Consider the following 57,671-nt stretch of genomic DNA (forward strand, 5'->3'; position numbering starts at 1 on the left):
AGGCCGGATAAGATGCACCAGCATCGCATCCGGCATCAGGTATGACATCCGAAATCCGGCGCTTATCTGGCCTTGCTCGCCATAATCTCGATAATCTGCCGATCCGTTTGCTGCATCGAATGGCTTGCCAGCGCACACAGATTGGCAATCGACTGCTCAACATCATGCGCCACAATGCCTTCATTGCCGGTCACGGCGGTATCATCCAGCGCCATTAACACCGCTTTCCATGCTGCCGAAGCACTGGTCGAAACCTTCATAGCACAACTGTTCGATGCGCCATCGCAAATCATACCGCTAACATCACCGATCATACTGCTGATCGCCATTGAGATCGTTTCATAACGCCCATCCACCAGCCATGCCATCCCGGCGGCGGCCCCCATTGCTGCCGTCGTTGCAGCACACAGCGCAGACAATCGCGGCAACTGGTTATGGATGTAAATCGCGCTCAAATGCGAAAGCATCAACGCGCGCGCCAGACGCTCATCATCAGCACCGAAGTGTTCCGCTACCACTACCACAGGCATTGTCGCGGTGATCCCCTGATTACCAGAACCCGAGTTACTCATCGCCGGAAGCGTTGCGCCGCCCATACGCGCATCAGATGCCGCGCTGGTACGAATCACAATTGACGAAGAGAGATCTTTCGCCAGCAAACCGCGTGCACACTGTTTTTCCAGCGTCGCGCCAATATGCAACCCCCAGTTACCGCTTAAACCTTCCTGCGATAATGCGCAATTTAACTTCGCAGAATCGAGAATAAAGCGAATCGCCTCAAACGGCACTTCATTGACGAACTTCAGGATCTCTGCCAGCGTCGTATTAGACAGCACCGCCAGCGGCGACTCTTGCTCGCCCTCGGCCACACACGCCTGCTGAGTAAACACCACGCCATTGTGCGTCTCAATATGCACAATGTTGGTATGTCCGCCGACGATGGTGACACAAGCCCACTTCTCACCACTCCAGACTTTGGCGCGAGAGAAGAGGATTTCATCGCAAGGCTCCTGGATCTTAACCGACACTTTTCCCGCCGCCAGCAACGCTTTGGCATCGGCAATCGCCTGTGCTGTCGCATCTTTCAGCACTTCCAGCCCAGCTTTGGCATTTCCGCCTAACGCTCCCAGCGCCGCTGCAATCGGCAGCCCCACCATTCCCGTACCGGGAACGGTGACCCCCAGACCGTTCTTCATCAGATTTGGCGAAACCCAGGCTTCTACACGTTCAACCGGACCTTCCAGTTCTGCCGCAGCAACCGCCGCTGCCAGCGCCAGTGAAATAGGTTCAGTACATCCCAGCGCCGGTTTTACCTCCTCCTGTACTGCGAGGATGTAACGCTGCCATAACGGATTTAAAGTCGAATTAAACATAATAAAAACCTTAAAATTTCAGGTAAATCAAGAAAATGCCAGGAACGGTGAAACACAGAGCAACAAACCGGTGACGATAATCAGGTACAGAGAGGCACCTTTGTATTTGTGCAATGCCGGTACTTTGTAAACCAGCCACGCCGGGATCAGGCACCCCACCATGCCGAAAATCGGGCTACAGATAGAGGTGAAGCTCAACACCGGCGCGTTCAGTACGATGGCGCTCCAGGCCAGTAAAATAGCGAAAATCATGATGCCGCGCTGGACGAGATTTTCGTTAATCTTCTCGGCTGGTATCTTGCGGCGCAGGATGTTCATTACTATCCCTTGCGTGGCTTCGCGAAAGCCTAAATAGACGCCAAAGAACGCGGTCATTACGGCAAAGATATTGAGAATGACGCTGACCACTTTTACCCACGCTGCGCCATCACCGCTAATAAACTGCGCGGCAATCGCCAGGGCAGAAATATTCTGCTCATAGGCTTTTACCGCTTCGTCATGTCCCATCGCCAGGGTGAACGACACGGCATAGAAAAAGACAGTGACGAACAAAATGCCAAATGCAATGTTCATTGCCCGTAGCGCTTTATGTCGCGCCACTTCAATCGATTTTTCCCGCAAGCGATAGGAAATCACCATCGGGCTTAAAGTCTGAATAAACAGGATTGAGGTCAGAGTAAACGGCAGCGTAATAATCGCGTTTTTCACCAGCAGCCCCAGCGGCGGCAGCGAACCCACGTTATACAGATGCCACATTCCGACCATCGACACGCCTAATGCCGCGACTACCAACAGTTTGGTCAGCACCATGCCGGTTGAAATTTTGAATAACAGTTTCTCGCCGCGTGAGGAGATCGCCACCAGAATACAAATCAGTACCAGTCCATAAAACGGATTGTCTGACAGCACGCTTTCGGTCACGCCAAAAGTATGCAGATAGGAGGCACTATCGTTGGTGATGGCGGTGGAATAGACGAACATCCAGATCACCAGCATCACGAAATAAAGTGCACCTAACAGGATGCCCCAGTTTTTGCCTAAATAGCCACTGATGACGCTCGGATAATCTTTACACTCCGGCGATTCGGCCAGCGTATTAATAAACAACCGCTGAAACAGATACATTGCCGGGTAACCAATCACTGATGAGAGCAAAAATACCCACAATCCCATCAAACCGACCTGCACCGGGAGAAAAACAATCCCCGCGCCAATCGCCATCCCAATACTCATAATCACCCAACCGGTGTCGGTACTGTCGAATTTGATTGCTTCACGCCACTCACTTTCGCTCATTCCAGCACGACCCGCCGGGGTCGAAGCGTCTGCAATAACGCCTTTATTCGATGCAATTTCCATAATTTCTCGCTCAATATTTTGTAGGGCTTATTATTTTTTTCCGAGCCGCATCAAGGCGATATGCGGTCTACGTTTTTTGCAGGCGAGTTATTAGAATAAAGAAATGATACGCGTGAGGTCAGAGAAAATCTTCACAATCAAGACTTTGAAATAACGGTGATGGATAATAATTTTCTACCAAATCAATAAATAGGAAATGGTTATTCTCTATTTGCGGCAGATCACAATAAAAAAGGGTGCACATTTTGTGCACCCAAGGATGAAAGCTGACAACAATGTCAGCCGCAGACCACTTTAATAGCCAGTCCTCCGCGTGAAGTTTCGCGGTATTTATCGTTCATATCTTTGCCAGTCTCATACATCGTCTCGATCACTTTATCGAGCGAAACACGTGGTGCAGAGGTACGCTGCATCGCCATCCGCGCTGCGTTCACCGCTTTCACGGCATTAATCGCATTCCGCTCAATACACGGAATTTGCACCTGCCCGGCTACCGGATCGCAGGTCAGCCCAAGGTTATGCTCCATGGCGATTTCCGCCGCATTACACACCTGAGCCGGGCTACCGCCCAGCAGTTCGGTTAGCCCTGCCGCTGCCATCGAACAGGCCACGCCAATTTCCCCCTGACACCCCACTTCCGCACCGGAAATGGAGGCATTCATTTTATATAGCGCGCCGATAGCACCAGCCGCCAGTAGAAAACGAGCGATAGAGCGCTCATTGAGCGGACGGCGGAATTTATCGTAATAGGCCAGCACCGCCGGAATAATACCGCAAGCGCCGTTAGTGGGTGCCGTCACTACACGTCCACCAGCGGCGTTTTCTTCACTGACCGCCAGAGCAAACATATTGATCCAGTCGATCACATTCATTGGATCGTTAGAGATATTGTCACTAGAAAGCAGCAAGCGGCGCAGCGCCACCGACCGGCGTGGGACATTGAGCGGGCCAGGCAATACGCCTTCGGTGTTCATGCCGCGTTCAATACCGTCAGACATCACCTGCCAGATACGCGCAAAACCAGCGTCAATTTCCGCTTTGCTGCGCAACGCCAGTTCGTTTTGCATCATCAGACCAGAAATAGACAGCCCATTGTAATCACACATTTTCAGCAGTTCGCCTGCCGAATGGAAGTCATAAGGTACTGGCATTTCGACATCATGCGTCAGGCCGAAGTGTTCGTCTTCAACAATAAAACCGCCGCCGACAGAATAATAGGTTTTGCTTAAGAGTTCTTTCTGCCCTTTCCAGGCAGTAATCCGCATTCCGTTCTCATGACGCGGCAACATTTCCGGATGAAAAATAATGTTTTTTGCTACAGGAAAATCAACCACATGTGCGCCTGCCGCCACCGGGAGTCGACTACTGCGCGTCACAAGTTCAATAAATGCAGGGATCTCATCAATAACAACATCCTGCGGACTGTTCCCTGCCAGTCCCATGATGATAGCGATATCCGTGGCATGGCCTTTGCCCGTCAGTGACAACGACCCGTAAAGATCGACCACAATGTGGCTCGTTGCGGTTAATAAACCACTACTTACCAGCCGATCGATAAAACTTTTTCCAGCATTCATTGGCCCCACGGTATGCGAACTGGAGGGACCAATACCAATTTTGAAAATATCGAATGCACTAATCATAACCACACTCTCGGATTGCCACTCTGTGAAGAGGAGTGGGACGACTCTGCGGCCGCCCCACTCCGGGCTTTACACGCTACGTACTGCGATAGCTTCGATTTCCAGCTTCACATCTTTCGGCAAACGCGCGACCTGCACGCAGCTACGGGTCGGGTAGGTCGCCTGATGCTCATCAAAGAACTGCTTATAGACTTCATTGATGGTGGCGAAGTCGTTCAGATCGGTGATAAATACCGTCATCTTGACGATATCGCCCACGGACAAACCGGCAGCGACAACAATCTCTTTGACGTTTTGCAGGCTTAAACGTGCCTGATCTTTCACATCAGCCGGGATCTCGCCGCTCTGCGGGCAAACCGGAATTTGCCCGGAAGTGAAGACCATGCTGCCTAAATCCACACCCTGAACATAAGGGCCGATTGCCCCCGGGGCACGTTGCGTTTCGATAATTTTTTTCATACATCCTCCGGCGTCAGAGCGCCTGGGTAAAGGTACGTGAAATCACATCCTGTTGCTGTTCACGGGTCAGCGCGTTGAAGCGCACAGCGTAGCCAGAGACACGGATTGTCAGGTTAGGGTATTTTTCCGGGTGCTCGATGGCATCCAACAACATTTCCCGGTTCATAACGTTGACGTTGAGATGTTGACCGCCTTCGATATCCGCTTCGTGGTGGAAATAGCCATCCAGCAGACCGACAAGGTTGGTTTTGCGTACCGGATCTTCTTTGCCCAACGCCGCAGGGACAATTGAGAAGGTGTACGAAATACCGTCTTTGGCGTAGGTGAACGGCAGTTTCGCCACAGAGGTCAGCGAAGCCACGGCCCCTTTGCGGTCACGACCGTGCATCGGGTTAGCGCCAGGGGCAAACGGAGTACCCGCACGACGACCGTCCGGCGTGTTACCTGTCTTCTGTCCGTACACGACGTTTGAGGTGATCGTCAGAATCGACTGGGTCGGCACGGCGTTACGATAGGTTGGTAGCGCTTTAATTTTCTTCATAAAGCGTTCAACCAGGTCGCAGGCAATACTGTCTACGCGCTCGTCGTTGTTGCCGTACTGCGGATATTCACCGTCAATTTCGAAGTCCACCGCCAGGCCGTTTTCGTCACGAATCGGTTTCACGCGAGCATATTTAATTGCGGACAAGGAGTCCGTCGCCACCGACAAGCCAGCAATCCCGCATGCCATCGTGCGATAAACATCACGATCGTGCAGTGCCATCAGCGAGGCTTCGTAGCTGTACTTGTCATGCATGTAGTGGATGAGGTTCAGCGCGCTGATGTACTGCACCGCCAGCCAGTCCATGAAGTGGTCGAGGTTATCCATCACTTTGTCGTAGTCCAGCACGTCGTCCATCAGCGGAGCCATTTTCGGGCCCACCTGAATCTTCAGCTTCTCGTCCATCCCGCCGTTGATTGCATACAGCAATGTTTTCGCCAGGTTAGCGCGTGCGCCGAAGAACTGCATCTGCTTACCAATCACCATTGGGCTGACGCAGCAGGCAATCGCGTAATCATCGCTGTTGAAGTCAGTGCGCATCAGATCGTCGTTTTCATACTGCAAGGAAGAGGTGACGATAGACACTTGCGCCGCATATTTTTTGAAGGCAATCGGCAGCGCTTCCGACCACAGAATAGTCAGGTTAGGTTCCGGTGCTGGCCCCATAGTGTGCAGGGTATGCAGATAACGGAAGGAGTTTTTGGTCACCAGTGTGCGGCCATCCAGCCCCATCCCGCCGATCACTTCCGTAGCCCAGATTGGATCGCCGGAGAACAGCGAATCAAATTCTGGTGTACGCAAGAAGCGCACCATGCGGATCTTCATGATGAAGTGGTCGATCAGTTCCTGCGCCTGCTGCTCATTGAGCACACCGGCTTTAAAGTCGCGTTCAATGTAGATATCGAGGAACGACGCGGTACGACCAAGAGACATCGCACCACCGTTTTGCGATTTCACCGCCGCCAGGTAGGCGAAATAGAGCCATTGCACCGCTTCCTGCGCATTTTGCGCCGGACGGGAAATGTCAAAGCCATATTTCGCTGCCATTTCCTGAATCTGTAACAGCGCACGACGATGTTCTGCCAGTTCTTCACGCAGACGGATAGTGGCTTCCAGATCTTCGCCTTTTTCCAGACGAGACTGAAGATCGGCAAATTGCAGTTCGCGTTCACGCACCAGATAGCTGATGCCGTACAACGCCACGCGGCGATAGTCTCCGATAATACGTCCGCGACCATAACCGTCCGGCAAACCGGTCAGTACCCCAGATTTACGGCAGCGCAGCATATCCGGTGAATAAACATCAAATACACCCTGGTTATGGGTTTTACGCAGATCGGTAAAGATGTACTCAAATTCGCTGTCCATTTCACGGCCATACGCGTGGAATGAACTTTTAATCATATTAATGCCACCGAACGGATGCAGCGCGCGTTTTAACGGCGCATCCGTTTGCAGACCCACTATTTTTTCCAGCGGCTGATCAATATATCCCGCATCATGAGCGGTAATGGTGGTGGCAATATTGGTATCGAAATCTAACGGCGCGTGAGTCGCGTTTTCGATACGAATGCCCTCCATTACTTTTTCCCACAACGCCGTGGTTGCAGGCGTTGCTTCGGCAAGGAAAGATTCATCCCCTTCATAAGGTGTATAGTTGTGTTGAATAAAATCGCGGACATTAATTTCGTTTTTCCAGTCCGTACCTTTAAAGCCAAGCCATGCGTCGGCGTACAGCTTATCGCTGGTATCGATATCTACCTTCATGAAAAATAATCTCTCTACAATACTTCAACTAAATTATGCAAATTCTGCGGGGGCGTTTACTTTGCCTAAATGAATCGCATCTAAGGCAATCATTTTTTCTTCGTTGGTCGGAATAACGGCGCAAATTACGCTCGCATTTTCACTGGAAATAATTCGTTCACCGTAAGAGTTAGATCGATTATTCATTTCTGTATCAATCTCTACTCCTAATACAGCTAAATGTCCCATAACCAAACGACGAATTAAACTTGAGTTCTCCCCTATTCCACCGGTGAATATAATTCCATCCAGGCGATGTAATGAGGCAGCGTGTCCGGCAATATGGCGGGCAATTCGGTGAACAAAGGTTTTAATTGCCAGTTGTGCACGCTCATGGCCTTCATGCCAGGCTTTTTCCAGTACGCGCAAGTCGGAAGAAAGACCGGAAATACCTAATAATCCCGACTCTTTATTTACCACGCGTTCCAGGTCGCCCAGGCTCTGGTTGGTTTGACTCGCCACCCAGGACATCGCACCGAAGTCAACATCACCACTGCGCGTGCCCATCATCAACCCTTCCAGCGGCGTCATTCCCATTGAGGTATCCACGCTCTGACCATTGCGAACTGCACAGATAGATGCACCATTGCCAAGATGCGCGACCACCAGACCGGAGTCATCTTCCGCCAGATCCAGCAGCGAATAGGCGCGCTGAGAAACGTAGCGGTGCGAGGTTCCGTGGAAGCCATAACGACGCACGCCAAGCTCTTCGTAATATTTCCACGGCAGGCCATATAAATAAGCCTCTGGAGCCATTGTCTGATGGAAGCTGGTATCAAATACCGCCACCTGAGTTACACCTGGAAATAATTGCTGTGCCGATTCAATACCACTTAAATTGGCGTAATTATGCAGCGGCGCAAGCGGGGAAACACGGCGGATATTATCAATGACCTCATCGGTAATAATGGCGGACTCGGTAAAAATACTGCCGCCGTGGGCGATACGGTGGCCAATTAAGGCCACTCTGTCATTTAAATTCCGTTTTTCCAGTTCAAATGCAATTGCCTTCAATGCACCTTCGTAGCTGTGGTGAGCCAGCGGTGCTGGCTCTCCTCCATTTACGGATAAGAATGCATTTTCCGAGTTAATACCATCGGCAATACCTGACATTAATACTTCACAGTCTGAGGTATCCAGCACAGAAAACTTAATTGAAGACGAACCACAGTTAATAACTAAAACAACCGGATATTCATTCATCTCTTTTCTCATCCTGAGTTACAGATTAAAACAGTTTGTATACGATGTTCAGGATGGTCAGCAGACCAATCACGGTGACAAACACGTTATCCAGACGACCACGGTATTTCGCCAGAGACGGCGCTTTACGAATGGCGTACATCGGCAACAGGCACAGCAGTGAGGCAATAATCGGCGCACCCATCGCTTCAATCAGGTCCAGAATGTTCGGGTTGGCGTAGGCGACAACCCAGGTAGAGCCCATGATGAAGATCATGCTGATAGTATTCAGTTTACCCAGCGACACTTTGGTTTTGTCACCTTTATAACCGAACTTCAGAATCAGACCGTTCAGACCTTCCAGCGTCCCCAAATAGTGACCGAAGAAAGATTTGAAGATAGCCACCAGTGCGATGATGGAAGCCGCATATTCCAGCGTAATAGCGAACGTCGTTTTGGTGCCGGTCATGGACGCAAAGTGGTTAGCCAGATAAGAAAGTACCGGAATATTCTGCGCTTTCGCTTCCGCCATATTCGCCGGAGAAAGTGTAAACAGGCAGCTAAAGGCGAAGAACATCACTACCGCAACCATCAACATGCTGGCGCGAGAGATAATTTGTGAACATTTACGCTCGGTGAAGTCGCGTCCAAAATCTTTCTCATACTCTTCACGTTTAGAAACCACGAAGGAAGAGACGATTGGCGAGAAGTTAAATGAGAAGACCATAATGGAAATCCCCAACCAGACGGTGATCAGAATGCCATCATGACCCGTTAACGACAGCGCACCGAGATCAACTTGATCGATAACCGCAGAGTTCCAGTAAGGGATCAGCGACAGAGAAATCAGCACCAGGCTGGCGATAAACGGCCATACCAGGTAGCTCATTACTTTAACCATCAGATCCTTACCAAACCAGATGACGAAGGCCATCAACAGCAGCAGGAACAGCGCCACAAAGCCGCGATTCAGTGGCGCAAAGCCGAGCTGGTTTTCCCAGAAAGTCATAAAGGTGTTGGTAATGGTAACGCCATAAATCCACAGCAGTGGGCAAATCGCGAAGAAATACAGGAACGTAATGACCACGCCGCCGGTTTTACCAAAATGCTCTTCCACCGTTTCCGTAATGTTGCCGGAAGGGTTAGAGCCGGAAAGGCACAGACGCGCCAGCGCCCGGTGACAATAAAACGCGATTGGGTATGCCAATACCAACATCAGCAGAATCGGAATTAGTCCGCCAAAACCTGCGCGGATAGGGAAGAACAGCACCCCGGCGCCGATTGCCGTGCCAAACAAACCTAACGTCCATGTGGTATCTGATTTACGCCATGACGATTGTTTTGTCTGGCTGGATACAATGCTATCTGAAGTACTCATATCCTATCCTCAACGAATTAATTAAGCGCCAACGAAACCGGTGATTTGAGAGACGCGGGAAAGATCGATATTACCGCCGGAAATAATACTGACGGTTTTTCTGTTTTGAATATATTGGTCTAATTTACCGCTTAATAATGCAGCACATGCCAGAGCGCCCGCGCCTTCGGTGACGACTTTATTGCGCTGAATTAAGGCAATCATACTGTTTCTGATTTCGTCTTCGCTAACCAGCACGATATCATCGACTAATTCACGAACGATTTCGTAAGTTAAATTACCCGGGCGAGCGACATCACAACCATCCGCCAGGGTGCCGGTAGTTCGGTGCGTGGTTATTTCTCCCGAGTGGAAAGAAGCCGCCATACCGTGAACGTTTTCTGACTGCACACCAATAACACGGATAGTTGGGTTAATAGATTTAATCGCCACTGCAATACCGGCAATTAAACCACCACCGCCAATTGGTACAATTACGTTATCGACATCATAGAGATCTTCCATAATTTCCAGACCAATCGTTCCCTGGCCGGCAATGACTTTCGGATCATCATAAGGGGGAATAAAGATGCGACCTTCCGTTTCGACAATTTCACTTACTTTGGCGATGGTATCGTTGAAGTTATCGCCATGCAGTACGACTTCAGCGGAGTAGTCACACGTTGCCGCAACTTTGGATTTTGGCGCGCCTTTCGGCATCACGACTTTACCATCAATCCCCAGCATCGCACAGGAAAGCGAAACCCCTTGTGCATGGTTGCCCGCCGAACAGGCCACTACCCCCTTGCGTTTCTCGGCATCGGTTAAGGAGCTTAATTTATTAAATGCACCTCGAATTTTAAATGAACCAGTACGCTGCATGTTTTCAAACTTCAGGAATATTTCACCTTTGCAACGTTCACTAAAGTAGTTAGAGCGAGGCATGCCTGTTTTATAAATTCGCCCAGCCAGACGTTGTTTTGCTTCAATAATGTCATCAATAGCAACCGGCAGATCGTATGTAATATGCATTATAAAACCTCTTCGCCTGAATTAAATTTGTAGGTAACCGTAACCAACACCTGTAAAAATACAGGTGGATTATTCATGTTTAAATAAAAAACAAATAACTAACCAACTTCTATTAATTGCCTTCGTCGACACCCATTATAAGATGAATACTCTTTAGCTAATTCCACCAAAACTGATGCTGCTTTTTTGATACGATAATTTTTTGACCATACTGCGGCATATCGTGCCACCGGCAACGTTTCCTCAACCGGAATAGTAATAAATTGATTAGAACCAAAAGGTGAAGTCATATCGCAGGGAATAACGGTTAAGAAATCAGCATTGAGAACAAGATTATAAATGGTGACGACCGAGTCGGTTTTAACGATGTTTTCAATACTGATGCCATTTCTTTGTAGCGTGGTGAGTAGCTCGCTGTAGTATCCCATATTCGTTTGTGGCAACACCCACTGTTCGTTCTTCAAAGACTCCAGCGTGGTGGTGCCGGTGCATGTTCGGGACTTACCGGCAACCAGCACGAATTCTGATTCGAACAGCGGCTCAACATGCAAATCCTGAAGCTTCATTTCTGCACTTAACGTACCTATCGCAAAATCCAGGCGCCCATCGCGGATAGCCGGTAAGAACGAAGACAGTTGCGCTTCATACATTGAGACCTGCGCTTTCGGGAACACCTCTTTGAATTTGTTGATCATCCCGGACATAAAGGTAAAGCCAATCAGCGATGGAAAACCAAATGAGACTTCCACTACAGCCTCAGTGGACATACCGCTAATCTCATTAACCATATTTTTCATTTCGCGGGTAATGGATTCGGAACGAGAGAGCAACAATTGACCAGCAGGTGTCAGCGTTACGCCGGTATTTTTCCGAACGACTAATTCAACGCCAAAATAATCTTCAATATCGTTAATGATTTTACTTACCGCTGGTTGAGTTAACCCTAATTCTTTTGCAGCCGATCCAATAGAGCCACTTCTGATGACTTCCTGAAAGACTACCAGGTGTTGCGTTTTAGGAAGAAGAATAGTGCTCATAACAACCTGCGTTAATTACCTCATTGACGGAATGAATTGTATCAAAATGGAATGAACAGGATATGTGCGACCACTCACAAATTAACTTTCAATAGTTTTCCAGGTAAATCCTTAAAGCGATATGTCCATTTAATATCAATGAGTTAGACAATAAAAATCAACACAAAGCCTGACTTTTATCAAAAAAACAAGGGGGGATAACCATATTTTATGGCGATAACAACACGCTTGATTTTTCTTATTAGAAAATGCGCTTAGACGATATTTCAATCAATTACCGTGTATTTCGCAGACGAATTTTAAGTTAAATTTAATGCGCAAGTTATCAAATTTTATTATAAATAAATCGTTTTCATAGATAAATAATGCGGCACATCACATTTTTTTGCGCCATTTGTTGAAGATGAAACATTGATTATAGCAAAGACTTAAAACCCAATAAACATACATTAAACAAATAAAACAATTGATTAACGTCATTTTTCCTCTCAATGGCAGGACGTCATTTTGTGAACGCAATCGTTTCCCATGATTTATTCTTGTTTTACGGTTACCGAATAGCATTTTGTGTTGAGGATCACAAAACTAATAATTGCTATTCGAAGTAAGTTATCAGCATAGACCACAGGATGGCTAAAAAGAGTGTTTATATTAAACCAACAGGCCGCGTTCTTTTGGGTATAGCGTCGTGGACAGTCATTCATCTTCCTGCCCGCCCCAAAAAGAAAAAACCCGCCAGCTTGCACTGACGGGCTTTGTTAAATCAGGTGAAACTGACCGATAAGCCGGGTTCTGTCGTGGACAGTCATTCATCTAGGCCAGCAATCGCTCACTGGCTCAAGCAGCCTACCCGGGTTCAGTACGGGCCGTACCTTATGAACCCCTATTTGGCCTTGCTCCGGGTGGAGTTTACCGTGCCACGGACTGTTACCAGCCGCGCGGTGCGCTCTTACCGCACCCTTTCACCCTTACCTGATCCCACTTGCGTGGGCCATCGGCGGTTTGCTCTCTGTTGCACTGGTCGTGGGTTTCCCCCCCAGGCGTTACCTGGCACCCTGCCCTATGGAGCCCGGACTTTCCTCCCCTCCGCCCGTCTCCCCCGAAGAGGACGACGACGAAGCGGCGACTGTCTGGTCAGCTTCGGCGCGAAGTATAGAGGGTTTGCACGCCCTTGTCACCCCGCACTGCGCATTCCAATCGCCAGTGTGGCGGCGATATTGCGTGAAGCGCGGTAAATATTGTCATAAGCCCCGCTGAAAGCTTCATCCAGGGTAACAATGCTGTTCAACACGCTGAATACGGCATCGATGCCGTGCTGATGCACAACGCCGACATCCTTCGTCAGACTCCCTGCAATACCAATTACCGGTTTATGGTATTTCTTCGCGACATTCGCTACGCCAATCGGTACTTTGCCGTGGATACTCTGGCTATCAATGCGCCCTTCTCCGGTGATCACCAACGTACAATCGTGAATATGTTCTTCCAGATTCAACGCCGTAGTCACAATCTCAATGCCGCTCTTTAGCTCTGCACCAAGAAACGCCATTAGCGCCGCCCCCATACCGCCCGCAGCACCAGATCCGGGGACGTCTTTCACATCAACATACAGCGATTTTTTGATGACATCAGCATAGTGAGAGAGATTCTTGTCCAGCTCAACAATCGTGGCTTCATTAGCCCCTTTCTGCGGGCCAAAGATACGTGAAGCGCCGCTGTCACCCACCAGCGGATTGGTGACATCGCAGGCGACGCGAATCGTACAATCCTTTAAGCGTGGATCAAGGCCAGAGATATCAATGGTATTCAGGGTATTGAGGCTGCCGCCACCAAAGCCGATTTCATTACCACAGGCATCGCTTAACTTCGCTCCCAGCGCCTGCACCATTCCCGCGCCGCCATCATTGGTAGCACTGCCGCCAATGCCGATAATAATAGTGGTTGCGCCACTCTCCAGCGCCTGCAAGATTAATTCACCCGTACCACGAGAAGTGGTCACCAACGGATCACGCTTTTCCGCTGGAACCAACGCCAGCCCACTGGCCGCCGCCATTTCAATAAACGCGGTTTTACCGTCGCCAGAGATCCCCCAACAGGCATTCACCTTCTCACCCAGCGGCCCCGTAACCCAGGCTTGACGTTCGGTCCCCTGAGTGGCAGCAATCATCGCTTCCACCGTTCCTTCACCGCCATCAGCAACGGGAACAGAAACATAGTGTGCATCAGGAAAAATTTCCCGAAATCCCTTTTCTATCGCCTGCGCAACCTCGCTGGCAGATAAACTTTCTTTGTAAGAGTCTGGGGCGATTACGATTTTCATATCTTTGCCTGTTACCACATGACGCCGGAGGGCGTTTCTCTTATTCGGCCTGGCTCCCAGCCCGGATTGCACCACGCCATCCGGGCACGAAGTCACTCGCGAGTGACTTCGACTTTCGCCAGTTTTTCGTAGTAGCACGCCAGAGCGCTGTGGTCTGCTGTTCCCAGCCCATCGGCACGCAGCGCCTGCATCATCTCCATGACCACTGCGGTCAGCGGCAATTGCGCACCAACGTCATGGGAGGTATCCAGCGCATTTGCCAGATCCTTAATATGCAGATCGATACGGAAGCCCGGCTTGAAATTCCTGTCCATCACCAGCGGCGCTTTTGCATCGAGTACAGTACTTCCCGCCAGCCCACCACGAATCGCCTGATAAACCAGATCAGGATTAACGCCCGCTTTGGTTGCCAGCGTTAACGCTTCTGACATCGCCGCAATATTCAGCGCTACAATGACCTGGTTTGCCAGTTTGGTGACGTTGCCTGCACCGATTTCTCCGGTATATACAACGGATCCCGCCATCGCTTTCATCAAGTCATAGTATTTGTCGAAAATAGCTTTGTCGCCACCCACCATCACTGACAGGGTGCCATCGATGGCTTTCGGTTCACCGCCGCTCACCGGGGCGTCCAGCATATCAATACCTTTCGCTTTCAGTGCTTCGCTGATTTCACGGCTTGCCAGCGGAGCGATTGAACTCATATCGATTAATACCGTCCCTGGTTTTGCACCTTCAATGATGCCATTTTCCCCCAGCGCCACCTCTTTCACGTGCGGAGAGTTTGGCAGCATGGTAATGATGACATCGCACTGTTCAGCGATGGCTTTAGCCGTAGACGCGGTTTCTGCGCCTGCGGTAATCACGTCAGCGATAGCTTCTGGATTACGGTCAGAAACCACCAGCGAGTAACCTGCTTTCAGAAGGTTTTTACTCATTGGTTTACCCATAATACCCAGGCCAATAAAACCAACTTTCATAGTCATATCAATCATCTCTCTTGTTGCGGTGGTCGTTATTTTTTAAAGGCATCTGCCAGTTTCTGCGTGGCGGAGCGGAAAATACCGAGGTCGCTGCCGACAGCGACAAATGTGGCACCCCATTCCAGATAACGGCGTGCATCGGCTTCAACTGGCGCGAGGATGCCACTGGGTTTACCGTAAGCGCTGGCGCGGTTGAAAATATGTTGAATCGCTTTTTGTACCTCCGGATGTGACGCATTGCCGAGATGACCTAATGCCGCCGCCAGATCGCTGGGGCCAACGAAAATGCCATCAACGCCTTCGGTCGCAGCGATGGCGTCAACGTTATCGACGCCCTGCTGGCTTTCGATTTGCGCCAGAATGGCGATGTTCTTATTCGACCGGGCGAAATAGTCCGGTACGGTGCCAAACATATTGGCGCGGTGAGAAACGGAGACGCCGCGAATACCTTCTGGTGGATAACGCGTTGATGCTACCGCCTGTACCGCGTCTTCTTCCGTTTCGACAAAGGGGATCAGGAAGTTGTAAAAACCGATATCTAACAGGCGCTTAATAATCACCGGTTCGTTGGTCGGCACCCTCACTACTGGCGCACTGGCGCTACCTTTCAACGCCATCAACTGCGGGATGAACGTGGAAATATCGTTTGGCGCATGTTCGCCATCCAGCACCAGCCAGTCAAAGCCAGCCAAACCAAGAACTTCAGTGCTGATCGGGTTGGAAAGTGCTGACCAGCAGCCAATCTGTACCTGTTTCGCAGCCAACGCGGCTTTGAACTTATTGGGGAAAATATCGTTCTTCATCGCTTATACCTTTGCTTATTTCTGCAATTCCATACGTTTAATGTCACCAACCACGAAGAGGTAGCAGACCATTGCCATCAGCGCCGAACATCCCACAAATACCAGCGCCGCATTGAAGGAATGCAGTTCACTAACCAGGTAACCAATCACCAGTGGAGTGACAATGGAGGCGACATTGCCAAAGACGTTAAAGACGCCGCCGCAGAGGCCAACAATCTCTTTCGGTGCGGTATCGGAAACCACCGGCCAGCCCAGTGCGCCAAATCCTTTGCCAAAGAAGGCTAACGCCATCAGCATGACCACCAGCGTGGTGTTGTTGGTGTAGTTACATAAGATGATGGTGGAAGCCAGCAACATTCCCAGCACAATTGGTAGCTTACGTGCCAGAGTCAATGACAAACCGCGTTTGATCAGATAATCCGAGAAGACACCCCCAAGCACGCCGCCAGCAAATCCACACAATGCCGGAATCGACGCAACCAGGCCGACTTTCAGAATCGACATCCCCTTTTCCTGTACCAGATAAATCGGGAACCAGGTGAGGAAGAACCAGGTGATGGTGTTGATAAAATATTGCCCGAAAAATACCCCCAGCATCATGCGGTTAGAGAGCAATTGCTTGATGTAATGCAGCTTAGGACCGCTTGCTGTCGCACCGCCTGGCTTTTTGTGATCCATATCGACCACCGCACCATTTTCGGAGATAAACTTCAACTCTTCCGCAGACATGCGCGGATGGTCTGTCGGGTTATGAATCAACTTAATCCACAGCGCCGTTAGTACAAAACCAATCCCCCCCATAACGGTAAAGACGTGCTCCCAGCCCCAGGCGAAAGTCAGCCAGCCAAGCAGCGGCGAAAAGAGCGCCAGCGAGAAATATTGCGCCGAGTTAAAGATGGCGGAAGCTGTTCCGCGTTCTTTAGTCGGGAACCAGGCGGCAACAATACGGGCGTTCGCCGGGAATGACGGCGCTTCCGAGAAGCCCAACATAAAGCGCATGAAGAACATGGAGATCCCTGCCCAGGCAATAGGGAACATATCGACAAAGCCTTGCAGGAAGGTAAACAGCGACCAGAAAAAGAGGCTGTAAGTGTAAACTTTCTTCGATCCAAACTTATCCAGCAGCCAGCCGCCAGGGATTTGCATTAGCAGATAGGCCCAGCCAAAAGCGGAGAAAATGTACCCCATCGAAACCGTGCTTAATTGCAGTTCTTTTGCTACTTCAGTACCGGCAATCGACAGCGTTGCACGGTCGGCATAGTTAACGGCTGTCACAATAAAAATAATAAATAATATTAAATAGCGGGTATGCACGCTTTTCTTTTTTTCTTCAATGGTGTCCAGAATCATTTTATTTACCTCGGGTACTTATGTTGATTTTTATTATTGGGAAGGTATTATTTATGAGTTCCATTCATATAGTTATGACAATGGCCTCGTGAATTAGTATAAGCAGCGGGGTAATAATAATCATTGTGCAAATGCGAACTTAAATAATGTAATTTAAATATTATTTTGAGCATATGCACATAACATTGCGCGCTAAAGCACAGATTTACGCTTTGCCTTGCCGGGTAGCGTCGCAATCCCTGAAATGATTGACATTGATCACATTTCTACCGTTAAACTCCTGACATTCTTATTTCACCTAATGAAGTTATTTATTTTTAAATGAGATCTAATGCTCATTTTAATATCCCCCTGGCTGGAGAATATTGAACAATGGCCAATATCGAAATAAGACAAGAAACGCCGACTGCGTTTTATATAAAAGTTCATGACACAGATAATGTGGCAATTATTGTTAATGATAATGGCCTGAAAGCAGGAACGCGTTTTCCGGACGGCCTGGAATTAATTGAGCATATTCCCCAGGGGCATAAAGTCGCATTGATCGACATTCCTGCTGATGGCGAAATTATTCGTTATGGCGAAGTGATTGGTTACGCCATGCGCGCCATCCCACGTGGAAGCTGGATCGATGAATCGATGGTGGTTCTGCCTGAAGCGCCCCCCTTACATACTTTGCCTCTGGCAACCAAAGTGCCGGAACCTTTACCTCCGCTGGAAGGTTATACCTTTGAAGGCTATCGCAATGCCGATGGCAGTGTGGGCACCAAGAACCTGCTCGGCATCACGACCAGCGTGCATTGTGTGGCTGGCGTCGTCGATTACGTGGTGAAAATTATTGAGCGCGACCTGCTGCCGAAATACCCGAACGTCGATGGTGTGGTGGGGCTGAATCACCTGTACGGCTGTGGCGTGGCGATTAATGCCCCAGCGGCGGTGGTGCCTATTCGAACCATTCACAACATTTCGCTGAACCCAAACTTTGGCGGCGAGGTGATGGTGATTGGCCTCGGATGCGAGAAATTGCAACCAGAGCGCCTGCTGGTCGGTACGGACGATGTGCAGGCTATTCCACTGGAAAGCGCCAGTATTGTCAGCTTGCAGGATGAAAAGCATGTCGGTTTTCAGTCAATGGTTGAGGATATTTTGCAGGTTGCCGAACGCCATCTGCACAAGCTGAATCAACGTCAGCGAGAAACCTGCCCGGCTTCAGAACTGGTTGTTGGTATGCAGTGCGGCGGCAGCGATGCGTTTTCTGGCGTGACAGCCAATCCGGCGGTTGGCTATGCGTCTGATCTGCTGGTGCGCTGCGGTGCAACGGTGATGTTCTCGGAAGTGACGGAAGTACGCGACGCCATTCATCTGCTGACGCCGCGCGCCGTTAACGAAGAGGTCGGTAAGCGTCTGCTGGAAGAGATGGAATGGTACGACAACTATCTCAATATGGGGAAAACCGACCGCAGCGCCAACCCTTCGCCGGGAAACAAAAAAGGCGGTCTGGCAAACGTCGTGGAGAAGGCTCTCGGCTCCATTGCCAAATCAGGTAAAAGCGCGATTGTAGAAGTGCTGTCGCCAGGGCAGCGTCCGACCAAACGTGGATTAATTTACGCCGCGACGCCAGCCAGCGACTTTGTCTGTGGCACCCAACAGGTGGCTTCAGGAATTACCGTTCAAGTATTTACGACCGGTCGCGGCACACCTTACGGCCTGATGGCAGTGCCGGTCATTAAAATGGCAACCCGTACTGAACTGGCGAACCGTTGGTTTGATTTGATGGATATTAATGCGGGCACCATCGCCACCGGCGAAGAGACGATTGAAGAGGTGGGCTGGAAACTGTTCCACTTTATTCTCGACGTTGCCAGCGGAAAGAAGAAAACCTTCTCAGACCAATGGGGGCTGCATAACCAACTGGCGGTGTTTAACCCGGCACCGGTGACTTGATAACTCAATTTGTATTATGCCCGATGGCACACGTTTATCGGGCATAGTAAGTCATAGCGAAGACGCATTCTCCCCGACCAGAATCACCTCAACCCCGGCCTTTCGTAGCCCTTCCAGACTATCCGCAGGAATGCCTTCATCGACAATGATCATATCGATCCGCTGGGTATCAATGATCTTATGTAAACTGGAGCGATTGAACTTACTGGAATCAGTAACCACGATGATCCGTTCCGCAACTTCGCACATCCGGCGGTTCAAACGGGCTTCATCTTCATTGTGCGTACTGACGCCGCGCTCCAGATCGATAGCATCTACACCGAGAAACAGCATGTCGAAGTGGTAATTTTGCAGCGATTGTTCAGCCTGATCGCCATAAAAAGATTGTGACTGACGGCGCAAATGCCCGCCGGTCATCAGTAGCTCAACGCCCTCAGCTTCCAGCAAAGCATTAGCCACGTTCATACCGTTGGTCATCGCAATCACGTCAGTATGCTTGCGCATCAGACGGGCAATCTCAAAGGTTGTGGTTCCGGAGTCGAGGATCACGCGATGGCCAGGCTTAATCAGCTCAACAGCAGCTTTCGCAACGCTGCGTTTCATCGCAGTGTTGAGCGCACTTTTATCTTCCACCGAAGGTTCGACTGACGGTGTCGTGCTATCGCAGATCAACGCGCCACCATAAGCACGCACGGCGATCCCCTGCTTTTCCAGAAATGCCAGATCGTTACGGATCGTCACCGTAGAAACGCCGTACAATGCCGATAGATCATTAACTTGCACACTTCCTTGCTGCCGCAGGCGCTGAATGATCTGTTCTCGTCTCTCACTGGTGCCTGTTACTCGCTTCTCGCCTGAAGCGTCGGTATTACTCATAGTAAGTCCTTTCGTAAAACTTTCGTTTCATTTCGTTTTGCTTATTAACGCCTTTCTATTAACCAAATGCAAGCCCACATTGCCCATTGACGCAAGCGCCCCTCGTTTCAGAAACTTTCATTATGTTTCTTTTGTGAATCAGATCAGAAAACTATTATCTTTCGTTTTATTTTTATCTCACCATGACGCAGTATCAATTGAAACAAAACGAAAGATCAAGGTTGCAGTAATCTAAACTGGAGAGGAAAGTGAAACATCTGACAGAAATGGTGAGGCAGCACAAAGGGGGCAAAACAAATGGGATTTATGCCGTTTGTTCCGCACATCCGCTGGTGCTGGAAGCTGCCATCCGCTACGCCTTCTCAAACCAAACGCCACTACTGATTGAAGCAACGTCCAATCAGGTGGATCAGTTCGGCGGTTATACCGGAATGACGCCTGCCGATTTTCGCGGCTTTGTTTGCCAGCTTGCCGACTCGCTGAATTTCCCACAAGACATGCTAATTCTCGGTGGCGATCATCTGGGACCTAACCGCTGGCAAAACCTGCCCGCAACCCAGGCGATGGCTAATGCCGATGATTTGATAAAAAGCTACGTCACGGCGGGATTCAAAAAAATTCACCTTGATTGCAGCATGTCCTGTCAGGGCGATCCGATCCCCTTAACCGATGACATCGTTGCTGAACGCGCCGCTCGCCTGGCGAAAGTGGCGGAAGAAACCTGCCGTGAACACTTTGGCGAGGCCGATCTGGTGTATGTCATTGGAACTGAAGTTCCGGTTCCTGGCGGCGCACATGAAACCTTAAGCGAACTGGCAGTGACTACACCGGATGCCGCCCGCACCACGCTGGAAGCCCATCGTCATGCTTTTGAAAAGCAAGGTCTGAATGCCATCTGGCCACGTATTATTGCGCTGGTGGTACAACCCGGCGTCGAATTCGATCACACCAACGTTATTGATTATCAGCCTGCAAAAGCGATCGCCTTAAGTCAGATGGTCGAAAACTACGAAACACTGATTTTCGAAGCTCATTCTACCGATTATCAAACACCGCAATCGCTGCGCCAGTTGGTCATTGACCACTTTGCCATTCTGAAAGTTGGCCCGGCGCTGACCTTCGCCCTACGTGAAGCCCTGTTTTCTCTGGCGGCTATCGAAGAAGAACTGGTGCCAGCAAAAGCCTGTTCTGGTCTGCGTCAGGTACTGGAAAACGTGATGCTCGACCGTCCGGAATACTGGCAAAGCCATTACCACGGGGACAGGAACGCGCGTCGTCTGGCACGCGGCTACAGTTACTCGGATCGCGTGCGTTATTACTGGCCAGACCGGCAGATTGATGATGCTTTCGCCCACCTGGTCCGCAACCTGGCAGATGCGCCAATTCCGCAGCCACTCATCAGCCAGTACCTGCCGCTGCAATACGTAAAAGTTCGCTCCGGCGAGCTACAGCCAACGCCACGGGCACTCATTATTAACCATATTCAGGACATCCTGGCGCAGTACCACGCTGCCTGTGAAGGCCAGTAAGCCATAACAAAAACGAGGAACACGCTATGCCAAATATTGTTTTAAGCCGGATTGATGAACGCTTGATTCACGGTCAGGTCGGCGTTCAGTGGGTTGGATTTGCGGGGGCAAATCTGGTTCTGGTAGCCAATGATGAGGTTGCCGAAGAGCCGGTACAACAAAACCTGATGGAAATGGTGCTGGCAGAAGGGATCGCCGTGCGTTTCTGGACACTACAAAAAGTGATCGACAACATCCACCGCGCTGCTGATCGGCAGAAAATCTTGCTGGTTTGTAAAACACCAGCCGATTTCCTGACGCTGGTTAAAGGTGGCGTTCCGGTTAACCGCATTAACGTTGGCAATATGCACTACGCCAATGGCAAACAGCAAATCGCCAAAACGGTTTCTGTGGATGCGGGCGATATCGCGGCATTTAACGACCTGAAATCCGCAGGGGTGGAATGCTTCGTTCAGGGCGTCCCGACAGAACCTGCTGTGGACCTCTTTAAATTACTTTGAGGGATTCATCATGGAAATCAGTCTGTTGCAGGCATTCGCGTTGGGCATTATCGCCTTTATCGCAGGCCTGGATATGTTTAACGGCTTAACCCATATACACCGCCCGGTGGTTCTCGGGCCGTTGGTCGGACTGGTACTTGGCGATCTGCATACCGGTATTTTAACTGGCGGTACACTGGAACTGGTGTGGATGGGGCTGGCTCCGCTGGCGGGCGCACAGCCACCTAACGTGATTATCGGTACTATCGTCGGCACGGCATTTGCCATCACTACCGGCGTGAAACCGGATGTCGCGGTCGGCGTCGCCGTACCTTTCGCGGTCGCGGTACAAATGGGGATTACCTTCCTGTTCTCGGTGATGTCTGGTGTGATGTCCCGCTGCGACCGAATGGCGGAGAATGCCGATACGCGCGGTATTGAGCGCGTAAACTATCTGGCGCTACTGGCGCTCGGCACCTTCTATTTTCTCTGCGCTTTCCTGCCAATTTACTTCGGTGCGGAACATGCCAAAACCATCATTGATGTCCTGCCGCAACGGTTAATCGACGGCCTCGGCGTCGCGGGCGGCATCATGCCAGCAATCGGTTTTGCCGTACTACTGAAAATCATGATGAAAAACGTCTATATCCCTTACTTCATCCTGGGGTTCGTTGCCGCCGCCTGGCTCAAGTTACCGGTGTTGGCTATTGCCGCCGCCGCGCTGGCGATGGCGCTGATCGACCTGCTGCGTAAATCTCCTGAACCGACTCAACCTGCGGCACAGAAAGAGGAATTTGAAGATGGCATCTAATCAAACGACCCTGCCGAACGTCAGCGAAAATGAAGAAACACTGCTGAACGGCGTCAATGAAAACGTATATGAAGATCAGAGCATTGGCGCAGAGCTAACGAAAAAAGATATCAATCGCGTCGCATGGCGTTCCATGCTGTTACAGGCTTCTTTCAACTACGAACGTATGCAGGCTTCCGGTTGGCTGTACGGTCTGTTACCTGCACTGAAAAAGATCCACACCAATAAACGCGACCTGGCGCGCGCCATGAAAGGGCATATGGGTTTCTTCAATACTCACCCGTTTCTGGTGACGTTTGTTATTGGCATTATCCTCGCGATGGAGCGTTCCAAGCAGGACGTTAACAGTATTCAGAGCACCAAGATTGCTGTCGGTGCGCCGCTGGGCGGGATTGGCGATGCGATGTTCTGGCTGACGTTGCTACCAATTTGTGGCGGGATTGGTGCCAGTCTGGCGTTGCAAGGATCTATTCTCGGCGCTGTCGTATTTATTGTTCTGTTCAACGTGGTGCATCTCGGTATGCGTTTTGGCCTTGCACATTACGCTTATCGCATGGGCGTCGCGGCGATCCCGCTGATTAAAGCGAATACCAAAAAAGTCGGCCATGCGGCGTCTATCGTCGGGATGACGGTAATCGGCGCGCTGGTTGCAACCTATGTCCGTTTAAGCACCACTCTGGAAATCACGGCGGGCGACGCAGTGGTTAAGTTGCAGGCTGACGTTATCGACAAACTGATGCCTGCCTTCTTACCGCTGGTCTATACCCTGACCATGTTCTGGCTGGTACGTCGCGGCTGGAGTCCGTTGCGCCTGATTGCAATCACGGTGGTTCTCGGCATCGTCGGTAAATTTTGCCATTTCCTTTAAATACAATGAGGTAATAGATGTTAAGTATTATTTTGACAGGGCATGGCGGATTTGCCAGCGGCATGGAAAAAGCGATGAAACAAATTCTCGGTGAGCAATCGCAGTTTATCGCCATCGATTTTCCGGAAACCTCAAGCACCGCGCTGCTTACATCGCAGCTTGAAGAAGCCATCGCCCAACTGGATTGTGAAGACGGCATTGTTTTTCTGACGGATTTGCTCGGCGGCACGCCGTTTCGCGTGGCTTCAACGCTGGCGATGCAAAAACCGGGCTGTGAAGTGATCACCGGCACCAATTTGCAACTGTTACTGGAGATGGTGCTGGAACGTGAAGGATTAAGTAGCGAAGAGTTTCGCGTGCAGGCGTTGGAGTGCGGACACCGTGGGCTGACCAGTCTGGTGGACGAGCTGGATCGCTGCCATGAAGAATGTCCGGTCGAGGAAGGGATATAAGGTAAGCGCCCTGCCGCTGTTAGTAAAAGACAGTGGGTGACGTTTTACACTTTCGTTTCTTTTCTGGCTTTCACTTCCCCCCGCAAGGTCTTTCTTTTGTTTTGACCTTTGCACCGGTGTCGGATGCGACGCTGACGCGTCTTATCCGACCTACGGAGCGTCGTTGCGGCGTAAATGTCGGATGTCTTATCCGACCTACGGCTGGTGACAGCCAGGCGGATAAGGCGTTTACGCCGCATCCGGCAATCAGTGCTGATATTTACACCATCATACAATCCCTTTCACTTCCCTTATCTTTTCTTTCAACGATCACAAATTTCGTTTTATTTCTTTTTTCACCATTGAACTTTCAGTTTCTTTTCTATAAATTTTAATCAACGAAAGAAATAACCAAGTGAAATGAAACGAAAGGCAAGCGAAAGCTACCCGCCTGAAGTCAAGTTCATCAGACTAAGGATTGCGTTATGCCAGAAAATTACACCCCTGCTGCTGCAACCACCGGCACATGGACTGAAGAAGAGATCCGCCATCAGCCTCGCGCATGGATCCGTTCGCTCACCAACATCGACACGTTACGTTCTGCGCTCGATAACTTCCTTGAACCGTTACTGCGCAAAGAGGATCTGCGGATCATCCTGACCGGAGCCGGAACCTCGGCATTTATCGGTGACATCATCGCGCCATGGCTCGCCAGCCAGACTGGAAAAAACTTCAGCGCCGTACCGACCACCGATCTGGTCACTAATCCAATGGATTACCTGAATCCAGCTCATCCTCTGCTGCTGATCTCCTTCGGTCGTTCCGGCAACAGCCCGGAAAGCGTCGCTGCCGTGGAACTGGCGAATCAGTTTGTGCCGGAGTGCTACCACTTGCCGATCACTTGTAACGAAGCGGGCGATCTCTATCAAAACGCGATTAACAGCGACAACGCGTTTGCCCTGCTGATGCCAGCAGAAACGCACGATCGCGGCTTTGCGATGACCAGCAGCATTACCACCATGATGGCCAGTTGCCTCGCGGTTTTCGCGCCAGAGACGATCAACAGCCAGACCTTCCGTGACGTGGCGGATCGTTGCCAGGTAATCCTGACCTCGCTGGGCGATTTCAGCGAAGGTGTGTTTGGTTACGCGCCGTGGAAACGGATCGTTTATCTCGGCAGCGGTGGCTTACAAGGCGCGGCACGCGAGTCGGCGTTGAAGGTACTGGAACTGACTGCGGGTAAGCTGGCGGCCTTTTATGATTCCCCAACCGGATTCCGTCATGGCCCGAAATCGCTGGTCAATGACGAAACGCTGGTGGTGGTGTTTGTCTCCAACCACCCTTATACCCGTCAGTATGATCTTGATCTGCTGGCAGAATTACGCCGCGATAACCAGGCAATGCGCGTGATCGCCATCGCCGCTGAAAGCAACGACATTATCACTGCGGGTCCGCATATCATCCTGCCGCCGTCCCGTCACTTTATCGACGTTGAGCAGGCATTTTGCTTCCTGATATACGCTCAGACGTTTGCACTGATGCAGTCGCTGTATATGGGCAATACGCCGGATACCCCATCAGCCAGCGGCACCGTTAACCGTGTGGTGCAAGGTGTCATTATTCATCCGTGGCAGGCATAAGAGGATCGCATTATGAGCATTATCTCCACCAAATATCTGTTACAGGATGCCCTGGCCAATGGTTACGCAGTGCCTGCCTTTAACATTCATAACGCCGAGACGATCCAGGCGATCCTCGAAGTATGTAGTGAAATGCGATCGCCGGTGATCCTCGCCGGGACGCCGGGCACCTTTAAACATATCGCCCTGGAAGAGATCTACGCCCTGTGTAGCGCCTATTCCACGACCTACAACATGCCGCTGGCGCTGCATCTCGACCACCACGAATCGCTGGATGATATTCGCCGTAAAGTCCACGCCGGCGTGCGCAGTGCGATGATCGACGGCAGTCACTTCCCGTTTGTCGAGAACGTGAAGCTGGTGAAATCGGTTGTCGACTTCTGCCACTCGCAGGATTGCAGCGTGGAAGCGGAACTGGGTCGCTTGGGCGGTGTGGAAGATGATATGAGCGTTGACGCCGAAAGCGCGTTCCTTACCGACCCACAAGAAGCTAAACGCTTTGTCGAACTAACGGGCGTCGACAGCCTGGCGGTGGCGATTGGTACGGCGCACGGGTTATACAGCAAAACGCCGAAGATTGATTTCCAGCGACTGGCGGAAATTCGTGAAGTGGTGGATATTCCACTGGTGCTGCATGGTGCCAGCGATGTCCCGGATGAATTTGTCCGTCGCACTATTGAACTTGGCGTCACAAAAGTGAACGTTGCCACGGAATTAAAAATAGCCTTCGCTGGCGCAGTAAAAGCCTGGTTTGCGGAAAATCCGCAAGGTAATGATCCTCGTTATTATATGCGCGTCGGCATGGATGCAATGAAAGAAGTTGTCAGAAACAAAATTAATGTCTGTGGTTCAGAAAATAGAATTTCCGCGTAATTATTGATTTTTTTTACGATTTATTTGAGTGTGCTGCCCGGTTAATATCGGGTAGTGCCTTAATGGTAAAGGAGATTATTAAAATTTAATAAATACACCAATATAATATCGCAACAGTAATATATTTAAATAAATTATATTATTCAACTTTTATGGTGAGGATTAAAAATGAGCAGTCCAAATATTCTCTTAACCCGTATTGATAATCGTCTGGTTCATGGCCAGGTTGGCGTTACCTGGACATCCACCATCGGCGCAAATTTGCTGGTGGTCGTGGATGATGTTGTCGCTAATGATGATATTCAACAGAAATTAATGGGCATTACCGCGGAAACTTACGGTTTTGGCATTCGTTTCTTTACTGTCGAAAAAACCATTAACGTCATCGGCAAAGCTGCACCACATCAGAAGATATTCCTGATTTGCCGTACACCGCAAACAGTACGTAAATTGGTGGAAGGGGGAATAGAACTGAAAGACGTTAACGTCGGAAATATGCATTTCTCGGAAGGGAAAAAGCAAATCAGCAGTAAAGTTTATGTCGATTTTCAGGATCTCGCTGATTTACGTTTTATTAAGCAACGCGGCGTGAATGTTTTTATTCAGGACGTCCCCGGTGATCAAAAAGAACAAATACCTGACTAAATCTAAAATCGCCTTAATATTGGTTTGAGGTAATAAAAATGCATGAAATAACCCTAATTCAGGGGCTATCCCTGGCGGCATTAGTTTTCGTTCTGGGGATTGATTTTTGGCTGGAAGCCTTGTTTTTATTCCGTCCGATAATCGTTTGTACCCTTACTGGAGCAATACTCGGTGATATTCAGACCGGCTTAATTACCGGTGGTCTGACAGAACTGGCGTTCGCCGGATTAACCCCTGCCGGTGGTGTTCAACCGCCCAACCCTATCATGGCGGGTCTGATGACTACCGTCATTGCGTGGTCTACGGGGGTGGATGCCAAAACGGCAATTGGTCTTGGCCTGCCGTTTAGTTTGTTAATGCAGTACGTCATTCTGTTTTTCTATTCCGCTTTCTCATTATTTATGACCAAAGCGGATAAATGCGCGAAAGAGGCGGATACGGCCGCGTTTTCCCGACTTAACTGGATAACGATGCTGATTGTTGCCTCTTCATATGCAGTGATTGCGTTTCTTTGTACCTACCTGGCGCAAGGCGCGATGCAGGCGCTGGTAAAGGCGATGCCAGCCTGGTTGACTCATGGTTTTGAAGTGGCCGGCGGTATTTTACCTGCCGTTGGTTTTGGTCTGCTGCTGCGCGTGATGTTCAAAGCGCAATACATCCCTTACCTGATCGCCGGTTTCCTGTTTGTTTGCTACATCCAGGTCAGCAACCTGTTACCGGTCGCCGTACTGGGGGCAGGTTTTGCGGTGTATGAATTTTTCAATGCGAAATCCCGGCAGCAAGCGCAACCGCAGCCCGTTGCCAGTAAAAATGAAGAAGAGGACTACAGCAATGGGATCTGAAATCAGTAAAAAAGATATCACCCGTCTGGGCTTTCGTTCATCGCTGCTGCAAGCGAGCTTTAACTACGAAAGGATGCAGGCGGGGGGATTTACCTGGGCGATGTTGCCGATCCTGAAAAAGATTTATAAGGACGACAAACCGGGCTTAAGCGCGGCGATGAAAGATAACCTCGAATTTATTAACACCCACCCGAATCTGGTCGGATTCCTGATGGGATTACTCATTTCGATGGAAGAGAAAGGGGAAAATCGCGACACCATTAAAGGCCTCAAAGTGGCGCTGTTTGGCCCAATCGCCGGGATTGGCGATGCGATTTTCTGGTTTACCTTATTGCCGATTATGGCGGGGATTTGCTCATCGTTTGCCAGCCAGGGAAACCTGTTGGGGCCGATTCTGTTTTTCGCCGTTTACCTGCTTATCTTTTTCCTGCGCGTTGGCTGGACTCACGTTGGTTATTCGGTCGGTGTGAAGGCGATTGATAAAGTGCGAGAGAACTCGCAGATGATCGCCCGTTCGGCAACTATCCTCGGGATCACGGTAATCGGCGGGCTGATCGCTTCGTATGTACATATTAACGTCGTGACGTCGTTTGCTATCGACAGTACTCACAGCGTCGCGCTGCAACAGGATTTCTTCGATAAAGTCTTCCCGAATATTTTGCCGATGGCTTACACCCTGTTGATGTATTACTTATTACGGGTGAAAAAAGCGCATCCGGTGCTGTTAATCGCCGTCACGTTCGTGCTTTCCATCGTTTGTTCCGCATTCGGTATTTTGTAAATGGAATGAGGCACTGCGCCTGACGGTGCCTCAGATTGTTGACAAAGTGCGCTTTGTTCATGCCGGATGCGGCGTGAACGCCTTGTCCGGCCTACAAAAGCACACAAATTCAATATATTGCAGAGATCACGTAGGCCTGATAAGCGTAGCGCATCAGGCAATTTAGCGTTTGTCATCGGTCTTCGCATCGCGCCTGACGGTGCCTCTCTACACAAGGAATTTCTCCTCATGCAAACCTTACAGCACTTCGATGACTACACTGCGCTCAGTGAACACGCCAGCGAACATTTGCTGACGTTAATCCGCAACAAACCCAATGCAGTCATCTGCCTCGCGACCGGCGCAACCCCCGTGCTTACCTACAGTTATCTGGTGGAAAAAATCCACCAGCAGCACGTTGATGCCAGCCAACTGACCTTCGTGAAGCTCGACGAATGGGTAGATCTGCCATTAACCGCGCCCGGCACCTGCGAAACCTTCCTTCAGCAACATATCGTGCAGCCGCTGGGGTTACGTGAAGACCAGCTCATCAGCTTTCGTTCCGAAGGGATAAACGAGACAGAGTGCGAGCGGGTAACGGATTTAATTGCACGCAAAGGTGGTCTCGATTTGTGCGTTCTCGGATTGGGGAAAAACGGTCATCTGGGACTGAACGAACCGGGAGAAAGCCTGCAACCGGCCTGCCATATCAGCCAACTTGATGTGAAAACCCAGCAACATGAGATGTTAAAAACCGCTGGTCACCCCGTGACCCGGGGGATCACCTTAGGCTTGAAGGATATTCTCAATGCCCACGAAGTTTTGCTACTGGTGACTGGCGAAGGAAAGCAGGATGCGACAGAACGTTTTCTCACAGCCACAGTCTCCACCACTATCCCCGCTTCGTTTTTATGGCTACATAACCATTTCACATGTTTGATTGATGGGATGCGTCATCGTTAACATCCCCCTAAGCCAGGCAAAAGCAAGTGGCCCCTGGGTTCTTCAAACGGGGCCACGGAGATATATCACTCCCCTTGCTGCTCCAGCGCATACTTATACAGCGCGTTTTTCTTCACGCCGTGAATTTCTGCTGCCAGCGCCGCCGCTTTTTTCAGCGGCAGTTCTGCCTGCAACAGCGCCAGCGTGCGCAGCGCATCGGCGGGCAAATCATCCTCCTGTGCTTTATGCCCTTCGACAATCAGCACCATTTCACCTTTGCGGCGATTTTCATCTTCTTTTACCCACGCCAGCAGTTCGCCTACGGGCGCGCCGTGAATGTTTTCCCAGGTTTTGGTCAGTTCGCGAGCCAGCACTACGTAGCGCGATTCGCCCAGCACCGCGACAATATCTTCCAGGCTGTCTAACAGACGGTGGGTGGATTCATAAAAAATCAGCGTGCGCGGTTCCGTTTCAATGGCTTTTAGCGCATCACGGCGACCTTTTGATTTAGCAGGCAGGAAACCTTCATAACAAAAACGATCTGATGGCAAACCCGCGGCGCTTAATGCTGTAATGGCAGCACACGGCCCCGGTAGCGGCACCACGCGAATATCCGCTTCACGGCAGGTGCGCACCAGATGGTAGCCAGGGTCGTTAATCAGCGGCGTTCCGGCATCGGACACCAGCGCAATGTTTTGCCCCTCTTGCAGTTTCGCCAGCAGTGTTTCTGCTTTCTGTTGTTCGTTATGGTCGTGCAAGGCGAACAATCGGGCGTTAATCCCAAAATGTTGCAGCAGTAAACCGGTATGACGCGTATCCTCGGCGGCAATCAGATCAACGGCCTGCAATACCTCCAGCGCACGCTGGGTGATATCTGCCAGATTGCCGATTGGCGTCGGTACAATGTAGAGCTGACCTTGAGAATTATCCGCCGATTGGTGTTGTTTCATTGTGTCGTCCGTATTGCCGATTTAATATTGAGCATTGCGTAAAAAAAATATCACTGGATACATTATGGTACCCTCAACATTTTCTCGTTTGAAAGCCGCGCGTTGTCTGCCTGTTGTTCTGGCAGCCCTGATTTTCGCCGGTTGTGGCACCCATACCCCCGATCAGTCCACTGCCTATATGCAGGGCACGGCGCAGGCTGATTCTGCCTTTTATCTGCAGCAGATGCAGCAAAGCTCTGATGATACCAGGATCAACTGGCAATTACTCGCCATTCGTGCACTGGTGAAAGAAGGTAAAACCGGGCAAGCGGTAGAATTATTTAACCAACTGCCGCAGGAACTGAACGATACCCAGCGTCGCGAGAAAACTCTGCTGGCAGTAGAAATTAAACTGGCACAGAAAGATTTTACTGGCGCGCAAACCTTGCTGGTTAAAATTACTCCGGCAGATTTAGAGCCAAACCAGCAGGCACGTTACTGGCAGGCAAAAATCGATGCCAGCCAGGGGCGTCCTTCCATTGATTTATTGCGCGCTTTAATTGCTCAGGAACCGCTGCTCGGGGCGAAAGAAAAACAGCAAAATATTGACGCTACCTGGCAGGCGCTCTCCTCCATGACTCAGGAGCAGGCGAATACGCTGGTGATCAACGCCGACGAAAATATCCTGCAAGGCTGGCTGGATCTGCAACGCGTCTGGTTTGATAACCGCAACGATCCCGACATGATGAAGGCCGGCATTACCGACTGGCAGAAACGTTACCCGAACAATCCGGGCGCGAAAATGCTGCCAACGCAGTTGGTAAACGTAAAAGCGTTTAAACCAGCGTCAACCAATAAAATCGCCCTGCTGTTGCCGTTGAATGGTCAGGCCGCGGTGTTTGGTCGCACTATTCAGCAAGGATTTGAAGCGGCGAAAAATATCGGTACTCAACCAGTAGCAGCGCAGGTAGCTGCCGCACCTGCCGCGGACGTCACAGAACAGCCCCAACCGCAAACCGTGGATGGCGTTGCCAGCCCGGCACAGGCCTCTGTTAGCGATCTGACGGGTGAAGAAACCGAGGCACAGCCGGTGCCTGTAAACACCCCAACTGCAACCACCGCAGCAGTAAGCGCACCAGCAAATCCGTCAGCAGAACTGAAAATCTACGATACTTCTTCACAACCGCTTAGCCAGATCCTCAACCAGGTACAGCAGGACGGCGCGAGTATTGTGGTCGGCCCGCTGCTGAAAAATAACGTTGAAGAGTTGCTGAAGAGCAACACCCCGCTGAACGTGCTGGCGCTTAACCAGCCGGAAAATATCGAAAACCGTGCCAACATCTGTTATTTCGCGCTGTCGCCGGAAGATGAAGCGCGCGATGCAGCACGTCATATTCGTGACCAGGGCAAACAAGCGCCGCTGGTGCTGATCCCGCGCAGTTCGCTGGGTGATCGCGTAGCAAATGCGTTTGCGCAAGAGTGGCAGAAACTGGGCGGCGGCACCGTTCTACAACAAAAATTCGGCTCTACCAGCGAATTACGCGCGGGTGTCAACGGCGGTTCAGGTATCGCTTTAACGGGGAGTCCGATTACCCCCAGAACGACAACCGATTCCGGCATGACCACAAACAACCCAACGCTGCAAACCACGCCAACCGATGACCAGTTCACCAATAATGGCGGTCGTGTCGATGCGGTATACATTGTGGCAACGCCAGGCGAAATCGCCTTCATCAAGCCGATGATTACCATGCGTAACGGCAGCCAGAGCGGCGCAACGCTGTACGCCAGCTCCCGCAGCGCACAAGGCTCCGCGGGTCCTGATTTCCGCCTGGAGATGGAAGGTTTACAGTACAGTGAAATCCCAATGCTGGCAGGGAGTAACCTGTCATTAATGCAGCAGGCACTCAGTGCTGTGAACAACGATTATTCGCTGGCGCGAATGTATGCAATGGGTGTCGATGCCTGGTCACTGGCGAATCATTTCTCGCAAATGCGCCAGGTTCAGGGGTTTGAAATCAACGGTAATACCGGAGGTCTGACGGCTAACCCGGATTGCGTGATTAACAGGAAGTTATCATGGCTACAGTACCAACAAGGTCAGGTAGTCCCCGCCAGTTAACCACTAAACAGACCGGCGATGCGTGGGAAAAACAAGCGCGTCGCTGGCTGGAAGGCAAAGGACTGCAGTTTGTCGCCGCCAACGTGAACGAGCGTGGCGGCGAGATCGATTTGATAATGCGTGAAGGCCAGACCACCGTTTTTGTCGAGGTGCGTTACCGCCGCTCTGCACTCTACGGCGGCGCAGCAGCCAGTGTGACCCGTAGCAAACAACACAAATTATTACAGACTGCCCGCTTGTGGCTCGCGCGCCATAATGGGAGTTTTGATACTGTGGATTGCCGGTTCGATGTGGTAGCCTTCACCGGGAATGATGTTGAGTGGATTAAGGATGCCTTTAATGACCACTCATAATTAAGGTTTAAGGATTAGCGTGCTAGAAAGAATAAAAGCTTGCTTCACTGAAAGCATTCAAACTCAAATTGCGGCGGCAGAGGCGCTTCCGGATGCCATCTCCCGTGCAGCCATGACGCTGGTTCAGTCTCTGCTTAATGGCAACAAAATCCTCTGTTGTGGTAATGGGACTTCCGCTGCCAACGCACAGCATTTTGCTGCCAGCATGATCAACCGTTTCGAAACGGAGCGGCCCAGCTTACCTGCCATTGCACTAAATACTGATAATGTTGTCTTAACGGCGATTGCCAATGATCGCTTGCATGATGAAGTATATGCAAAACAGGTACGGGCGCTGGGACATGCGGGAGATGTGCTGTTAGCCATTTCTACTCGCGGTAACAGCCGCGATATCGTTAAAGCTGTTGAAGCCGCCGTTACGCGTGATATGACTATTGTGGCATTAACCGGCTATGACGGCGGTGAACTTGCAGGGTTGTTAGGGCCGCAAGACGTGGAGATCCGTATTCCTTCGCATCGTAGTGCTCGCATTCAAGAAATGCACATGCTGACGGTAAATTGCCTGTGCGATCTGATCGATAACACGCTTTTCCCTCACCAGGATGATTAAGGAGAATACATGAAGGCATTATCGCCAATCGCAGTCCTTATTTCCGCACTGCTGTTGCAAGGTTGTGTTGCTGCTGCCGTAGTGGGTACAGCCGCTGTGGGAACTAAAGCAGCGACCGATCCGCGCAGTGTCGGCACCCAGGTGGACGATGGCACCCTGGAAGTGCGCGTTAACAGCGCATTGTCGAAAGATGAACAAATTAAGAAAGAAGCGCGCATTAATGTAACGGCCTATCAGGGCAAAGTGCTGCTGGTTGGGCAGTCACCAAACACCGAACTTTCGGCTCGTGCAAAACAGATTGCGATGGGCGTAGACGGTGCCAACGAAGTGTATAACGAGATTCGTCAGGGCCAACCAATTGGTCTGGGCGAAGCGTCGAATGATACGTGGATCACCACTAAAGTTCGCTCGCAGTTGCTGGCAAGCGACCTGGTGAAATCGTCTAACGTGAAAGTAACCACCGAAAACGGCGAAGTGTTCCTGATGGGGCTGGTGACTGAGCGTGAGGCGAAAGCGGCGGCAGATATTGCCAGCCGGGTGAGTGGTGTGAAACGTGTGACCACGGCATTTACGTTTATTAAATAACAGCTCTTTGTAAAGCCTGATGTGACGCTGCCGCGTCTTATCAGGCCTACAATGGCACAAACCACAGGTCGGATAAGGCGCTTGCGCCGCATCCGACATGTTTTCCCTCGAATCAGAACAACAGCGCCAGACTGCCGACAATAACACCCGATACCGCCACCATCGCTCCCGTCAGCCATAATGCCTTCGCCGGAAACGCTTTGCGCAGCATAACTAACGACGGCAAACTCACCGCCGGAAGGGTCATCAATAATGCCAGCGCCGGAGCGGTTCCCATCCCTGCCAGCATCATCGTCTGCACAATCGGAATTTCTGCCGCCGTGGGAATGACAAACAAGCATCCCGCTACCGCCATCGCTATCACCCACATCAGGCTATTATCGACAGCGCCATCAGCATGGGGGAACAGCCAGACGCGAGCAGCCCCCAACGCCAGCACTGCCAGGATATAAACCGGGATCGTACTCCAGAAAAGCGTCCACAGCGCCCTGCCCCAGCGGCTAAAAAATCTGCCCTGCACTTCTGGCATGTCGATTTCGACCGGTGCCTGCGTTTGCGGTGTCTCACGCACCCATTTTTGTACCAGTGTTGCAATCAGCAACACCATCACCAGACCCGCCACCAGGCGAATCGCCGCAAAACCCCAGCCGAGAACAAAGCCCATAAACACCAGCGTTGCTGGGTTTAACAACGGATTCCCCATCCAGAATGCCAGCGCCCCTCCCATCGACACTTGTTGGCGGCGCATCCCCGCCGCGACCGGTGCCGCACAGCAGGTACACATCATTCCAGGCAGTGAAAACAGCGTTCCCAGTAACGTCCCGCGAAAGCGCGATTGTCCAAGCGTGCGCAACAACCAGTCACGAGGGATCAATACCTGAATCAACGATCCGAGGAGCACACCCAGCACCGCCGCTTTCCATACTGCAAGAAAGTAGATCATCGCGTAATCCAACGCTGCCTGCCACGGATTGGCATCCGCCTGTGCGAGGATTGATTTACCGATGCTGTGGGTTTCGGCGGCGGTAAAGGCCTTACCGTAGTAGGGTTGCCACTTCACATACCAGAGTCCGGCAATGACAACGAGAAAGAAAAGCGCGGGTTTCCACCACTGAATGGGCGTTGCCGCCTGAGATGAAGACTGACCAGCCATAGCATTCCCCAGGAAAAAGTTATGATAATTGAGCGCGAGAATATTACGCTCACCATCAATTATTGGGAATAATTATTCAGCTCTTTTGCGTAATTCTGAAGAGCTTAAAATGGTCACGCCTTCATGCTCTGGCCGCATCGCTTCTGCCAGCATTACCCGCGCCACGTCTCGCGCATCAATGGATTTCCAGTTCCCTGGTAGCAAACGGAACAGTGGCGCAAAAAGGGTTTCGTTCATCCGCTGTTTGTTACGATCGCCCAGCAACATCGACGGGCGAGCGATGGTCAGTTTCGGCCAGTTCTGAGCAATTAACGCCTCTTCCATCTCCCCTTTGACGCGGTTATAAAAAAATGGTGAATGCGCGTTTGCCCCCATCGCACTGACCACCAGCATATGCTGCGCGCCCAGCCGCCGTCCGGTTAATGCCGTATCCACCACCAGCGTGTAATCAGCGTGAATAAATGCCTCTTTACTGCCCGCCTCCCGCCGCGTGGTGCCAAGGCAACAAAAAACAATGTCTATCGGATCGGTGACCTGCGCCAGCGCGTCGGTCAATTGTGGATCGTGTGGGTTATAGACTCCCGGCATATCTGCTAATGGGCGTCGCGTCGGCGCGGCAATAGCCTGTACTTTCGGTTCATTAATCAACATCCGCAGTAGATGCCCACCCACCAGCCCCGTTGCGCCTGTAATTAAAACCTGACTCATATTGCCTCCGGCCCTGTATATGTACTCATGTTTAACTATAGGTTACCGTTGCCAGACCAGTTTTTTCCCAAAGCCCAGCGTGTTGTCGGTGAATTTTATCTCATCGAGGCGGATTTCCCACACCGGTGCCGACAGCGTCCGGGCAACCGGGAAGCGGCGATTATAGGCCTGACGTGCGAGGTCACTTTCCTCACCTTCCAGTCTGCGGATCTCACCTTTAAACTGCACGCCACGAATTAATGCCACCGTTTTCGGCTGACCATTTACCGTTCCGGCAACCGGAGCCTGCGGCCCGCTCATCTGCGCATGGCGCGTTTTTTCTTCCGTCAAAATGTAAAATGCAACTTTCTGCGCATCAAAAAGATAAAAGGCATTGGCGCACCACAGTTCCCCGTCCTGCTGCACGCACCAGGTGACAACATGTTGTTTTGCCAGCCAACGGCTAATTGCGGTGAGTGTTTCCATTTCTGTTCTCTTTTATACTGTTGGCCAGACCTTAACATGTGACACAGACGATGACACCCTGGTTCCTTTACTTGATTCGTACCGCCGACAATAAGCTTTATACCGGGATCACCACGGACGTCGAACGCCGCTATCAGCAGCATCAAAGCGGTAAAGGGGCGAAAGCACTGCGCGGGAAAGGCAAACTGACATTGGCATTTTCCGCACCGGTTGGCGACCGTTCGCTGGCATTACGGGCGGAATATCGCGTCAAGCAACTGACCAAACGACAGAAAGAATGCCTGGTTGCGGAAGGCGCTGGGTTTGCAGAGTTATTAAGTAGCCTGCAAACCCCGGAGGTTAAAAGCGATTGAAGTGATCGTGGTACTCAACCAGCCCGGTTACACCATTCAGCGCGTCATCCGCTAAACGATGTACCAGGAAGGCACTTTCTGTGCCCGGCCAGCGGCAACGCAGATCGTGATGCGCCGCCAGTTCAAAGCCAAAACGGCTGTACAGCGCCGGATCGCCCAGCGTTACCACTGCGGCATAGCCGAACTCATTAAGCGAATCCAGTCCTTCATAGACCAGTTGGCGTGCCAGCCCTTGCCCGCGATATTTTTCATCTACCGCCAGCGGAGCCATGCCAACCCATTGCAGGTCTTCGCCCTGCACATCTACCGGACTGAATGCCACATAGCCAATGACCTGGCCTTCGTCATCTGTCGCCACCAGTCCCAGCGTCAGAAAGCCATCTTCACGCAGATCGTGAACCAGCTTCGCTTCCGCATCGCTTTCGAATGAACGACGCAGCAGGGCATCAATACCCGGCGCATCAATGGGAATTTCTACTCGAATTAGCATGGTTCACCTACCGATGTCTGTTTGGTTTCAGGCGTGGTTTTCATCCCCGCCTCAACAAAATCCGCCAGTTGCAGCAGCATCATGCGTAAGGCTTTTGGCATTTGCTCCAGTTCAATGGCGTCCATCAGGTTTTTCACATACAGCCCCAGCTCCGTATCACCTTCAATCACTAGCCGACGCTGGAAGAAAAGTGTATCCGGATCCTGTTTACGCGCTGCGATCATCAGCAAATCGCTGGCGTCGGCACTAAAACTCACGTCTGCTTGCGCGTTCTGGCTAACGACCAGTTTGCCATTCACCACCGAGGTAAACCATTGCAGGTCAATATCACGCACATGAATACTTAACCAGCGGCCTTCAAGGAACTCCAGCTCGCCATCGTCCAGCGCCTGGCGGAATTGCCAGCTTAAGACTTGCTCAAGAACCTGGCGTTTTAGCGCAAATGGCGTCAGTTTTACCGGTACACTCAACAGAGATGGCCCCAAATGCACAATACGGGAACGCAGTTTATCCAACACGAGTTTTACTCCCTGTTTCAACAATCATCCTATTTTGCCATATCAGGAAAATAACATAGCGGTATAAATCAACAATTCCATATGAAATTGCTGCTACCACCAATACAACTTTAACTGCCTTAAATCAAAAATTGTCGCAGCAAGGTTAACTAAAATCCCAGTTCGTTAACATTTTTGCGTTTTGATAGCGCAACCTTCAGGAAAAATTATGGAGCTGCTCTGCCCTGCCGGAAATCTCCCGGCGCTTAAGGCGGCCATCGAAAACGGCGCAGATGCTGTTTATATCGGGCTAAAAGATGATACCAATGCCCGTCACTTCGCCGGCCTTAACTTTACCGAGAAAAAATTGCAGGAAGCGGTGAGTTTTGTCCATCAACATCGCCGCAAACTTCACATCGCGATTAACACTTTTGCGCACCCGGACGGCTACGCCCGCTGGCAACGTGCCGTGGATATGGCGGCACAACTGGGTGCCGACGCGCTGATCCTTGCCGATCTTGCCATGCTGGAGTACGCCGCCGAGCGTTACCCACATATTGAGCGTCACGTGTCGGTGCAGGCTTCAGCGACCAATGAAGAGGCAATTAACTTTTATCATCGCCATTTTGATGTCGCCCGCGTGGTGCTACCACGCGTACTGTCGATTCACCAGGTGAAACAACTGGCACGGGTCACGCCAGTTCCGCTGGAGGTCTTTGCTTTCGGCAGCCTGTGCATTATGTCGGAAGGACGTTGCTATCTGTCGTCGTATCTGACCGGTGAGTCGCCCAACACCGTGGGTGCGTGTTCTCCTGCCCGCTTCGTGCGCTGGCAACAAACGCCGCAGGGGCTGGAATCCCGCCTTAACGAGGTGCTGATCGACCGTTATCAGGACGGCGAAAACGCAGGTTATCCGACGCTGTGTAAAGGGCGTTATCTGGTGGACGGCGAGCGCTATCACGCACTGGAAGAACCAACCAGTCTCAATACCCTGGAACTGCTGCCTGAGCTAATGGCGGCGAATATTGCTTCGGTGAAAATCGAAGGCCGCCAGCGTAGCCCGGCGTATGTCAGCCAGGTGGCGAAAGTCTGGCGTCAGGCTATCGACCGTTGTAAGGCCGATCCGCAAAACTTCGTGCCGCAAAACGCGTGGATGGAGACGCTCGGGTCGATGTCCGAAGGCACGCAAACCACCCTTGGCGCATATCACCGTAAATGGCAGTGAGAAAAGCAATGAAATATTCCTTAGGGCCAGTGCTGTGGTACTGGCCAAAAGAGACGCTGGAAGAATTTTATCAGCAGGCCGCCACCAGCAGCGCCGACGTGATTTATCTTGGTGAAGCGGTATGCAGCAAGCGTCGGGCAACGAAAGTTGGCGACTGGCTGGAGATGGCAAAATCGCTCGCCGGAAGTGGCAAGCAGATTGTGCTCTCCACGCTGGCGCTGGTACAGGCCTCTTCCGAGCTGGGCGAACTGAAACGCTATGTTGAGAACGGCGAATTTCTGATTGAAGCCAGCGATCTCGGCGTGGTGAATATGTGCGCCGAACGCAAACTCCCGTTCGTCGCCGGGCATGCGCTGAACTGCTACAACGCAGTGACGCTGAAAATATTGCTCAAACAGGGCATGATGCGCTGGTGTATGCCGGTAGAACTTTCCCGCGACTGGCTGGTGAATCTGCTCAATCAGTGTGATGAACTGGGTATTCGCAACCAGTTTGAAGTGGAAGTCTTGAGCTACGGCCATCTGCCGCTGGCGTACTCAGCCCGCTGCTTCACCGCACGCTCGGAGGATCGCCCGAAAGATGAGTGCGAAACCTGCTGCATTAAATATCCGAACGGGCGCAACGTGCTGTCACAGGAAGATCAGCAGGTGTTTGTGCTCAACGGCATTCAGACCATGAGCGGCTATGTTTACAACCTCGGTAACGAGCTGGCGTCAATGCAGGGGCTGGTCGATGTGGTTCGCCTGTCACCGCAGGGTACAGACACTTTTGCTATGCTCGACGCCTTCCGCGCCAATGAAAATGGCGCTGCGCCGCTGCCGTTAACGGCTAATAGCGACTGCAACGGTTACTGGAAACGGCTGGCAGGGCTGGAACTGCAAGCGTAAGTAAATAGCTCACTTTGTTAACAACTTTAACTACTCTTTAATGCAGTATTAAAGATTAATCGGTAACAAAGTGAGCTGTTATGACTGATAAAACCATTCCGTTTTCGCTACTCGATCTGGCCCCCATCCCCGAAGGTTCAACGGCGCGAGAAGCGTTCTCCCACTCTCTGGACCTGGCTCGTCTGGCTGAAAAGCGCGGCTATCATCGCTACTGGCTGGCGGAACATCACAATATGACCGGCATTGCCAGTGCGGCGACATCGGTGTTGATTGGCTATCTGGCAGCGAATACCACCACGTTGCATCTGGGTTCCGGCGGCGTGATGTTACCTAACCATTCACCGTTGGTAATTGCAGAACAGTTCGGCACACTCAATACGCTCTATCCGGGTCGAATCGATTTGGGGCTGGGTCGTGCTCCAGGTAGCGATCAGCGGACAATGATGGCGCTGCGTCGCCATATGAGTGGTGATATTGATAATTTCCCCCGCGATGTTGCTGAGCTGGTGGACTGGTTTGACGCTCGTGATCCCAATCCACATGTACGCCCGGTGCCAGGCTATGGCGAGAAAATCCCGGTGTGGTTATTAGGCTCCAGCCTTTACAGCGCACAACTGGCGGCGCAGCTCGGCCTGCCGTTTGCCTTTGCCTCACACTTCGCGCCGGATATGCTGTTCCAGGCACTACAACTTTATCGCAGCAACTTCAAACCCTCCGCACGACTGGAGAAACCGTACGCAATGGTGTGTATCAATATCATCGCCGCTGATAGCAACCGCGACGCTGAATTCCTGTTTACCTCGATGCAGCAAGCCTTTGTGAAGCTACGCCGCGGTGAAACCGGGCAACTGCCACCACCGATTCAGAATATGGATCAGTTCTGGTCGCCGTCCGAGCAGTATGGCGTGCAGCAGGCGCTGAGTATGTCGCTGGTGGGCGATAAAGCGAAAGTGCGTCACGGTTTACAGTCGATCCTGCGCGAAACCGACGCTGATGAGATTATGGTTAACGGGCAGATTTTCGACCACAAGGCGCGGCTGCATTCGTTTGAACTGGCGATGGATGTGAAGGAAGATTTACTGGGATAGTGTGTTTTATTTTGTCGGATACGGCGGGAAGCCTTATCCGACCTGGCAACGCCGCCCTACGTAGACCTGATAACCGAAGCGCATCAGGCATTGTGCAGGCAGCAGAAATGTCGGATAAGGCACAGATGATTACTGATACACCGGCAGCAAATTAAAGCTCGATAAAATATGGATCAATGCATTGCCAATACCAAATAGCAGAATCAGAACGATCATCGGTTTGCCGCCCCAGACGCGGAATTTCGGGCTGCCAAAGCGTTTACGCGATGCGCGGGCCAGCAGAGCCGGAACAATTGCCGCCCAGATGGTAGCAGCTAAACCAGCATAACCAATGGCGTAGAGAAATCCGTTAGGGAACAGCAGGCCACCAACGACAGGTGGCGCAAAGGTCAACAGTGCCGTTTTAAAGCGCCCCAATGCCGAATCATCAAAGCCAAACAGATCCGCCAGATAGTCGAACAGGCCCAGCGTTACGCCGAGGAACGAACTCGCTACCGCAAAGTTTGAGAACACTACCAGCAGCAGATCCAGACTACGACTGTTCAGCACACCGCTTAATGCCTGCACCAGCACATCAATATTTCCGCCCTTCTCTGCAATGCCAATAAACTCCGGACGCGGAATGTTGCCCATCGTCGCCAGCAACCAGATGGTATACAGCGCCAGCGCCATCAACGTACCGTACACCAGACATTTCACAATGGTTTTCGGGTCTTTGCCGTAATACTTCATCAGGCTTGGTACGTTGCCGTGATAACCAAACGACGCCAGACAGAACGGTAGTGTCATCAGCAGATACGGTGCATAAGACGCATTGCTTTCCGCAACGTTGAACAATGTCGCAGGCTGCACATGCCCCAGCAAGCTACCGAAGGTGAGGAAGAATGTAATAACTTTCGCTCCCAACACAATCGCCGTCATACGGCTGACTGCTTTGGTGCTCAACCACACCACAAACGCCACCAACAGTGCAAAACCAAAACCTGCCGCTCTGGCCGGAACATTCAGCGACATCTCCGCGAAGGTGTGATGCAAAATAGAACCGCTGGCAGAAATATAGGCGTAGGTCAGAATGTAGAGCACAAAGGCAATAGAGATACCGTTGACGACATTCCAGCCTTTGCCCAGCAAATCTTTGGTGATGGTATCAAAGCTCGAACCGATTCGATAATTCAGGTTAGCTTCCAAAATCATCAATCCGGAATGCAGCATACAAAACCAGGTGAAGATTAGCGCCGCCATTGACCAGAAAAACCACGCCCCGGACATGACCACGGGCAAGGAGAACATCCCTGCGCCAATAATGGTGCCGCCGATAATCACCACGCCGCCAAGCAGCGACGGTGACGTTTGGGTGGTGGTTAGTGTTGCCATAAGGGCTTCTCTCCAGTGAAAAATAGTGCGACTGCGTTGTTATGTGTTGCACTGTACCAGTACGCGAGTACAAAAGAAATAAAAAAAAGCCCCAATCGATATGATTAGGGCTGTATATATTATTTTACAGAATGTATTCGCTGATCAGCGCGAATTACGCATCGCCACCGAAACGACGACGACCGGTAGACTCTTCACGACGCGGTGCACGGCCTTCGCGACGTTCGCCACTGAAGCGACGACCATCACCACGACCACCTTCACGGCGTTCACCGCTGAAGTTGCGACCGCCTTCACGACGCTCGCCACCGACACCACGACCACCACCACGACGTTCAGTTTGCGGCTGTGCATCGCCCAGCAGTTGCATGTTCATCGGCTTGTTGAGGATGCGGGTACGCGTAAAGTGTTGCAGCACTTCACCCGGCATACCTTTCGGCAATTCGATGGTGGAGTGAGAAGCAAACAGCTTGATGTTACCGATGTAACGGCTGCTGATGTCACCTTCGTTAGCAATTGCGCCAACGATATGACGAACTTCAACGCCATCATCACGACCCACCTCAATGCGGTACAACTGCATATCGCCAACATCGCGACGTTCACGACGCGGACGATCTTCACGGTCACCACGCGGGCCACGGTCGTTACGATCGCGCGGACCACGATCATCACGGTCACGGAACTCACGTTTCGGACGCATCGGCGCATCTGGCGGCACGATCAGAGTACGTTCGCCCTGTGCCATTTTCAGCAGTGCGGCAGCCAGAGTTTCGAGATCCAGCTCTTCACCTTCTGCAGTCGGCTGAATTTTGCTCAGCAGTGCACGGTATTGATCCAGATCGCTGCTTTCCAGTTGCTGCTGTACTTTAGCAGCAAATTTTTCCAGACGGCGTTTGCCCAGCAGTTCTGCGTTCGGCAGTTCTACTTCTGGAATGGTCAGCTTCATAGTACGTTCAATGTTGCGCAGCAGACGACGCTCGCGGTTCTCAACGAACAGCAGCGCACGACCCGCACGACCCGCACGACCGGTACGACCGATACGGTGAACGTAAGACTCGGAATCCATCGGGATATCGTAGTTAACCACCAGGCTGATACGCTCAACGTCCAGGCCACGGGCCGCAACGTCGGTCGCGATCAGGATATCCAGACGACCATCTTTCAGACGTTCCAGAGTCTGCTCACGCAGTGCCTGGTTCATGTCACCGTTCAGGGCAGCACTGTTGTAACCGCTGCGCTCAAGGGCTTCAGCCACTTCCAGAGTCGCGTTTTTGGTACGAACGAAGATAATCGCCGCATCAAAATCTTCCGCTTCCAGGAAACGTACCAGCGCTTCGTTTTTGCGCATACCCCAGACAGTCCAGTAGCTCTGGCTGATGTCAGGGCGGGTAGTCACGCTGGACTGAATGCGCACTTCCTGCGGCTCTTTCATAAAGCGGCGGGTAATGCGACGAATCGCTTCCGGCATGGTTGCAGAGAACAGAGCGGTCTGATGACCTTCCGGGATCTGCGCCATAATGGTTTCAACGTCTTCGATGAAGCCCATGCGCAGCATTTCGTCAGCTTCATCCAGAACCAGACCGCTCAGTTTAGAGAGATCCAGAGTGCCACGTTTCAGGTGGTCCAGCAGACGGCCCGGAGTACCGACAACGATCTGCGGCCCCTGACGCAGGGCACGTAATTGCACGTCATAACGCTGGCCGCCGTAAAGGGCAATCACGTTTACGCCGCGCATGTGTTTAGAGAAATCCGTCATTGCTTCAGCAACCTGTACCGCCAGTTCGCGGGTCGGTGCCAACACCAGAATCTGTGGTGCTTTCAGCTCAGGATCAAGATTTTGCAGCAGAGGTAAAGAGAATGCTGCAGTTTTTCCGCTCCCCGTCTGGGCCATACCCAGAACGTCGCGGCCATTCAGCAGATGTGGGATACACTCTGCCTGAATTGGAGATGGTTTTTCGTAACCCAGATCGTTAAGGGCTTCAAGGATAGGAGCCTTCAGGCCCAGATCTGCAAAAGTGGTTTCGAATTCAGCCATGTAGTACGTGTGCCTCAAAATTAATGGCGGCCAGTCTACATAACTCATCATGAAATTGATCAGCAATTTTCATTGAAAAGTGTGAACCGGCTCAAAGTAGGTGTATTAACGAACAACAACGCCCTCACCCGTTAAGGTGATGGCAATCAAATAAGATTACGGGCTGATGTGTACGTCAGCTATTGCTGGTCCGATTCTGCCAGGTCATCTTGGTCCTGGCCCAGGAGCGATAATTCCAACAATGCGTATCGGTGCTCAACAAAGTTATGAACGTTGTTGGCAACCGCCAGTTTGAACAGTGCCGTGGCGCTGTCCAAATCCCCCAGACTTAGGTAGTACTTACCTAAATAGAAGTTGGTTTCACTGAGATGCTCAGCGAGCGAGGTGTTATCCGTTGCGTCCGCCTTGAGCCTTTCCATTAACGTTTGTTCGCTAATGTTGCCCAGGTAGAACTCGACAATGTTCCATCCCCACTGTTCCTTGTCCGATTTTTCGAAGTGCTGTTTCAACACTTCTTTAGCCTGCTTCTCATCGAGCTTCTGCTCAGCGAGATAAAGCCACAGACTACGGAAAGGATCATTGGGATCGTCTTGATAAAACGCCAGCAGATCATCTTGCGCTAACTTGTCACGACCGCCGTAATATAATGCGATCCCGCGATTCAAGTGCGCGTAGTTGTAAGTTGGATCAAGCTCAAGTACAGAATCAAACGCTTCATAGGCAGCATCAAAATTGCCTGCCTGCGTTAAATATATGCCTAAGTAATTGAATACTTCAGGCATATCCGGTCGGATTGCCAGCGCTTGCGAAAAATCGTTACGCGCTAATGCCCTCAGACCGAGACTATCATACAACACTCCGCGCTCATATAAAAGCTGCGCGCGTTCGTCATCGGTTAAAGCCCGACTGGCAAGGATCTGTTCCATACGTGCCAGAATCACTTCCTGCTGTAAAGTCGGTTGCAATGGTACTGCGAGGACCTCACTTTTACGCCAGGAAGTATTACTGCATCCTGCAAGCGTAAGTGCTGTCGCAACGAAACACCAGCGCAAAAAAGGCTTCATTTCCCACTCCCGAAGACCACGGTTGAATGAACGTCCTGTTCCCGGTTGCTAACAAGGCGTCCTGCCCGGTTAAAAGCCCCCCGTCAACGCGGAGGGCAAATGGCAACCTTACTCGCCCTGTTCAGCAGCCGGAGCTTCCGGTGCTACAGCAGGTTGAGACTGCTCAGTCGCTTCTTTAATGCTCAGACGGATACGGCCCTGGCGATCAACTTCCAGAACTTTTACCGGAACTTCCTGACCCATCTGCAGGTAATCAGTCACTTTCTCAACACGCTTGTCAGCGATTTGAGAGATGTGTACCAGACCTTCTTTACCGCCGCCGATGGCAACAAATGCGCCAAAGTCAACGATACGGGTCACTTTACCATTGTAGACGCGACCCACTTCGATTTCTGCAGTGATCTCTTCGATACGACGAATAGCGTGTTTTGCTTTCTCGCCGTCGGTCGCGGCGATCTTCACAGTACCGTCATCTTCGATTTCGATAGTGGTGCCGGTTTCTTCAGTCAGAGCACGGATTACAGAACCGCCTTTACCGATAACGTCTTTAATCTTGTCCGGGTTAATCTTAATGGTATGGATACGCGGAGCGAACTCAGAGATATCGCCACGCGGCGCGTTGATCGCCTGTTCCATTACGCCCAGAATGTGCAGACGCGCACCTTTAGCCTGGTTCAGCGCAACCTGCATGATCTCTTTGGTAATACCTTCAATTTTGATATCCATCTGCAGTGCAGAGATACCGTCACGGGAACCCGCAACTTTGAAGTCCATATCGCCCAGGTGGTCTTCGTCACCCAGAATGTCAGACAATACAACGTAGTTGTCGCCTTCTTTCACCAGACCCATTGCGATACCCGCAACAGCGGCTTTGATTGGCACACCTGCGTCCATCAGCGCCAGAGACGCACCGCACACAGAAGCCATAGAAGAAGAACCGTTGGATTCGGTGATTTCAGACACAACACGTACGGTGTACGGGAATTTGTCCATATCAGGCATTACTGCCAGCACGCCGCGCTTCGCCAGACGACCGTGACCAATTTCACGACGCTTCGGAGAACCGACCATGCCGGTTTCGCCTACGGAGTACGGAGGGAAGTTGTAGTGGAACAGGAAGGTGTCAGTACGTTCGCCCATCAGTTCATCAAGAACCTGTGCGTCACGTGCAGTACCCAGTGTTGCGGTAACCAGCGCCTGAGTTTCACCACGGGTAAACAGCGCAGAACCGTGAGTACGCGGCAGCACGCCTGTGCGCACATCCAGACCACGGATCATATCTTTTTCACGACCGTCGATACGCGGTTCGCCTGCCAGTACGCGGCTACGAACAACGTTTTTCTCGATAGCGTGCAGAATTTCACCCAGTTCGTTTTCGTCCAGGGTTTCGTCTTCAGCAAGCAGCGTAGCGATGGTTTCAGATTTGATGACATCAACCTGTGCATAACGCTCTTGTTTGTCGGTGATGCGGTAAGCATCGCTCAGACGAGCTTCAGCCAGTGCAGCAACGCGCGCGTTCAGCGCTTCGTTTACCGGCTCCGGCTGCCAGTCCCAACGCGGTTTACCGGCTTCTTTCACCAGTTCATTGATGTTCTGAATAACAACCTGCTGCTGTTCATGACCGAACACCACTGCGCCCAACATGACGTCTTCGCTCAGCAGTTCTGCTTCAGATTCAACCATCAGCACAGCGGCTTCAGTACCGGCAACAACCAGATCCAGTTTGCTCTCTTTCAGCTCATCCTGAGTTGGGTTCAGTACATACTGGTCATTGATGTAACCCACGCGAGCAGCACCAATCGGACCATTGAACGGGATACCAGACAGAGACAGTGCTGCGGAAGCACCAATCATCGCAACGATATCCGGGTTAACCTGCGGGTTAACAGAAACCACGGTGGCGATAACCTGAACTTCGTTGACGAAGCCTTCCGGGAACAGCGGGCGAATCGGGCGGTCAATCAGACGCGCGATCAGGGTTTCGCCTTCGCTTGGACGGCCTTCACGACGGAAGAAGCTACCCGGGATACGACCAGCAGCGTAGGTACGCTCCTGATAGTTAACGGTCAGAGGGAAGAAGTCCTGACCTGGTTTGGCTTTTTTCTGGCCAACAACGGTAACGAATACCGCGGTGTCATCCATGCTAACCATAACTGCGGCAGTGGCTTGACGCGCCATCATGCCAGTTTCCAGTGTAACGGTATGTTGGCCGTACTGGAATTTACGAACGATCGGATTAAGCAATGTAATATCCTTTCTCTTTCTTAGACAGCACCTTAACGGCACTGGTGTTAATACCCGATCTTCTGCGCATCCTCGCGACTAATGACAACCCTAACCCAGCCTGATGTGGGTAAAGCCTCTCATTAGCCGCGCGAACCTCTGCAACGGAAGATCATTCATAGCAACAATACATTAGTTTCCAGTGAATTGCTGCCATCAGCTTGAAAAAAGGGGCCACTCAGGCCCCCTTTTCTGAAACTCGCAAGAATTAGCGACGCAGACCCAGGCGCTCGATGAGCTGGGTGTAACGTGCTACGTCTTTACGTTTCAGGTAGTCGAGCAGTTTACGACGCTGAGAAACCATGCGCAGCAGACCACGACGGCTGTGGTGATCTTTTTTGTGCTCTGCAAAGTGGCCCTGCAGGTGGTTAATCTGTGCAGTCAGCAGTGCTACCTGAACTTCGGTAGAACCGGTGTCGTTTGCACCACGACCAAACTCAGAAACGATTTTAGCTGTTGCTTCAGTACTTAGAGACATTTTAAAACTCCAAAGTATATAGAATGAAAGGACGCCGATCTCTAATTCAGCGATCCCAGTGTACGTTACGTAAAGTGTTAAACAATTTACGCGACGTTAAGCGGCAGTATTCTACTCGTAGCGACCTGTTATCGCAAGATGGATAGCATTACGCCGGGTATTCAACCACCAGGCGACGAGGCGCAACGCGGCCTTCATCGTCAATTTCGCCCATACCGATAAACTTACCGTTTTCACCTTCTGTAACACGAACCAGCCCTTCCAGTGGCGCACCGGATGTACGAACCGGGTTACCATTTTTGAAGTAAACAGAAGACGTTAGCGGAAGATTCACCACCGGGTAGTCCGAAGCTGGACTGTCCATTGGCATCAGTAATGGATCAAGTAATTGTGCCGCCGAAATACCCTGCTGTTCGGCTTGCTCGACAAGTTCACGCAGATGTTCCAGAGTCACCATTCGTTCAACCGGATATTTGCTTACAGCCAGACGGCGCAGATAAATCACATGTGCGCCACAGCCAAGTTTTTCACCCAGGTCATCAATGATGGTGCGGATATAGGTGCCTTTTGAGCAATGAATTTCCAGCTCCAGTTCATTGCCTTCGTGACGAATAAACAGCAACTCATAAACGGTAATCGGTCGTGCTTCACGAGGCACTTCAATGCCCTGACGCGCGTACTCGTACAGTTTTTTACCCTGATATTTCAGCGCAGAATACATCGAAGGGATTTGTTCAATATCGCCACGGAATGAATCGAGTGCCGCCGCCAGTTGCTCTGCACTAAAGGTTACCGGGCGCTCCTCAACGATTTGTCCGTCTGCGTCAGAAGTATCAGTACGCTGTCCAAGACGCGCAATCACCCGATAACGTTTATCAGAGTCCAGCAGGTACTGGGAAAACTTCGTCGCTTCCCCGAGACAAATCGGCAACATGCCGGTCGCCAGCGGGTCCAGCGCGCCGGTATGTCCAGCACGATTGGCGTTATAAATGCGTTTCACTTTTTGCAGCGCATCGTTGCTGGACATACCCTGCGGTTTATCCAGCAACAAAACGCCGTTAATGTCGCGGCCGCGACGACGAGGACGACTCATTAGTCCTCCTTGCTGTCGTCCGGATTAACACGACGTTCTTCGTCATGCTTAACCACACTGGTCACCAGGTTTGACATACGCATCCCTTCAACCAGTGAGTTGTCGTAGAAGAAGGTCAGTTCCGGCACGATACGCAGGCGCATCGCTTTACCAAGCAGGCTGCGGATAAAGCCGGAGGCTTCCTGCAACGCTTTGATGCCCGCTTTTACCGCATCTTCATCTTTGTCGTTGAGGAAAGTTACATACACTTTGGCATAGGCCAGGTCACGAGACATCTCGACACCGGAAACGGTGGTCATCATGCCCAGACGAGGATCTTTAATTTCGCGTTGCAGGATGAGAGCGATCTCTTTTTGCATTTCCTGCGCTACGCGCTGCGGGCGACCAAATTCTTTCGCCATAATAAATTCTCCTGACAAAAAAGGGGCCATAAGCCCCTTTTTAAAATTAATTTCAGGTGGAAGGGCTGTTCACGTAGGCCTGATAAGACGCACGAGCGTCGCGTCAGGCAACGGCTGCCGGATGCGGCGCAAACGCCTTATCCGGCCTACACCCAATCAACCTTAGGCAATCGTACGCTGAATCTCGATGATTTCGAACACTTCGATCACATCGCCAGTGCGCACGTCGTTGTAGTTCTTAACGCCGATACCACACTCCATACCGTTACGGACTTCGTTAACGTCATCTTTGAAGCGGCGCAGGGACTCCAGCTCGCCTTCGTAGATAACCACGTTGTCGCGCAGAACGCGGATCGGGTTGTGACGTTTAACCACACCTTCGGTAACCATACAACCTGCGATGGCACCAAATTTCGGTGATTTGAACACATCGCGAACTTCCGCCAGACCGATGATCTGTTGTTTCAGTTCCGGAGAGAGCATACCGCTCATCGCCGCTTTCACTTCATCGATCAGGTTATAGATGACGGAGTAGTAACGCAGATCCAGGCTTTCAGCCTCAATCACTTTACGCGCAGAGGCATCAGCACGGACGTTGAAGCCAACCAGAATCGCGTTGGATGCAGCCGCCAGGGTCGCGTCGGTTTCGGTGATACCACCTACACCAGAACCGATGATCTTCACTTTTACTTCGTCAGTAGACAGTTTCAGCAAGGAGTCGGAAATCGCTTCTACAGAACCCTGTACGTCAGCCTTCAGAACGATGTTCACTTCATGAACTTCGCCTTCAGTCATGTTGGCGAACATGTTCTCCAGTTTAGATTTCTGCTGACGCGCCAGTTTAACTTCACGGAATTTGCCCTGACGATACAGTGCAACTTCACGTGCTTTCTTCTCGTCACGTACAACGGTAACTTCATCACCCGCTGCCGGAACACCGGACAAGCCGAGGATTTCCACCGGAATGGACGGACCTGCTTCCAGTACTTCCTGACCCAGTTCGTTACGCATTGCACGAACACGACCGTATTCGAAGCCACACAGAACGATGTCACCCTTGTGCAGAGTACCTTCACGTACCAGTACAGTTGCAACCGGACCACGACCTTTATCGAGGAAAGATTCGATGACCGCACCGCTCGCCATCCCGTTACGTACGGCTTTCAGTTCCAGGACTTCGGCCTGCAGCAGGATCGCATCCAGCAGTTCGTCGATACCCGTACCCGCTTTTGCAGATACGTGTACGAACTGGCTTTCACCGCCCCACTCTTCCGGCAGGATGCCGTACTGAGACAGTTCGTTTTTAACGCGATCCGGATCGGCTTCTGGCTTATCGATTTTGTTCACTGCAACCACCACAGGCACACCTGCCGCTTTCGCGTGCTGGATTGCTTCGATGGTCTGCGGCATTACGCCGTCATCTGCAGCAACAACCAGAACTACGATGTCAGTTGCCTGCGCACCACGTGCACGCATTGAAGTAAACGCGGCGTGCCCCGGGGTGTCCAGGAAGGTGATCATGCCGTTTTCAGTTTCAACGTGGTATGCACCGATGTGCTGGGTAATGCCACCCGCTTCACCAGAAGCCACTTTCGTTGAACGAATATAGTCCAGCAGAGAAGTTTTACCGTGGTCAACGTGTCCCATGATGGTCACAACCGGTGCACGCGGTTCAGCCGCAGCACCTGTATCACGGTCACTCATTACCGCTTCTTCCAGTTCGTTTTCACGACGCAGGATAACTTTGTGGCCCATCTCTTCGGCAACTAACTGTGCGGTTTCCTGGTCAATGACCTGGTTGATGGTTGCCATTGCACCCAGCTTCATCATCGCTTTGATGACCTGAGAGCCTTTAACCGCCATCTTGTTAGCCAGTTCGCCAACAGTGATGGTTTCACCAATCACGACGTCACGGTTAACAGCCTGAGCTGGTTTCTGGAAGCTCTGCTGCAGCGAAGAACCTTTACGTTTTCCGCCTTTACCACCACGTACTGCTGCGCGCGCTTCTTCGCGATCAGCTTTAGATTCAGAATGTTTATTGCCTTTCTTCGGACGTGCTGCTTTCGCGTTACGGCCACGGCCACGACCGCCTTCGACTTCACGATCGCTTTCGTCTTCTGCCTGGCGAGCATGTTGAGAGGTGGTAACGTGATAATCACTGGAATCTTCAGTCGGTTCCGCGTTATCAGTCCATTTGTTTTCTTCCGCCATACGACGTGCTTCTTCAGCAACGCGACGTGCTTCTTCTTCGAGTTTACGACGTGCTTCTTCTTCAGCTTTGCGCTTAAGCTCTGCAGCTTCCTGCTCACGGCGGGCTTTTTCAGCCTGGGCGGTTTTAGTCATATCGTCTTGTTGATTGCTCACTTTGTCTTTTTCCGCAGCTTCACGTTTTGCTTGTTCAGCGGTTTCACGTTTCGCTTGTTCTGCGGCCTCACGTTCAGCTTTTTGTTGCGCCTCGCGTTTGGCCGATTCTTCTGCCTCACGACGGGCTTGCTCTTCCGCTTCACGCTGCGCTTGCTCTTCCGCTGCAAGGCGTTCAGCCTCTTGCGGATCGCGTTTCACAAAGGTGCGTTTCTTGCGGACTTCGATTTGTACCGATTTACTTTTTCCACCGGTACCAGGAATGTTAAGGGTGCTACGTGTTTTACGTTGCAGCGTTAATTTGTCCGGCCCTGAATTTTTCTGATTCAGGTGGTCAATTAAAGCCTGTTTCTCTTGTGCGGTCACAGAGTCGTCAGCAGACTTCCGGATACCTGCATCAGCAAATTGCTGTACCAGGCGTTCCACGGAGGTCTGTCGCTCTGCGGCCAGCGTTTTAATCGTCACATCTGTCATGCTGTTCCTTCCTGCTACAGTTTATTACGCTTCGTCACCGAACCAGCAAATATTACGGGCAGCCATAATCAGTGCTCCGGCTTTTTCGTCGGTCAACCCTTCGATATCAGCCAGATCATCAATGCCCTGTTCGGCGAGATCTTCCAGCGTACAAACGCCACGGGCGGCCAGTTTGAATGCTAAATCACGATCCATCCCTTCAAGATTCAGCAGATCGTCAGCCGGTTTGTTATCACCGAGGCTTTCTTCCTGGGCCTGTGCAATGGTGGCCAGTGCATTTTTAGCACGCTCGCGCAGTGCTTCAACAGTCGGCTCATCAAGGCCTTCAATTTCCAGCAGCTCTTTCATCGGCACGTAGGCCAGTTCTTCCAGAGTCGAGAAGCCTTCTTCTACCAGGACAGTGGCGAAGTCTTCGTCAATGTCGAGATAACGGGTGAAGGTGTCGATCGCTGCGTGCGCTTCCGCCTGATGTTTAGCTTGCAGGTCGTCAACGGTCATTACGTTAAGTTCCCAACCACTCAACTGCGAAGCCAGACGCACGTTCTGACCATTACGCCCAATCGCCTGCGCCAGGTTACCGGCTTCAACAGCGATATCCATGGTGTGTTTATCTTCATCCACTACGATAGAAGCAACGTCTGCCGGTGCCATCGCGTTAATAACGAATTGCGCCGGATTATCATCCCACAGGACGATATCGATACGCTCGCCGCCAAGCTCAGTGGAAACAGCCTGAACACGTGCACCACGCATACCCACGCAAGCACCTACCGGATCGATACGTTTATCGTTGGTTTTCACCGCGATTTTCGCACGAGATCCCGGATCGCGAGCCGCTGCTTTAATTTCAATAACTTCTTCGCCAATTTCCGGCACTTCAATGCGGAACAGTTCGATCAGCATTTCTGGCTTGGAACGGGTAACGAAAAGTTGCGCACCACGCGCTTCCGGGCGAACAGAATAGAGCACGCCACGAACGCGGTCACCTGGGCGGAAGTTCTCACGCGGCAGCATATCTTCACGCAGGATCACAGCTTCAGCATTGTTGCCCAGATCCAGAGAGATATTATCGCGGTTTACTTTTTTCACCACGCCGGTGATGATTTCACCTTCGTGTTCACGGAACTGATCAACAACCATCGCACGTTCGGCTTCACGAACTTTCTGCACGATAACCTGCTTTGCCGTCTGGGTCGTAATACGGTCAAAGGTGACAGACTCAATCTGATCTTCAACGTAATCGCCCAGGTTCAGGCTTTCATCTTCATAACGCGCGGCTTCAAGGGTGATTTCTTTAGTTGGCTGAGTGACTTCATCAACAATCAGCCAACGACGGAAGGTGTCAAAATCACCGCTTTTGCGATCGATCTGTACGCGGACGTCGATCTCTTGTTCATATTTTTTCTTGGTTGCTGTAGCCAGCGCGCTTTCCAACGCTTCGAAAATTTTCTCGCGAGGCAGCGCCTTTTCATTGGAGACGGCTTCAACTACAGCCAAAATTTCTTTGTTCATCGCGGGGTTTTCACCTCATCCAGACTATTAAAAGTGGGGAACCAGGTTCGCCTTCTGGATATTACTCAGCGCGAACACTTCATCTTTACCTTCGACGGTAACTGTGATCATTTCACCGTCTACCGCTTTGATAACGCCCTGCCATTTACGACGGTTTTGTACCGCCATACGGAGTACCAGAGTGACCTCTTCTCCGACAAAACGGGCGTAGTGTTCAGCCGTGAACAGTGGGCGATCGAGACCCGGTGAGGAGACTTCCAGGTTATAAGCAACGGTGATGGGATCTTCAACATCCAACACAGCACTTACCTGGTGGCTCACATCAGCACAATCATCAACATTGATGCCATCTTCACTATCAATATAGATGCGCAGTGTGGATGTGCGACCGCGAATAAACTCGATGCCAACCAGTTCAAAACCCAGGGCCTCAACTGGCGCAGTAATCATCTCTGTTAATTTTTGCTCTAATGTGGACAAGCCCACCCCCAAGACATAAAAAAAGGGCCTAAAGCCCAGTTATTCTGTAGTCAGATAACAAAAAACCCCGATAAATCGGGGCTTTATATAACTGAACCCTATAACCGCAAATGCGGTCTGGAGCACTTTCCAGAAGGATTTTTTCAAATCCCACTACGAAGGCCGAAGTCTTCACAGTATATTTGAAAAAGAACTCTAAGGGAAAGTGGTTGCGGGGGCCGGATTTGAACCGACGACCTTCGGGTTATGAGCCCGACGAGCTACCAAGCTGCTCCACCCCGCGCCTGAAACGTGGCAAATTCTACTTGTTTTGAGTAAAAAATGCAAATACTGCTGGGATTTGGTGTACCGAGACGGGACGTAAAATCTGCGGCCATTATAGTGATCCACGCCACATTTTGTCAACATTTATTGCTAATCATGTGAATGGATATCCAGTTCACTTTCATTTGTTGAATACTTTCATCCTCTCCTTACCTCTCTTAAGCGCATTATTTTACAAAAAACACACTAAACTCTTCCTGTCTCAGATAAAAGATGATTAAATGAAAACTCATTTATTTTGCATAAAAATTCAGTTAGAGCAGAAATACAGGCTCATAATCAGTTAATCAAGCAGGGTGTTATTTTATGACGACGATTCTCAAGCATCTCCCGGTAGGTCAACGTATTGGTATCGCTTTTTCTGGCGGTCTGGACACCAGTGCCGCACTGCTGTGGATGCGACAAAAGGGAGCTGTCCCTTATGCATATACTGCAAATTTGGGCCAGCCAGACGAAGAGGATTATGATGCGATCCCTCGTCGAGCCATGGAATACGGCGCGGAGAACGCTCGTCTGATCGACTGCCGCAAACAACTGGTGGCTGAAGGTATTGCCGCTATTCAGTGTGGTGCTTTCCATAACACCACCGGCGGTCTGACCTATTTTAACACCACGCCGCTGGGCCGCGCCGTAACCGGCACCATGCTGGTTGCTGCGATGAAAGAAGATGGCGTTAACATCTGGGGTGATGGCAGCACCTATAAAGGAAACGATATCGAACGTTTCTATCGTTACGGCCTGCTTACCAACGCCGAATTGCAGATTTACAAACCGTGGCTTGATACTGACTTTATTGATGAGTTAGGCGGTCGTCATGAAATGTCTGAATTTATGATTGCCTGCGGTTTCGACTACAAAATGTCGGTTGAAAAAGCCTACTCCACAGACTCCAACATGCTCGGCGCGACGCACGAAGCGAAAGATCTGGAATACCTCAACTCCAGCGTCAAAATCGTCAACCCGATTATGGGTGTGAAATTCTGGGACGAGAGCGTGAAGATCCCGGCAGAAGAAGTCACGGTACGTTTTGAGCTGGGGCATCCGGTAGCGCTAAACGGTAAAACCTTTAGCGACGATGTAGAAATGATGCTTGAAGCCAACCGCATTGGTGGCCGTCACGGCCTGGGCATGAGCGACCAGATCGAAAACCGTATCATCGAAGCGAAAAGCCGTGGTATCTACGAAGCTCCGGGGATGGCTCTGCTACATATCGCTTATGAACGTCTGCTGACCGGTATTCACAACGAAGACACCATTGAGCAATATCACGCGCATGGTCGCCAGTTGGGACGTCTGCTGTATCAGGGGCGTTGGTTCGACTCCCAGGCGCTGATGCTACGAGACTCCCTGCAACGCTGGGTTGCCAGCCAGATTACAGGTGAAGTTACCCTGGAACTGCGTCGCGGTAACGACTACTCCATCCTCAATACTGTCTCTGACAACCTGACTTATAAGCCAGAGCGTCTGACAATGGAAAAAGGTGACTCAGTGTTCTCACCAGACGATCGTATTGGTCAACTGACCATGCGTAACCTGGATATCACTGACACCCGCGAGAAACTTTTCGGTTATGCCAAAACTGGCCTGCTCTCCTCTTCTGCCGCTTCGGGCGTGCCGCAGGTTGAGAATCTGGAAAACAAAGGGCAGTAATTTCAGAGAGTTCGTGCTAAAGGCCGCCATTGCGGCCTTTTTTTACGGCTAAGAGAATGTGGCCACGCTTAGGGTTCATATGTCCGATTTCGGAGTTAAAGTAAAATTCAAATGAAATAAAGTAAATATCAGTCCATTCTATTTTTACTTTATTCTTTCATGCTCAGTAAAAGGAATGACCAATGAATGGTGAATATTTTGTACGCCTCGCAGTTCATACTCTGAAATGTACCCAAAAAGATTTAGCAAACCAGTTAGGTGTTTCCTCAACACAAATTAGCAAGTGGAAAAAAGGGGAACATATGTCTACTGACATGGAAAAAAAATTCAGAGATATTACACAAATAGGGCATTACTCTCCTCAACTAGTTGAATGGACGGGCTCAGTCGAGAATGCTGAGAAATGGGATCGACTTATCCATTTTCTTGCTCAACAAGCTATGGAAGACTCTGAAACGGGTTATATAACACGACCTCTTACTGACGAAGATGGCTTTTTGGTTGAAGAAACAATAGATGTGTTGAACCGCATAGGTTTTCCTTCACCTCTTTCCTTTCCCAAAGAACTTAATATTGACGGCAAAAATGCTGATCATAAAGAGGCTTTTTGGGAGGTCATAGAGAACAACGCTCATTGTTCCGTAATCAATGACATTTACCATGCTCTGAATGACGTTTATGGATTCTACATAGCATATGTTGATGAGTTAGTTCAGGATGATGATTTAGATGTCTATTCCAGCGAAGCCATCAATATTCAGAGTTCATTGATATCACTTGCCGCATGCA

Annotated in this window: 53 protein-coding genes, 1 tRNA gene and 1 other RNA gene (1 of these 55 running past the window's edge); 22 read left to right on the forward strand and 33 right to left on the reverse strand. The window is 51.0% G+C overall.

What is annotated here, in order from left to right:
- Positions 1 to 62: 62 nt before the first annotated feature.
- The 14 genes from cyuA to garP form a co-directional block, all read right to left on the reverse strand.
- Positions 63 to 1,373, reverse strand: coding sequence for a cysteine desulfidase (cyuA, locus tag A1WG_RS15730; protein ID WP_000483437.1), 1,311 nt, complete (start codon positions 1,371 to 1,373; stop codon positions 63 to 65).
- Positions 1,374 to 1,400: 27 nt separating this feature from the next.
- Positions 1,401 to 2,732 carry an SLC5/6 family protein gene (locus A1WG_RS15725; RefSeq protein WP_001517139.1) on the reverse strand — a complete coding sequence of 444 codons (1,332 nt, stop codon included), beginning with the start codon at positions 2,730 to 2,732 and terminating at the stop codon, positions 1,401 to 1,403.
- A 278-nt stretch (positions 2,733 to 3,010) separates the two neighbouring features.
- On the reverse strand, positions 3,011 to 4,375 hold the full coding sequence (gene tdcG, locus A1WG_RS15720) for an L-serine ammonia-lyase (protein WP_000622150.1): 1,365 nt from the start codon (positions 4,373 to 4,375) through the stop codon (positions 3,011 to 3,013).
- A gap of 69 nt (positions 4,376 to 4,444) precedes the next feature.
- Positions 4,445 to 4,834, reverse strand: coding sequence for an enamine/imine deaminase (locus A1WG_RS15715; RefSeq protein ID WP_000719985.1), 390 nt, complete (start codon positions 4,832 to 4,834; stop codon positions 4,445 to 4,447).
- A 13-nt stretch (positions 4,835 to 4,847) separates the two neighbouring features.
- The gene (gene tdcE / locus A1WG_RS15710; protein WP_001517141.1) at positions 4,848 to 7,142 is read right to left on the reverse strand and encodes a 2-ketobutyrate formate-lyase/pyruvate formate-lyase; all 2,295 of its coding nucleotides are present in this window, start codon (positions 7,140 to 7,142) and stop codon (positions 4,848 to 4,850) included.
- 33 nt (positions 7,143 to 7,175) lie between these two features.
- Complete coding sequence (gene tdcD, locus A1WG_RS15705) at positions 7,176 to 8,384, reverse strand: propionate kinase (RefSeq protein WP_001517142.1); 1,209 nt, start codon at positions 8,382 to 8,384, stop codon at positions 7,176 to 7,178.
- A gap of 25 nt (positions 8,385 to 8,409) precedes the next feature.
- Positions 8,410 to 9,741 carry a threonine/serine transporter TdcC gene (gene tdcC, locus A1WG_RS15700; protein ID WP_000107717.1) on the reverse strand — a complete coding sequence of 444 codons (1,332 nt, stop codon included), beginning with the start codon at positions 9,739 to 9,741 and terminating at the stop codon, positions 8,410 to 8,412.
- 21 nt (positions 9,742 to 9,762) lie between these two features.
- Positions 9,763 to 10,752, reverse strand: coding sequence for a bifunctional threonine ammonia-lyase/L-serine ammonia-lyase TdcB (gene tdcB, locus A1WG_RS15695; protein WP_000548354.1), 990 nt, complete (start codon positions 10,750 to 10,752; stop codon positions 9,763 to 9,765).
- Between the two features lie 98 nt (positions 10,753 to 10,850).
- Entirely contained in the window at positions 10,851 to 11,789 is a 939-nt protein-coding gene (gene tdcA / locus A1WG_RS15690; protein ID WP_000104220.1) for a transcriptional regulator TdcA, read from the reverse strand.
- A 765-nt stretch (positions 11,790 to 12,554) separates the two neighbouring features.
- Positions 12,555 to 12,931, reverse strand: an RNA gene (gene rnpB, locus A1WG_RS22650) — RNase P RNA component class A.
- 32 nt (positions 12,932 to 12,963) lie between these two features.
- Entirely contained in the window at positions 12,964 to 14,109 is a 1,146-nt protein-coding gene (garK, locus tag A1WG_RS15685) for a glycerate 2-kinase (protein ID WP_001517143.1), read from the reverse strand.
- 92 nt (positions 14,110 to 14,201) lie between these two features.
- Positions 14,202 to 15,095 carry a 2-hydroxy-3-oxopropionate reductase gene (garR, locus tag A1WG_RS15680; protein WP_001517144.1) on the reverse strand — a complete coding sequence of 298 codons (894 nt, stop codon included), beginning with the start codon at positions 15,093 to 15,095 and terminating at the stop codon, positions 14,202 to 14,204.
- 29 nt (positions 15,096 to 15,124) lie between these two features.
- Entirely contained in the window at positions 15,125 to 15,895 is a 771-nt protein-coding gene (garL, locus tag A1WG_RS15675; RefSeq protein WP_001517145.1) for a 2-dehydro-3-deoxyglucarate aldolase, read from the reverse strand.
- A gap of 15 nt (positions 15,896 to 15,910) precedes the next feature.
- A complete protein-coding gene (garP, locus tag A1WG_RS15670; RefSeq protein WP_000599621.1) occupies positions 15,911 to 17,245 on the reverse strand; it encodes a galactarate/glucarate/glycerate transporter GarP in 1,335 nt (444 codons plus the stop codon).
- Positions 17,246 to 17,617: 372 nt separating this feature from the next.
- Here garP and garD point away from each other — a divergent pair, with 372 nt between their 5' ends.
- On the forward strand, positions 17,618 to 19,189 hold the full coding sequence (gene garD / locus A1WG_RS15665; protein ID WP_001273732.1) for a galactarate dehydratase: 1,572 nt from the start codon (positions 17,618 to 17,620) through the stop codon (positions 19,187 to 19,189).
- Positions 19,190 to 19,240: 51 nt separating this feature from the next.
- On the opposite strand, the gene agaR is transcribed toward garD, so the two are convergent.
- Positions 19,241 to 20,065 carry an aga operon transcriptional regulator AgaR gene (gene agaR / locus A1WG_RS15660; protein ID WP_000072182.1) on the reverse strand — a complete coding sequence of 275 codons (825 nt, stop codon included), beginning with the start codon at positions 20,063 to 20,065 and terminating at the stop codon, positions 19,241 to 19,243.
- Between the two features lie 248 nt (positions 20,066 to 20,313).
- On the opposite strand from agaR, the gene kbaZ reads away from it, so the two are divergent.
- From kbaZ to A1WG_RS15605, 11 genes are all read left to right on the forward strand, one after another.
- Positions 20,314 to 21,594, forward strand: coding sequence for a tagatose-bisphosphate aldolase subunit KbaZ (gene kbaZ / locus A1WG_RS15655; protein WP_000681963.1), 1,281 nt, complete (start codon positions 20,314 to 20,316; stop codon positions 21,592 to 21,594).
- Positions 21,595 to 21,620: 26 nt separating this feature from the next.
- Positions 21,621 to 22,094, forward strand: a complete 474-nt coding sequence (agaV, locus tag A1WG_RS15650; RefSeq protein WP_001517146.1) for a PTS N-acetylgalactosamine transporter subunit IIB — start codon at positions 21,621 to 21,623, stop codon at positions 22,092 to 22,094.
- Positions 22,095 to 22,104: 10 nt separating this feature from the next.
- Positions 22,105 to 22,884, forward strand: a complete 780-nt coding sequence (agaW, locus tag A1WG_RS15645; RefSeq protein WP_000406200.1) for a PTS N-acetylgalactosamine transporter subunit IIC — start codon at positions 22,105 to 22,107, stop codon at positions 22,882 to 22,884.
- The gene (gene agaE, locus A1WG_RS15640; protein ID WP_001517147.1) at positions 22,874 to 23,752 is read left to right on the forward strand and encodes a PTS N-acetylgalactosamine transporter subunit IID; all 879 of its coding nucleotides are present in this window, start codon (positions 22,874 to 22,876) and stop codon (positions 23,750 to 23,752) included. Before agaW ends, agaE begins: the two co-directional genes overlap by 11 nt.
- 17 nt (positions 23,753 to 23,769) lie before the next feature.
- Positions 23,770 to 24,204, forward strand: coding sequence for a PTS galactosamine/N-acetylgalactosamine transporter subunit IIA (agaF, locus tag A1WG_RS15635; RefSeq protein WP_000948828.1), 435 nt, complete (start codon positions 23,770 to 23,772; stop codon positions 24,202 to 24,204).
- Between the two features lie 464 nt (positions 24,205 to 24,668).
- Positions 24,669 to 25,823 carry an AgaS family sugar isomerase gene (locus A1WG_RS15630; RefSeq protein WP_001517148.1) on the forward strand — a complete coding sequence of 385 codons (1,155 nt, stop codon included), beginning with the start codon at positions 24,669 to 24,671 and terminating at the stop codon, positions 25,821 to 25,823.
- Between the two features lie 12 nt (positions 25,824 to 25,835).
- A complete protein-coding gene (gene kbaY, locus A1WG_RS15625; RefSeq protein ID WP_001517149.1) occupies positions 25,836 to 26,696 on the forward strand; it encodes a tagatose-bisphosphate aldolase subunit KbaY in 861 nt (286 codons plus the stop codon).
- 168 nt (positions 26,697 to 26,864) lie between these two features.
- Positions 26,865 to 27,341 (forward strand): PTS galactosamine transporter subunit IIB, encoded by a 477-nt coding sequence (gene agaB, locus A1WG_RS15620; protein WP_000098037.1) that lies wholly within the window; start codon positions 26,865 to 26,867, stop codon positions 27,339 to 27,341.
- Between the two features lie 38 nt (positions 27,342 to 27,379).
- Complete coding sequence (agaC, locus tag A1WG_RS15615; protein WP_000544465.1) at positions 27,380 to 28,183, forward strand: PTS galactosamine transporter subunit IIC; 804 nt, start codon at positions 27,380 to 27,382, stop codon at positions 28,181 to 28,183.
- The gene (gene agaD, locus A1WG_RS15610) at positions 28,173 to 28,964 is read left to right on the forward strand and encodes a PTS galactosamine transporter subunit IID (protein ID WP_000534352.1); all 792 of its coding nucleotides are present in this window, start codon (positions 28,173 to 28,175) and stop codon (positions 28,962 to 28,964) included. Before agaC ends, agaD begins: the two co-directional genes overlap by 11 nt.
- 228 nt (positions 28,965 to 29,192) lie before the next feature.
- Positions 29,193 to 29,906 (forward strand): galactosamine-6-phosphate isomerase, encoded by a 714-nt coding sequence (locus tag A1WG_RS15605; protein WP_001517150.1) that lies wholly within the window; start codon positions 29,193 to 29,195, stop codon positions 29,904 to 29,906.
- 65 nt (positions 29,907 to 29,971) lie between these two features.
- On the opposite strand, the gene rsmI is transcribed toward A1WG_RS15605, so the two are convergent.
- Positions 29,972 to 30,835: a 16S rRNA (cytidine(1402)-2'-O)-methyltransferase gene (gene rsmI, locus A1WG_RS15600; protein ID WP_000809251.1), complete on the reverse strand. Its 864-nt coding sequence runs from the start codon at positions 30,833 to 30,835 to the stop codon at positions 29,972 to 29,974.
- A 64-nt stretch (positions 30,836 to 30,899) separates the two neighbouring features.
- On the opposite strand from rsmI, the gene lpoA reads away from it, so the two are divergent.
- The 4 genes from lpoA to dolP are packed head-to-tail and all read left to right on the forward strand — an operon-like array spanning position 30,900 to position 34,484.
- Entirely contained in the window at positions 30,900 to 32,936 is a 2,037-nt protein-coding gene (gene lpoA, locus A1WG_RS15595; RefSeq protein ID WP_001517151.1) for a penicillin-binding protein activator LpoA, read from the forward strand.
- Positions 32,894 to 33,289: a YraN family protein gene (locus tag A1WG_RS15590; RefSeq protein ID WP_000246845.1), complete on the forward strand. Its 396-nt coding sequence runs from the start codon at positions 32,894 to 32,896 to the stop codon at positions 33,287 to 33,289. Before lpoA ends, A1WG_RS15590 begins: the two co-directional genes overlap by 43 nt.
- Positions 33,290 to 33,308: 19 nt before the next feature.
- The gene (gene diaA / locus A1WG_RS15585) at positions 33,309 to 33,899 is read left to right on the forward strand and encodes a DnaA initiator-associating protein DiaA (protein ID WP_000893477.1); all 591 of its coding nucleotides are present in this window, start codon (positions 33,309 to 33,311) and stop codon (positions 33,897 to 33,899) included.
- Between the two features lie 9 nt (positions 33,900 to 33,908).
- Positions 33,909 to 34,484, forward strand: coding sequence for a division/outer membrane stress-associated lipid-binding lipoprotein (dolP, locus tag A1WG_RS15580; protein WP_000646038.1), 576 nt, complete (start codon positions 33,909 to 33,911; stop codon positions 34,482 to 34,484).
- Positions 34,485 to 34,596: 112 nt separating this feature from the next.
- Here dolP and A1WG_RS15575 read toward each other — a convergent pair whose 3' ends face one another.
- From A1WG_RS15575 to A1WG_RS15565, 3 genes are all read right to left on the reverse strand, one after another.
- Positions 34,597 to 35,637, reverse strand: coding sequence for a permease (locus A1WG_RS15575; RefSeq protein WP_001517152.1), 1,041 nt, complete (start codon positions 35,635 to 35,637; stop codon positions 34,597 to 34,599).
- 72 nt (positions 35,638 to 35,709) lie between these two features.
- On the reverse strand, positions 35,710 to 36,345 hold the full coding sequence (locus A1WG_RS15570; RefSeq protein ID WP_001517153.1) for an NAD(P)H-binding protein: 636 nt from the start codon (positions 36,343 to 36,345) through the stop codon (positions 35,710 to 35,712).
- Positions 36,346 to 36,387: 42 nt separating this feature from the next.
- Positions 36,388 to 36,810, reverse strand: a complete 423-nt coding sequence (locus A1WG_RS15565; RefSeq protein ID WP_000449448.1) for a YhbP family protein — start codon at positions 36,808 to 36,810, stop codon at positions 36,388 to 36,390.
- Between the two features lie 50 nt (positions 36,811 to 36,860).
- On the opposite strand from A1WG_RS15565, the gene yhbQ reads away from it, so the two are divergent.
- Positions 36,861 to 37,163, forward strand: a complete 303-nt coding sequence (yhbQ, locus tag A1WG_RS15560; RefSeq protein ID WP_000189335.1) for a DNA damage response exodeoxyribonuclease YhbQ — start codon at positions 36,861 to 36,863, stop codon at positions 37,161 to 37,163.
- Here the strand turns inward: yhbQ and A1WG_RS15555 are convergent.
- Together A1WG_RS15555 and A1WG_RS15550 are read right to left on the reverse strand one after the other, a co-directional pair.
- Positions 37,150 to 37,653, reverse strand: coding sequence for a GNAT family N-acetyltransferase (locus A1WG_RS15555; RefSeq protein ID WP_000908549.1), 504 nt, complete (start codon positions 37,651 to 37,653; stop codon positions 37,150 to 37,152). The two genes, yhbQ and A1WG_RS15555, sit on opposite strands and share 14 nt — an antisense overlap.
- Positions 37,647 to 38,171, reverse strand: a complete 525-nt coding sequence (locus tag A1WG_RS15550; protein ID WP_001517154.1) for a ubiquinone anaerobic biosynthesis accessory factor UbiT — start codon at positions 38,169 to 38,171, stop codon at positions 37,647 to 37,649. Before A1WG_RS15550 ends, A1WG_RS15555 begins: the two co-directional genes overlap by 7 nt.
- 208 nt (positions 38,172 to 38,379) lie before the next feature.
- Here A1WG_RS15550 and A1WG_RS15545 point away from each other — a divergent pair, with 208 nt between their 5' ends.
- The 3 genes from A1WG_RS15545 (at position 38,380) to A1WG_RS15535 (ending at position 41,350) form a co-directional block, all read left to right on the forward strand.
- Positions 38,380 to 39,375, forward strand: coding sequence for a ubiquinone anaerobic biosynthesis protein UbiU (locus A1WG_RS15545; RefSeq protein WP_001517155.1), 996 nt, complete (start codon positions 38,380 to 38,382; stop codon positions 39,373 to 39,375).
- 8 nt (positions 39,376 to 39,383) lie between these two features.
- Entirely contained in the window at positions 39,384 to 40,262 is an 879-nt protein-coding gene (locus tag A1WG_RS15540; RefSeq protein ID WP_001517156.1) for a U32 family peptidase, read from the forward strand.
- 80 nt (positions 40,263 to 40,342) lie between these two features.
- Positions 40,343 to 41,350: a luciferase-like monooxygenase gene (locus A1WG_RS15535; protein ID WP_001517157.1), complete on the forward strand. Its 1,008-nt coding sequence runs from the start codon at positions 40,343 to 40,345 to the stop codon at positions 41,348 to 41,350.
- Positions 41,351 to 41,479: 129 nt separating this feature from the next.
- On the opposite strand, the gene mtr is transcribed toward A1WG_RS15535, so the two are convergent.
- The 12 genes from mtr to A1WG_RS15480 all read right to left on the reverse strand — a co-directional run bounded on the left by mtr (position 41,480) and on the right by A1WG_RS15480 (position 55,191).
- Positions 41,480 to 42,724: a tryptophan permease gene (mtr, locus tag A1WG_RS15530; protein ID WP_001517158.1), complete on the reverse strand. Its 1,245-nt coding sequence runs from the start codon at positions 42,722 to 42,724 to the stop codon at positions 41,480 to 41,482.
- 154 nt (positions 42,725 to 42,878) lie between these two features.
- On the reverse strand, positions 42,879 to 44,762 hold the full coding sequence (deaD, locus tag A1WG_RS15525; RefSeq protein WP_001517159.1) for an ATP-dependent RNA helicase DeaD: 1,884 nt from the start codon (positions 44,760 to 44,762) through the stop codon (positions 42,879 to 42,881).
- Positions 44,755 to 44,835 carry a protein YrbN gene (gene yrbN, locus A1WG_RS24125; protein WP_010723222.1) on the reverse strand — a complete coding sequence of 27 codons (81 nt, stop codon included), beginning with the start codon at positions 44,833 to 44,835 and terminating at the stop codon, positions 44,755 to 44,757. Before yrbN ends, deaD begins: the two co-directional genes overlap by 8 nt.
- Before the next feature lie 106 nt (positions 44,836 to 44,941).
- Positions 44,942 to 45,826: a lipoprotein NlpI gene (gene nlpI, locus A1WG_RS15520; RefSeq protein ID WP_000802080.1), complete on the reverse strand. Its 885-nt coding sequence runs from the start codon at positions 45,824 to 45,826 to the stop codon at positions 44,942 to 44,944.
- Between the two features lie 108 nt (positions 45,827 to 45,934).
- On the reverse strand, positions 45,935 to 48,070 hold the full coding sequence (gene pnp, locus A1WG_RS15515; RefSeq protein ID WP_000933928.1) for a polyribonucleotide nucleotidyltransferase: 2,136 nt from the start codon (positions 48,068 to 48,070) through the stop codon (positions 45,935 to 45,937).
- 247 nt (positions 48,071 to 48,317) lie between these two features.
- A complete protein-coding gene (rpsO, locus tag A1WG_RS15510) occupies positions 48,318 to 48,587 on the reverse strand; it encodes a 30S ribosomal protein S15 (RefSeq protein WP_000059469.1) in 270 nt (89 codons plus the stop codon).
- 148 nt (positions 48,588 to 48,735) lie between these two features.
- Entirely contained in the window at positions 48,736 to 49,680 is a 945-nt protein-coding gene (gene truB / locus A1WG_RS15505) for a tRNA pseudouridine(55) synthase TruB (protein WP_000089692.1), read from the reverse strand.
- Positions 49,680 to 50,081, reverse strand: coding sequence for a 30S ribosome-binding factor RbfA (gene rbfA / locus A1WG_RS15500; protein ID WP_001040205.1), 402 nt, complete (start codon positions 50,079 to 50,081; stop codon positions 49,680 to 49,682). The genes truB and rbfA overlap by 1 nt, the downstream gene beginning before the upstream one ends.
- 162 nt (positions 50,082 to 50,243) lie before the next feature.
- Complete coding sequence (gene infB / locus A1WG_RS15495; RefSeq protein WP_000133058.1) at positions 50,244 to 52,916, reverse strand: translation initiation factor IF-2; 2,673 nt, start codon at positions 52,914 to 52,916, stop codon at positions 50,244 to 50,246.
- 24 nt (positions 52,917 to 52,940) lie between these two features.
- Positions 52,941 to 54,428 (reverse strand): transcription termination factor NusA, encoded by a 1,488-nt coding sequence (nusA, locus tag A1WG_RS15490; protein ID WP_001031045.1) that lies wholly within the window; start codon positions 54,426 to 54,428, stop codon positions 52,941 to 52,943.
- A gap of 27 nt (positions 54,429 to 54,455) precedes the next feature.
- On the reverse strand, positions 54,456 to 54,908 hold the full coding sequence (gene rimP / locus A1WG_RS15485; RefSeq protein ID WP_001300397.1) for a ribosome maturation factor RimP: 453 nt from the start codon (positions 54,906 to 54,908) through the stop codon (positions 54,456 to 54,458).
- 206 nt (positions 54,909 to 55,114) lie between these two features.
- Positions 55,115 to 55,191 (reverse strand) — tRNA-Met (locus tag A1WG_RS15480).
- Positions 55,192 to 55,538: 347 nt separating this feature from the next.
- Between A1WG_RS15480 and argG the strand changes: the two genes are divergently transcribed.
- A complete protein-coding gene (gene argG, locus A1WG_RS15475; protein ID WP_001517161.1) occupies positions 55,539 to 56,882 on the forward strand; it encodes an argininosuccinate synthase in 1,344 nt (447 codons plus the stop codon).
- A 182-nt stretch (positions 56,883 to 57,064) separates the two neighbouring features.
- A protein-coding gene (locus A1WG_RS15470; protein ID WP_001012981.1) for a helix-turn-helix domain-containing protein crosses the window boundary here: on the forward strand, positions 57,065 to 57,671 show its 5' portion. 347 nt of this gene lie beyond the right edge of the window; 607 of the gene's 954 nt are visible here — the first part of the coding sequence; it begins with the start codon at positions 57,065 to 57,067; its stop codon lies off the right edge, out of view.

This window comes from Escherichia sp. KTE96 (genome assembly GCF_000408525.1).
GTDB lineage: Bacteria > Pseudomonadota > Gammaproteobacteria > Enterobacterales > Enterobacteriaceae > Escherichia > Escherichia marmotae.

Bases quoted from the DNA above. Each gene is read 5' to 3' on its own strand.
- A1WG_RS15575 (WP_001517152.1), bottom strand. From the start codon at position 35,637: ATGGCTGGTCAGTCTTCATCTCAGGCGGCAACGCCCATTCAGTGGTGG.
- A1WG_RS15565 (WP_000449448.1), bottom strand. From the start codon at position 36,810: ATGGAAACACTCACCGCAATTAGCCGTTGGCTGGCAAAACAACATGTT.
- agaB (WP_000098037.1), top strand. From the start codon at position 26,865: ATGAGCAGTCCAAATATTCTCTTAACCCGTATTGATAATCGTCTGGTT.
- dolP (WP_000646038.1), top strand. From the start codon at position 33,909: ATGAAGGCATTATCGCCAATCGCAGTCCTTATTTCCGCACTGCTGTTG.
- garR (WP_001517144.1), bottom strand. From the start codon at position 15,095: ATGACTATGAAAGTTGGTTTTATTGGCCTGGGTATTATGGGTAAACCA.
- tdcD (WP_001517142.1), bottom strand. From the start codon at position 8,384: ATGAATGAATATCCGGTTGTTTTAGTTATTAACTGTGGTTCGTCTTCA.
- rpsO (WP_000059469.1), bottom strand. From the start codon at position 48,587: ATGTCTCTAAGTACTGAAGCAACAGCTAAAATCGTTTCTGAGTTTGGT.
- kbaY (WP_001517149.1), top strand. From the start codon at position 25,836: ATGAGCATTATCTCCACCAAATATCTGTTACAGGATGCCCTGGCCAAT.
- deaD (WP_001517159.1), bottom strand. From the start codon at position 44,762: ATGGCTGAATTCGAAACCACTTTTGCAGATCTGGGCCTGAAGGCTCCT.
- garL (WP_001517145.1), bottom strand. From the start codon at position 15,895: ATGAAGAACGATATTTTCCCCAATAAGTTCAAAGCCGCGTTGGCTGCG.
- agaR (WP_000072182.1), bottom strand. From the start codon at position 20,065: ATGAGTAATACCGACGCTTCAGGCGAGAAGCGAGTAACAGGCACCAGT.
- A1WG_RS15545 (WP_001517155.1), top strand. From the start codon at position 38,380: ATGGAGCTGCTCTGCCCTGCCGGAAATCTCCCGGCGCTTAAGGCGGCC.
- A1WG_RS15715 (WP_000719985.1), bottom strand. From the start codon at position 4,834: ATGAAAAAAATTATCGAAACGCAACGTGCCCCGGGGGCAATCGGCCCT.
- rsmI (WP_000809251.1), bottom strand. From the start codon at position 30,835: ATGAAACAACACCAATCGGCGGATAATTCTCAAGGTCAGCTCTACATT.
- cyuA (WP_000483437.1), bottom strand. From the start codon at position 1,373: ATGTTTAATTCGACTTTAAATCCGTTATGGCAGCGTTACATCCTCGCA.
- tdcA (WP_000104220.1), bottom strand. From the start codon at position 11,789: ATGAGCACTATTCTTCTTCCTAAAACGCAACACCTGGTAGTCTTTCAG.
- garP (WP_000599621.1), bottom strand. From the start codon at position 17,245: ATGATTCTGGACACCATTGAAGAAAAAAAGAAAAGCGTGCATACCCGC.
- lpoA (WP_001517151.1), top strand. From the start codon at position 30,900: ATGGTACCCTCAACATTTTCTCGTTTGAAAGCCGCGCGTTGTCTGCCT.
- nusA (WP_001031045.1), bottom strand. From the start codon at position 54,428: ATGAACAAAGAAATTTTGGCTGTAGTTGAAGCCGTCTCCAATGAAAAG.
- agaD (WP_000534352.1), top strand. From the start codon at position 28,173: ATGGGATCTGAAATCAGTAAAAAAGATATCACCCGTCTGGGCTTTCGT.
- A1WG_RS15555 (WP_000908549.1), bottom strand. From the start codon at position 37,653: ATGCTAATTCGAGTAGAAATTCCCATTGATGCGCCGGGTATTGATGCC.
- agaE (WP_001517147.1), top strand. From the start codon at position 22,874: ATGGCATCTAATCAAACGACCCTGCCGAACGTCAGCGAAAATGAAGAA.
- A1WG_RS15535 (WP_001517157.1), top strand. From the start codon at position 40,343: ATGACTGATAAAACCATTCCGTTTTCGCTACTCGATCTGGCCCCCATC.
- agaC (WP_000544465.1), top strand. From the start codon at position 27,380: ATGCATGAAATAACCCTAATTCAGGGGCTATCCCTGGCGGCATTAGTT.
- mtr (WP_001517158.1), bottom strand. From the start codon at position 42,724: ATGGCAACACTAACCACCACCCAAACGTCACCGTCGCTGCTTGGCGGC.
- tdcG (WP_000622150.1), bottom strand. From the start codon at position 4,375: ATGATTAGTGCATTCGATATTTTCAAAATTGGTATTGGTCCCTCCAGT.
- tdcE (WP_001517141.1), bottom strand. From the start codon at position 7,142: ATGAAGGTAGATATCGATACCAGCGATAAGCTGTACGCCGACGCATGG.
- argG (WP_001517161.1), top strand. From the start codon at position 55,539: ATGACGACGATTCTCAAGCATCTCCCGGTAGGTCAACGTATTGGTATC.
- rbfA (WP_001040205.1), bottom strand. From the start codon at position 50,081: ATGGCGAAAGAATTTGGTCGCCCGCAGCGCGTAGCGCAGGAAATGCAA.
- yrbN (WP_010723222.1), bottom strand. From the start codon at position 44,835: ATGAAAATTGCTGATCAATTTCATGATGAGTTATGTAGACTGGCCGCC.
- A1WG_RS15605 (WP_001517150.1), top strand. From the start codon at position 29,193: ATGCAAACCTTACAGCACTTCGATGACTACACTGCGCTCAGTGAACAC.
- infB (WP_000133058.1), bottom strand. From the start codon at position 52,916: ATGACAGATGTGACGATTAAAACGCTGGCCGCAGAGCGACAGACCTCC.
- garK (WP_001517143.1), bottom strand. From the start codon at position 14,109: ATGAAAATCGTAATCGCCCCAGACTCTTACAAAGAAAGTTTATCTGCC.
- tdcB (WP_000548354.1), bottom strand. From the start codon at position 10,752: ATGCATATTACATACGATCTGCCGGTTGCTATTGATGACATTATTGAA.
- yhbQ (WP_000189335.1), top strand. From the start codon at position 36,861: ATGACACCCTGGTTCCTTTACTTGATTCGTACCGCCGACAATAAGCTT.
- A1WG_RS15630 (WP_001517148.1), top strand. From the start codon at position 24,669: ATGCCAGAAAATTACACCCCTGCTGCTGCAACCACCGGCACATGGACT.
- agaV (WP_001517146.1), top strand. From the start codon at position 21,621: ATGCCAAATATTGTTTTAAGCCGGATTGATGAACGCTTGATTCACGGT.
- A1WG_RS15570 (WP_001517153.1), bottom strand. From the start codon at position 36,345: ATGAGTCAGGTTTTAATTACAGGCGCAACGGGGCTGGTGGGTGGGCAT.
- tdcC (WP_000107717.1), bottom strand. From the start codon at position 9,741: ATGAGTACTTCAGATAGCATTGTATCCAGCCAGACAAAACAATCGTCA.
- agaW (WP_000406200.1), top strand. From the start codon at position 22,105: ATGGAAATCAGTCTGTTGCAGGCATTCGCGTTGGGCATTATCGCCTTT.
- A1WG_RS15725 (WP_001517139.1), bottom strand. From the start codon at position 2,732: ATGGAAATTGCATCGAATAAAGGCGTTATTGCAGACGCTTCGACCCCG.
- A1WG_RS15590 (WP_000246845.1), top strand. From the start codon at position 32,894: ATGGCTACAGTACCAACAAGGTCAGGTAGTCCCCGCCAGTTAACCACT.
- garD (WP_001273732.1), top strand. From the start codon at position 17,618: ATGGCCAATATCGAAATAAGACAAGAAACGCCGACTGCGTTTTATATA.
- nlpI (WP_000802080.1), bottom strand. From the start codon at position 45,826: ATGAAGCCTTTTTTGCGCTGGTGTTTCGTTGCGACAGCACTTACGCTT.
- A1WG_RS15540 (WP_001517156.1), top strand. From the start codon at position 39,384: ATGAAATATTCCTTAGGGCCAGTGCTGTGGTACTGGCCAAAAGAGACG.
- agaF (WP_000948828.1), top strand. From the start codon at position 23,770: ATGTTAAGTATTATTTTGACAGGGCATGGCGGATTTGCCAGCGGCATG.
- truB (WP_000089692.1), bottom strand. From the start codon at position 49,680: ATGAGTCGTCCTCGTCGTCGCGGCCGCGACATTAACGGCGTTTTGTTG.